General features: G+C 51.8%; 54 protein-coding genes, 2 tRNA genes, 1 other RNA gene, 1 pseudogene and 1 other annotated feature (1 of these 59 cut by a window edge). Of the genes and pseudogenes, 29 read left to right on the forward strand and 29 right to left on the reverse strand.

What is annotated here, in order from left to right; translation table 11 throughout:
• The 3 genes from pncA to sppA form a co-directional block, all read right to left on the reverse strand.
• On the reverse strand, positions 1-364 hold a 364-nt coding region (gene pncA / locus AC2FCQ_RS01385; RefSeq protein WP_490658440.1), incomplete at its 3' end, for a bifunctional nicotinamidase/pyrazinamidase.
• Positions 365-387: 23 nt separating this feature from the next.
• Positions 388-1404: an asparaginase gene (gene ansA, locus AC2FCQ_RS01390; protein WP_209633921.1), complete on the reverse strand. Its 1017-nt coding sequence runs from the start codon at positions 1402-1404 to the stop codon at positions 388-390.
• A 93-nt stretch (positions 1405-1497) separates the two neighbouring features.
• Positions 1498-3354, reverse strand: coding sequence for a signal peptide peptidase SppA (sppA, locus tag AC2FCQ_RS01395; protein WP_490308224.1), 1857 nt, complete (start codon positions 3352-3354; stop codon positions 1498-1500).
• 160 nt (positions 3355-3514) lie between these two features.
• Here sppA and AC2FCQ_RS01400 point away from each other — a divergent pair, with 160 nt between their 5' ends.
• The 5 genes from AC2FCQ_RS01400 to AC2FCQ_RS01420 all read left to right on the forward strand — a co-directional run bounded on the left by AC2FCQ_RS01400 (position 3515) and on the right by AC2FCQ_RS01420 (position 8598).
• Positions 3515-4066: an NAD(P)H nitroreductase gene (locus tag AC2FCQ_RS01400; protein WP_209633916.1), complete on the forward strand. Its 552-nt coding sequence runs from the start codon at positions 3515-3517 to the stop codon at positions 4064-4066.
• Between the two features lie 155 nt (positions 4067-4221).
• Entirely contained in the window at positions 4222-5265 is a 1044-nt protein-coding gene (gene selD, locus AC2FCQ_RS01405; protein ID WP_490308225.1) for a selenide, water dikinase SelD, read from the forward strand.
• Entirely contained in the window at positions 5265-6383 is a 1119-nt protein-coding gene (gene mnmH, locus AC2FCQ_RS01410) for a tRNA 2-selenouridine(34) synthase MnmH (protein ID WP_209633911.1), read from the forward strand. The genes selD and mnmH overlap by 1 nt, the downstream gene beginning before the upstream one ends.
• The gene (locus tag AC2FCQ_RS01415; RefSeq protein ID WP_490308226.1) at positions 6383-8308 is read left to right on the forward strand and encodes a DNA topoisomerase III; all 1926 of its coding nucleotides are present in this window, start codon (positions 6383-6385) and stop codon (positions 8306-8308) included. Before mnmH ends, AC2FCQ_RS01415 begins: the two co-directional genes overlap by 1 nt.
• Positions 8305-8598: a DUF1496 domain-containing protein gene (locus AC2FCQ_RS01420; protein ID WP_209633907.1), complete on the forward strand. Its 294-nt coding sequence runs from the start codon at positions 8305-8307 to the stop codon at positions 8596-8598. The genes AC2FCQ_RS01415 and AC2FCQ_RS01420 overlap by 4 nt, the downstream gene beginning before the upstream one ends.
• 18 nt (positions 8599-8616) lie before the next feature.
• Here AC2FCQ_RS01420 and AC2FCQ_RS01425 read toward each other — a convergent pair whose 3' ends face one another.
• The 8 genes from AC2FCQ_RS01425 to AC2FCQ_RS01460 form a co-directional block, all read right to left on the reverse strand.
• A complete protein-coding gene (locus tag AC2FCQ_RS01425) occupies positions 8617-9018 on the reverse strand; it encodes a pyrimidine (deoxy)nucleoside triphosphate diphosphatase (RefSeq protein WP_490308227.1) in 402 nt (133 codons plus the stop codon).
• 45 nt (positions 9019-9063) lie between these two features.
• Positions 9064-9870: an exodeoxyribonuclease III gene (xthA, locus tag AC2FCQ_RS01430; RefSeq protein ID WP_209633903.1), complete on the reverse strand. Its 807-nt coding sequence runs from the start codon at positions 9868-9870 to the stop codon at positions 9064-9066.
• 102 nt (positions 9871-9972) lie between these two features.
• Entirely contained in the window at positions 9973-10545 is a 573-nt protein-coding gene (locus AC2FCQ_RS01435) for an LOG family protein (RefSeq protein WP_265553572.1), read from the reverse strand.
• A gap of 222 nt (positions 10546-10767) precedes the next feature.
• Positions 10768-10893, reverse strand: a non-coding RNA gene (locus tag AC2FCQ_RS01440) — RtT sRNA.
• A gap of 44 nt (positions 10894-10937) precedes the next feature.
• Positions 10938-11022 (reverse strand) — tRNA-Tyr (locus tag AC2FCQ_RS01445).
• A gap of 195 nt (positions 11023-11217) precedes the next feature.
• A tRNA-Tyr gene (locus AC2FCQ_RS01450) sits at positions 11218-11302 on the reverse strand.
• A 158-nt stretch (positions 11303-11460) separates the two neighbouring features.
• Positions 11461-12309 carry a formyltetrahydrofolate deformylase gene (gene purU / locus AC2FCQ_RS01455; RefSeq protein WP_209633899.1) on the reverse strand — a complete coding sequence of 283 codons (849 nt, stop codon included), beginning with the start codon at positions 12307-12309 and terminating at the stop codon, positions 11461-11463.
• 125 nt (positions 12310-12434) lie between these two features.
• Complete coding sequence (locus AC2FCQ_RS01460) at positions 12435-12899, reverse strand: YchJ family protein (protein ID WP_209633897.1); 465 nt, start codon at positions 12897-12899, stop codon at positions 12435-12437.
• Between the two features lie 142 nt (positions 12900-13041).
• On the opposite strand from AC2FCQ_RS01460, the gene rssA reads away from it, so the two are divergent.
• The 5 genes from rssA to AC2FCQ_RS01485 all read left to right on the forward strand — a co-directional run bounded on the left by rssA (position 13042) and on the right by AC2FCQ_RS01485 (position 18590).
• The gene (gene rssA, locus AC2FCQ_RS01465; protein ID WP_209633895.1) at positions 13042-13947 is read left to right on the forward strand and encodes a patatin-like phospholipase RssA; all 906 of its coding nucleotides are present in this window, start codon (positions 13042-13044) and stop codon (positions 13945-13947) included.
• A gap of 105 nt (positions 13948-14052) precedes the next feature.
• Positions 14053-15066: a two-component system response regulator RssB gene (gene rssB, locus AC2FCQ_RS01470; RefSeq protein WP_490307410.1), complete on the forward strand. Its 1014-nt coding sequence runs from the start codon at positions 14053-14055 to the stop codon at positions 15064-15066.
• A 199-nt stretch (positions 15067-15265) separates the two neighbouring features.
• On the forward strand, positions 15266-16183 hold the full coding sequence (galU, locus tag AC2FCQ_RS01475) for a UTP--glucose-1-phosphate uridylyltransferase GalU (RefSeq protein WP_490307411.1): 918 nt from the start codon (positions 15266-15268) through the stop codon (positions 16181-16183).
• 43 nt (positions 16184-16226) lie between these two features.
• The gene (locus AC2FCQ_RS01480) at positions 16227-17570 is read left to right on the forward strand and encodes a UDP-glucose dehydrogenase family protein (protein ID WP_265553562.1); all 1344 of its coding nucleotides are present in this window, start codon (positions 16227-16229) and stop codon (positions 17568-17570) included.
• 9 nt (positions 17571-17579) lie between these two features.
• Positions 17580-18590, forward strand: coding sequence for an NAD-dependent epimerase (locus AC2FCQ_RS01485; RefSeq protein ID WP_490307412.1), 1011 nt, complete (start codon positions 17580-17582; stop codon positions 18588-18590).
• A 209-nt stretch (positions 18591-18799) separates the two neighbouring features.
• Here the strand turns inward: AC2FCQ_RS01485 and hns are convergent, their stop codons facing one another.
• Positions 18800-19207 carry a histone-like nucleoid-structuring protein H-NS gene (gene hns, locus AC2FCQ_RS01490; RefSeq protein WP_006321188.1) on the reverse strand — a complete coding sequence of 136 codons (408 nt, stop codon included), beginning with the start codon at positions 19205-19207 and terminating at the stop codon, positions 18800-18802.
• 699 nt (positions 19208-19906) lie between these two features.
• Here hns and AC2FCQ_RS01495 point away from each other — a divergent pair.
• Positions 19907-20491, forward strand: coding sequence for a thymidine kinase (locus tag AC2FCQ_RS01495; protein ID WP_261444212.1), 585 nt, complete (start codon positions 19907-19909; stop codon positions 20489-20491).
• Between the two features lie 125 nt (positions 20492-20616).
• On the opposite strand, the gene adhE is transcribed toward AC2FCQ_RS01495, so the two are convergent.
• A complete protein-coding gene (gene adhE, locus AC2FCQ_RS01500) occupies positions 20617-23289 on the reverse strand; it encodes a bifunctional acetaldehyde-CoA/alcohol dehydrogenase (protein WP_209633882.1) in 2673 nt (890 codons plus the stop codon).
• Between the two features lie 525 nt (positions 23290-23814).
• On the opposite strand from adhE, the gene AC2FCQ_RS01505 reads away from it, so the two are divergent.
• From AC2FCQ_RS01505 to oppF, 7 genes are all read left to right on the forward strand, one after another.
• Positions 23815-24459, forward strand: a complete 645-nt coding sequence (locus AC2FCQ_RS01505) for a YchE family NAAT transporter (RefSeq protein WP_037425714.1) — start codon at positions 23815-23817, stop codon at positions 24457-24459.
• 690 nt (positions 24460-25149) lie between these two features.
• Positions 25150-26787: an ABC transporter substrate-binding protein gene (locus tag AC2FCQ_RS01510; RefSeq protein WP_490307413.1), complete on the forward strand. Its 1638-nt coding sequence runs from the start codon at positions 25150-25152 to the stop codon at positions 26785-26787.
• A 150-nt stretch (positions 26788-26937) separates the two neighbouring features.
• Positions 26938-28575, forward strand: a complete 1638-nt coding sequence (oppA, locus tag AC2FCQ_RS01515) for an oligopeptide ABC transporter substrate-binding protein OppA (protein WP_209633878.1) — start codon at positions 26938-26940, stop codon at positions 28573-28575.
• A gap of 83 nt (positions 28576-28658) precedes the next feature.
• Positions 28659-29579 carry an oligopeptide ABC transporter permease OppB gene (gene oppB / locus AC2FCQ_RS01520; RefSeq protein ID WP_209633876.1) on the forward strand — a complete coding sequence of 307 codons (921 nt, stop codon included), beginning with the start codon at positions 28659-28661 and terminating at the stop codon, positions 29577-29579.
• Positions 29580-29593: 14 nt separating this feature from the next.
• On the forward strand, positions 29594-30502 hold the full coding sequence (gene oppC, locus AC2FCQ_RS01525; protein WP_209633874.1) for an oligopeptide ABC transporter permease OppC: 909 nt from the start codon (positions 29594-29596) through the stop codon (positions 30500-30502).
• A gap of 11 nt (positions 30503-30513) precedes the next feature.
• Complete coding sequence (locus tag AC2FCQ_RS01530) at positions 30514-31530, forward strand: ABC transporter ATP-binding protein (RefSeq protein WP_209633872.1); 1017 nt, start codon at positions 30514-30516, stop codon at positions 31528-31530.
• On the forward strand, positions 31527-32528 hold the full coding sequence (oppF, locus tag AC2FCQ_RS01535; RefSeq protein ID WP_209633870.1) for a murein tripeptide/oligopeptide ABC transporter ATP binding protein OppF: 1002 nt from the start codon (positions 31527-31529) through the stop codon (positions 32526-32528). The genes AC2FCQ_RS01530 and oppF overlap by 4 nt, the downstream gene beginning before the upstream one ends.
• 63 nt (positions 32529-32591) lie before the next feature.
• Here oppF and AC2FCQ_RS01540 read toward each other — a convergent pair whose 3' ends face one another.
• Together AC2FCQ_RS01540 and cls are read right to left on the reverse strand one after the other, a co-directional pair.
• Positions 32592-32915 (reverse strand): HI1450 family dsDNA-mimic protein, encoded by a 324-nt coding sequence (locus AC2FCQ_RS01540; protein WP_004945300.1) that lies wholly within the window; start codon positions 32913-32915, stop codon positions 32592-32594.
• Positions 32916-33091: 176 nt separating this feature from the next.
• Positions 33092-34552, reverse strand: a complete 1461-nt coding sequence (gene cls / locus AC2FCQ_RS01545; RefSeq protein ID WP_209633868.1) for a cardiolipin synthase — start codon at positions 34550-34552, stop codon at positions 33092-33094.
• Positions 34553-34804: 252 nt separating this feature from the next.
• Between cls and AC2FCQ_RS01550 the strand changes: the two genes are divergently transcribed.
• Positions 34805-34981, forward strand: coding sequence for a YciY family protein (locus AC2FCQ_RS01550; RefSeq protein WP_071593055.1), 177 nt, complete (start codon positions 34805-34807; stop codon positions 34979-34981).
• Between the two features lie 47 nt (positions 34982-35028).
• Here AC2FCQ_RS01550 and AC2FCQ_RS01555 read toward each other — a convergent pair whose 3' ends face one another.
• Both AC2FCQ_RS01555 and AC2FCQ_RS01560 read right to left on the reverse strand, forming a co-directional pair.
• A complete protein-coding gene (locus AC2FCQ_RS01555; RefSeq protein WP_209633867.1) occupies positions 35029-35520 on the reverse strand; it encodes a Dps family protein in 492 nt (163 codons plus the stop codon).
• A gap of 196 nt (positions 35521-35716) precedes the next feature.
• On the reverse strand, positions 35717-37189 hold the full coding sequence (locus AC2FCQ_RS01560; protein WP_490307414.1) for an MFS transporter: 1473 nt from the start codon (positions 37187-37189) through the stop codon (positions 35717-35719).
• Positions 37190-37313: 124 nt separating this feature from the next.
• On the opposite strand from AC2FCQ_RS01560, the gene AC2FCQ_RS01565 reads away from it, so the two are divergent.
• A complete protein-coding gene (locus tag AC2FCQ_RS01565; RefSeq protein WP_209633862.1) occupies positions 37314-37865 on the forward strand; it encodes a TetR/AcrR family transcriptional regulator in 552 nt (183 codons plus the stop codon).
• A gap of 80 nt (positions 37866-37945) precedes the next feature.
• Here the strand turns inward: AC2FCQ_RS01565 and AC2FCQ_RS01570 are convergent, their stop codons facing one another.
• Entirely contained in the window at positions 37946-38209 is a 264-nt protein-coding gene (locus AC2FCQ_RS01570) for a DUF1471 domain-containing protein (RefSeq protein ID WP_490307415.1), read from the reverse strand.
• Positions 38210-38482: 273 nt separating this feature from the next.
• The gene (locus AC2FCQ_RS01575; RefSeq protein ID WP_209633858.1) at positions 38483-38779 is read right to left on the reverse strand and encodes a YciI family protein; all 297 of its coding nucleotides are present in this window, start codon (positions 38777-38779) and stop codon (positions 38483-38485) included.
• 181 nt (positions 38780-38960) lie between these two features.
• Here AC2FCQ_RS01575 and AC2FCQ_RS01580 point away from each other — a divergent pair, with 181 nt between their 5' ends.
• Together AC2FCQ_RS01580 and tonB are read left to right on the forward strand one after the other, a co-directional pair.
• Entirely contained in the window at positions 38961-39614 is a 654-nt protein-coding gene (locus tag AC2FCQ_RS01580; protein WP_209633856.1) for an epoxyqueuosine reductase QueH, read from the forward strand.
• Between the two features lie 237 nt (positions 39615-39851).
• Positions 39852-40598: a TonB system transport protein TonB gene (gene tonB / locus AC2FCQ_RS01585; protein ID WP_209633854.1), complete on the forward strand. Its 747-nt coding sequence runs from the start codon at positions 39852-39854 to the stop codon at positions 40596-40598.
• Between the two features lie 179 nt (positions 40599-40777).
• On the opposite strand, the gene yciA is transcribed toward tonB, so the two are convergent.
• Positions 40778-41206: an acyl-CoA thioester hydrolase YciA gene (yciA, locus tag AC2FCQ_RS01590; protein WP_012145405.1), complete on the reverse strand. Its 429-nt coding sequence runs from the start codon at positions 41204-41206 to the stop codon at positions 40778-40780.
• 75 nt (positions 41207-41281) lie between these two features.
• Positions 41282-41821, reverse strand: coding sequence for a septation protein A (locus tag AC2FCQ_RS01595; protein ID WP_037415874.1), 540 nt, complete (start codon positions 41819-41821; stop codon positions 41282-41284).
• A gap of 234 nt (positions 41822-42055) precedes the next feature.
• Between AC2FCQ_RS01595 and AC2FCQ_RS01600 the strand changes: the two genes are divergently transcribed.
• Positions 42056-43759, forward strand: coding sequence for a SulP family inorganic anion transporter (locus AC2FCQ_RS01600; protein WP_265553528.1), 1704 nt, complete (start codon positions 42056-42058; stop codon positions 43757-43759).
• A 46-nt stretch (positions 43760-43805) separates the two neighbouring features.
• On the opposite strand, the gene AC2FCQ_RS01605 is transcribed toward AC2FCQ_RS01600, so the two are convergent.
• Entirely contained in the window at positions 43806-44558 is a 753-nt protein-coding gene (locus AC2FCQ_RS01605; RefSeq protein ID WP_265553526.1) for a YciC family protein, read from the reverse strand.
• Positions 44559-44597: 39 nt separating this feature from the next.
• Positions 44598-45038, reverse strand: a complete 441-nt coding sequence (locus AC2FCQ_RS01610; RefSeq protein ID WP_490307416.1) for a YkgJ family cysteine cluster protein — start codon at positions 45036-45038, stop codon at positions 44598-44600.
• Between the two features lie 283 nt (positions 45039-45321).
• Between AC2FCQ_RS01610 and ompW the strand changes: the two genes are divergently transcribed.
• Positions 45322-45966, forward strand: a complete 645-nt coding sequence (ompW, locus tag AC2FCQ_RS01615; RefSeq protein WP_265553521.1) for an outer membrane protein OmpW — start codon at positions 45322-45324, stop codon at positions 45964-45966.
• A gap of 48 nt (positions 45967-46014) precedes the next feature.
• On the opposite strand, the gene AC2FCQ_RS01620 is transcribed toward ompW, so the two are convergent.
• From AC2FCQ_RS01620 to AC2FCQ_RS01645, 6 genes and pseudogenes are all read right to left on the reverse strand, one after another.
• Positions 46015-46329 (reverse strand): BON domain-containing protein, encoded by a 315-nt coding sequence (locus tag AC2FCQ_RS01620; protein WP_209633845.1) that lies wholly within the window; start codon positions 46327-46329, stop codon positions 46015-46017.
• Positions 46330-46547: 218 nt separating this feature from the next.
• On the reverse strand, positions 46548-47354 hold the full coding sequence (trpA, locus tag AC2FCQ_RS01625; RefSeq protein ID WP_209633843.1) for a tryptophan synthase subunit alpha: 807 nt from the start codon (positions 47352-47354) through the stop codon (positions 46548-46550).
• The gene (gene trpB / locus AC2FCQ_RS01630; RefSeq protein ID WP_006321162.1) at positions 47354-48544 is read right to left on the reverse strand and encodes a tryptophan synthase subunit beta; all 1191 of its coding nucleotides are present in this window, start codon (positions 48542-48544) and stop codon (positions 47354-47356) included. The genes trpA and trpB overlap by 1 nt, the downstream gene beginning before the upstream one ends.
• 31 nt (positions 48545-48575) lie before the next feature.
• On the reverse strand, positions 48576-49937 hold the full coding sequence (gene trpCF, locus AC2FCQ_RS01635; protein ID WP_209634225.1) for a bifunctional indole-3-glycerol-phosphate synthase TrpC/phosphoribosylanthranilate isomerase TrpF: 1362 nt from the start codon (positions 49935-49937) through the stop codon (positions 48576-48578).
• 3 nt (positions 49938-49940) lie between these two features.
• Positions 49941-51535, reverse strand: a pseudogene (gene trpD, locus AC2FCQ_RS01640) (bifunctional anthranilate synthase glutamate amidotransferase component TrpG/anthranilate phosphoribosyltransferase TrpD).
• On the reverse strand, positions 51535-53097 hold the full coding sequence (locus tag AC2FCQ_RS01645) for an anthranilate synthase component 1 (protein ID WP_490307417.1): 1563 nt from the start codon (positions 53095-53097) through the stop codon (positions 51535-51537). Before AC2FCQ_RS01645 ends, trpD begins: the two are co-directional and overlap by 1 nt.
• 24 nt (positions 53098-53121) lie before the next feature.
• Positions 53122-53225: a sequence feature (Trp leader region), on the reverse strand.
• Positions 53226-53468: 243 nt separating this feature from the next.
• Between AC2FCQ_RS01645 and rnm the strand changes: the two genes are divergently transcribed.
• The 5 genes from rnm to rluB form a co-directional block, all read left to right on the forward strand.
• A complete protein-coding gene (rnm, locus tag AC2FCQ_RS01650) occupies positions 53469-54356 on the forward strand; it encodes an RNase RNM (protein ID WP_209633836.1) in 888 nt (295 codons plus the stop codon).
• Between the two features lie 47 nt (positions 54357-54403).
• The gene (locus AC2FCQ_RS01655) at positions 54404-55024 is read left to right on the forward strand and encodes an L-threonylcarbamoyladenylate synthase (protein WP_209633835.1); all 621 of its coding nucleotides are present in this window, start codon (positions 54404-54406) and stop codon (positions 55022-55024) included.
• Positions 55025-55138: 114 nt separating this feature from the next.
• A complete protein-coding gene (locus AC2FCQ_RS01660; RefSeq protein ID WP_404759449.1) occupies positions 55139-55498 on the forward strand; it encodes a Rap1a/Tai family immunity protein in 360 nt (119 codons plus the stop codon).
• Positions 55499-55646: 148 nt separating this feature from the next.
• Positions 55647-56459, forward strand: a complete 813-nt coding sequence (locus AC2FCQ_RS01665; RefSeq protein WP_490307418.1) for an alpha/beta fold hydrolase — start codon at positions 55647-55649, stop codon at positions 56457-56459.
• A gap of 187 nt (positions 56460-56646) precedes the next feature.
• Positions 56647-57234: the 5' portion of a 23S rRNA pseudouridine(2605) synthase RluB gene (gene rluB, locus AC2FCQ_RS01670; RefSeq protein WP_490307419.1), read on the forward strand. 309 nt of this gene lie beyond the right edge of the window; only the first 588 of its 897 coding nucleotides appear in the window; it begins with the start codon at positions 56647-56649; the stop codon falls past the right edge of the window.

Genomic DNA, 57234 nt, shown 5'->3' on the forward strand with positions numbered 1-57234 from the left:
AAGCACTGTAGCTGTCGATATCTGTACTTTGGCCTTTGCGGAACACGGTGCTGATGCGCTGCTGCTCTAGCTGTGGGTGAAACTCGGCACCCTGGCTTTGCTGCACGCAGTGCACCGGCCACCAGACCTGAGGTAAACCGTCGAGCTCACCCAGGGTTCCCACCTCTGCATTGGCGTTGACCGCGAAGCTACGATGATTGGCGGGGTGCCAATCCTGGCTGGCGATCACTGGCTCACCGCGTGCGCTACAGGCCATCATGGCCTGATTGGCGACCGTGATCACGGCATCGCCTTCTGTCACCGCCAGTGCGCCGCCGGGACAAAAGTCGTTTTGCAAATCAATAAGCAACAGGGCTGTTTTCATTTCTACTCCGTGGTGCGGAATGGTTAACCACTAATGCTCAGCTCACCACGCAGATCCTGCTGCATCTGGCTGCGGATTTGTTCCGGTGTTAGTGGTTGGCTCAGCAGATAATGCAGTTTGGTCAAGGCAGCCTCAACGGTCATGTCGAACCCACTGATGACCCCGGCATGGGCCAAGGCATTACCGGTGGCATAACCTTCCATGTTTACCCGCCCGGAGATGCACTGCGTCAGGTTCACTACCACGATGCCGCGTTCAGACGCATCGCGCAGCTCATCAACCAACTCTGCTTTTTGTGGTGCGTTACCCACGCCGTAAGAGCGAAGTATCAATGCCTTCACCGGTTGCAGCAGGAAGTTGCGCACTACGGCGCCGGAAATCCCTGGGTAAATCGTCACTACGCCGATCGGCTGGGGTGTGATGTCATGTACTTTGAGGTCACCGTTGCAGGCCGGGCTATCGATGCCGTTTTGGCGACGAATATGGATACCGGCTTCCAATAATGGCGGCAGGTTGGGCGAGGCAAAGGCATCGAAACCGTCTGCATGTGCTTTGGTCGTGCGGTTGCCCCGAAAGAGCTTGTTGTTGAAGAACAGGCTGACTTCATTTACCGGGTGGTTAGCCGCCAGATAAAGCGCGTTCAAAAGATTGGTTTGGCCATCTGAACGCAGTTCCGCCAGCGGGATTTGGGAGCCGGTCACAATCACCGGCTTGGCCAGGTTTTCCAACATGAACGACAGGGCCGATGCGGTGAAGGCCATGGTGTCGGTGCCGTGCAGGATGACGAAACCATCATAACGGTCGTAATTCATTTTGATGTCATCGGCGATATGCTGCCAGTCTTCAGGCGTCATATCGGAGGAGTCTATCAGCGGCGCGTATTCATGAATGGTGAAGTCCGGCATTTCAGGCCGATGGAATTCTGGCATCAGGGCCAGTTGACGCTGTAGGTGGCCGGAAACCGGGATGTAGCCATGTTCAGAACGTTGCATGCCGATGGTGCCACCGGTGTAGGCGACGTAAATCGATTTCTTTTGCATAGTCTTGGTTTTAACAGAAATTAGATGGGCTGAATTATAGGGGGATAAGCGCAGAAAAAAAGCCCGGCGGGTGCCGGGCTGAGGATTAATTTGTTAGCGGACTTCTCCGCAGGTCAAACAGATAGCATAGCGATTTTGCGGATCGTTCAGATTATTGAACAAACCTGGTTGTTCTTTGACCGCCATGGCGACTGACGCCAGCGGGGCGGGTAGCATTGACTGGATAGCCGCCGGCAGCATGGCGTGAATAGACACACCAAACTGGCTGAGGACCATATCGGTCAGGCTTGGGGTATCAACAAACCAGTTAAGCTGCCACTGTTTCAATTGCGCCAACTCGGCGGCTTTCTTCACTGCGTCGTCGAAGTCGCCCAACTGATCGACCAGGCCATTGGCCTTGGCATCGCTGCCCAGCCACACGTGACCCTGAGCAATCTGATCAACCTGCTGCGGTGTCATTTTGCGGGACTTGGCGACCAGATCGATAAAGTTTTGATAACCTTTTTCGATGTTCAATTGCATCATCTGCGAGAACTCAGGCGGCAGCGCCTTGGTGACGGCCAGATCGGCCAGCGGGGAGGTTGCCACGCCGTCGGTATGTACGCCGATACTGTCCAACGTCTGCTCGTAGGTGTTAATCACCCCGAAGATGCCAATGGAGCCGGTGAGGGTGCTCGGACTGGCGATGATGTAGTCCGCCGGTGTAGAGACCCAATAGCCGCCTGAGGCTGCCATGCCGCCCATGGAGACCACGACAGGTTTGCCAGCGGCACGCACAGCAGCCAATTCGGAGCGAATAACTTCAGACGCACTGACACTGCCACCTGGGCTATTGACGCGGAAAATCACGGCTTTGATTGCCGGATCAAGTCGTGCCTGACGCAGTTCTGCGGCGGTGGTATCACCCCCAACGGAGCCCGGAGTTTGTGGGCCGTCCATGATTGCGCCATTGGCAAAGATCACGGCAATTTTGCCGCCCTGATCTGGCGTAGGCTTCGGCTGATAGTCATAGATGCTGGTGGCGTTGAAATCATTCGCCTGTTTGTCCCAACCGAAGGTCTTGATCAGTTGATTTTCGATGACGGTTCGTGATGCCAGTTCATCAACCAGTTTGTTGTCCAGCGCATACTTGGCGGTGTCCCCCCCGGCAGCCTGCAATCCACTTAATACGCCCGCAGCGCCTGGGAACAGCTGTTGCGCCGTGATCTGACGGTTAGCCGCTACTGTCTCCAGATAGTTTTGCCATAGGCCACCAATCCACCGGCTGTCAGCTTCTCGAGCTGCTGGTGACATGTCATCACGGATCAAAGGCTCAACGGCGGATTTATACGTTCCAACGCGGAAGATGTTGGTTGTGACCTTGAGTCTTTCGAGCAACGACTTGTAGTAAAGGTTGTTGGTTGCAAAACCGTGCAGATCGACCACACCCTGCGGCGACAGGTAAACTTTGTTGGCGTAGCTGGCCAGATAATATTGTGTCTGGTTATAGCTGTCACCGATGGCAAAGATCGGTTTGCCGCTGTCACGGAACTCACGCAGCGCTTTGCCAATGTACTGCAGCGAAGGCTGATCGGCGCCGGCAAAGTCATTCAGCTGCAATACCATACCGGTAATGTTTTTATCGTCTTTGGCTTTACGGATGCTATCAACCACGTCAAACAGGGAGTTTTCCTGCAGGCGGTTGCTTGAGGCGCCCAGCAGTTCGCGGCCCCATTGGCGCACTTTATTGTTCATTGACGGTTGGTCAACGACCACGCCGCTCAGATCCACCAGTAATGCCCCGCGAGTAGGGACTGTTGGCGTGGTTGAGCTTTGGAACGACAAATAAATGCCCACCCCCACCAAGATCAGTAACACCAGGAACAGATTGAGGATAAGTTCCCTGATAAAGTTCAGCAGACGCCATGTCCACCTAAAAACGCCGGCAATGATTTGCCACAATGTGCGCATGTGCTCTCCAACAAGAGTCGAGAATGTTCCGCTATCCTAATGAGCGGGCGAGGAAATGTCAGCTTTAAATCGTGGGTCACAGAGGGGAATGCCGAGACTGTCACTCGCCGTTTAGCTATGTTAACGTGATCGTAATGAAAATTGTTATCAGGAGTTTACGATGGATGCACTGGATCTTTTACTGAATCGCCGTTCTGCGTCGCGCCTTGCGGCCCCTGCGCCTGCCGGTGAGGTTCGTCAGAATATCATCAACGCGGGCCTGCGGGCGCCTGACCACGGTGCTTTGCAACCCTGGCGTTTTGTGATGATCGAAGACCAGGGGCTGGAGCGCTTTAGCCAATTGTTACAAGCTGCTGCAAAACAAGATGAAATGGATGATGCGGCCATAGAGAAAGCGACTAAGGCGCCGTTCCGCGCTCCGCTGATCATTACCGTGGTAGCGCATTGTACCGAAGAAACCAAGGTTCCGCGTTGGGAGCAGGTTGTCTCCGCCGGTTGTGCGGTCCAGGCCATGCAAATGGCCGCATTGGCCCAAGGTTTTAACGGTATCTGGCGCACCGGTGCCTGGACTGAACATCCTTTGGTTCGTGACGCCTTTGGTTGCCGCGAACAGGACGAAATTGTCGGTTTCCTGTATTTAGGCACTCCTCAGCTAAAAGCGTCCACCAAAGTGGTCGCCCCAGACAGCACCCCGTTCGTCAGCTATTTCTGAGCCCCGTACGGACTGCGGAAAAAATGCACTAAATCCCGCCATTCTGTGTTGTTTCTGAGCAGGCTGTTCGGTTATCGACAACCTGCTCTTACCAATCCCGTCGGCAAGCGCTACCCTATGATATCTTGAATGCCGTTAACCGAAGGGAGTGGTATATGTCATTGCCAGCGATCCGTTTAACCCAGTACAGCCATGGCGCTGGCTGTGGTTGTAAAATCTCACCGAAAGTTCTCGAAACTATTCTGCACAGTGAGCGGGAGAAATTTGTCGATCCGAGTTTGTTGGTTGGCAATGAAACTCGTGACGATGCAGCGGTGTATGACATTGGTAACGGTGTCGGCATTATCAGCACCACCGACTTTTTTATGCCAATCGTCGATAGCCCGTTTGATTTTGGCCGTATCGCCGCGACGAATGCGATCAGCGACGTCTATGCTATGGGCGGGAAACCCATCATGGCGATTGCTATTCTTGGCTGGCCGATTGCTACGCTGCCGCCGGAAGTGGCACAACAGGTGATCGACGGTGGGCGTTATGCTTGCCAACTGGCGGGTATTGCGCTGGCTGGCGGCCATTCTATTGATGCCCCTGAGCCCATTTTTGGCCTGGCGGTCACCGGTATAGTGAATACTGAACGGGTGAAGAAAAACAGTGCCGCTCAAGCGGGATCCAAACTATTCCTGACCAAGCCGCTGGGCATTGGCGTGCTGACCACGGCCGAGAAGAAAAGCAAACTGCGTCCTGAACATGCAGGTTTGGCAACCGAAGTGATGTGCCAGTTGAACAAACCCGGCGCGGATTTTGCCGACGTCGAGGGCGTGACGGCGATGACGGATGTCACCGGTTTCGGCCTGTTGGGCCACCTGAGCGAGGTTTGCCAGGGCTCTGGCCTGCAGGCGACGGTATGGTTTGATCACGTGCCGAAGTTGCCGGATATCGAGCGCTATATTGCCGAAGGGTGCGTGCCGGGGGGCACGGGGCGTAATTTTGACAGTTACGGCCATCTGGTCGGTGAAATGACCGATTTGCAACGACAGCTACTGTGCGATCCGCAAACCTCTGGTGGTTTGTTATTGGCTGTGCTGCCCGAGGCAGAACAGCAGGTGTTGGCCATTGCCGAACGTCATGGCATTCAACTCCAGGCGATTGGTGAACTGCATGCGGCAGTGCCGGCTAAGCCGTTGATAGAGGTCGTGTAGTGTCCGTAACGCCAGTGCGGGTGGATACCCAAGACTATCGCCGTATTTTTTTGCACGATATCCCGCTGATAGATGTGCGCGCGCCCGTTGAGTTTCAGCAGGGCGCGTTCGCCAATGCAATCAATCTGCCGCTAATGAACGATGAAGAACGGCAGGCGGTTGGCACCTGTTACAAGCAGCAGGGGCAGCAGGCTGCAATCGCATTGGGCTACCGCCTGGTTAACGGCAGGCTACGTGAGCAACGGACAGCAGCATGGGTAGCACAATGCGCTCAACGGCCAGAAGGGTATATTTACTGTTTCCGGGGCGGTTTGCGTTCACAGTTGGTGCAGCAGTGGCTGCGTGAGGTCGGTGTTGACTACCCACGCATTATCGGTGGCTACAAAGCATTGCGGCATTTCTTGCTCACCACGTTGGAACAGAGCGCCGAATTACCGATGGTGTTAATCGGCGGCAATACCGGCAGCGGTAAAACGCAGTTAATCAATGAACTGGCCGATGGGGTCGATCTGGAAGGGGCTGCTCATCACCGCGGTTCATCTTTTGGCCGAACGCTCGTGGATCAAAGCGCTCAGATTGATTTTGAGAATCGTCTGGCTGTGTTGTTGCTGAAAAAACAGCATGGTGGCTGCCGCCGTTGGGTGCTGGAAGATGAAGGGCGTATTATTGGCAGCAATAATGTGCCATTACCCATCTTCAACCGCATGCAGCAAGCCCCAGTGGCGGTTATAGACGATCCCTTTGACGTGCGATTGGCACGGTTGCAGCACGAATACATTGACCGTATGCGCCTCGAATTTGAACAGGCTTACGGCCCAGAGTTGGGCTGGCAGAAATACGGTGAGTATCTGCATCACGGCCTGTTTGCCATTCGCCGCCGCTTGGGAATGGAACGTTTCCAATTGCTGACACAGCGCCTGGAATGGGCATTACAGTGCCAGCATGCCAGCGGGAATAGTGACGGGCATCAGGAGTGGCTGGTGTCTCTGTTGCAGCACTACTACGATCCGATGTATCACTATCAATTGGAAAAAAAATCCCAACGAATTGTGTTCCGCGGGAATTATGCTGAAGTAAGAGATTTCCTGATGACGTACAGCCAGAATAACGGTGAATAATGCGACTGTTTATTGCCGAAAAACCGAGTTTGGCGCGCGCCATTGCCGACGTTCTTCCTAAGCCACATCGCCGTGGCGATGGATTTATCGCTTGCGGTAACAACGATGTGGTCACCTGGTGCGTGGGCCATTTATTAGAACAAGCGCAACCGGATGCCTATGACAGCCGTTATGCGCGTTGGTCGCTGGCGGATCTGCCGATTATTCCTGAGAAGTGGCAATTGCAGCCACGGCCTTCGGTGAGCAAACAGCTTAATGCCATTAAAAAGCTGTTACAGGACGCCGATGAAGTCGTGCATGCTGGTGACCCCGATCGCGAGGGCCAATTGCTGGTGGACGAAGTGCTGGACTATTTGTCACTGACGCCGGAAAAACGTCAAAGTGTCCGCCGTTGCCTGATTAACGATCTCAACCCGCAAGCGGTAGAGCGCGCGATTGAACGGCTGCGTGATAACCGCGACTTTATCCCTCTATGCGTTTCCGCATTGGCTCGCTCGCGTGCTGATTGGCTGTATGGCATCAATATGACCCGTGCCTACACTATTCTGGGACGCAATGCCGGTTATGACGGCGTGTTGTCTGTTGGCCGCGTGCAAACGCCGGTACTGGGGCTAGTGGTACGGCGTGATGAAGAGATTGAAAACTTTGTGTCGAAAGACTTCTTCGAAGTTAAAGCGCACATAGTGACGCCAAAAGAGGAGCGCTTTGTCGCTCTCTGGCAACCCAGTGAATCCTGTGAACCTTATCAGGATGAAGAGGGGCGCTTGCTGCACCGGCCATTGGCAGAGCATGTGCTCAAACGTATTGAAGGCCAGCCGGCGCTGGTTACGTCCTATAATGATAAGCGGGAATCAGATACTGCGCCGTTGCCATTTTCTCTGTCGACCTTACAGATTGAAGCCTCCAAGCGCTTTAACCTGAGCGCCCAGCAGGTGCTGGATGTGTGTCAGCGTTTGTATGAAACCCATAAGTTGATCACCTACCCACGTTCCGATTGTCGTTATCTCCCGGAAGAGCATTTCGCCGGACGTCATTCGGTCTTAAATGCCATCAGCGTTCATCAACCCGATCTTTACCCACAGCCGGTGATCGACAGCGATCGCCGTAACCGTTGTTGGGACGACAAGAAGGTGGATGCCCACCATGCCATTATTCCTACCGCTCGTGCCAGTAAAGTGAATCTCAGTCAGGATGAAATGAACGTTTATGGGTTGGTTGCGCGTCAATATTTGATGCAATTCTGCCCGGACGCCATGTTCCGCAAGTGCGTGATTGAGCTGGATATCGCTGGGGGCAAGTTTATTGCCAAAGCCCGTTTTCTGGCAGAGGCCGGGTGGCGGACCCTGTTGGGCAGTAAAGAGCGTGATGAAGAAAACGAAGGCGCACCATTGCCGGTGGTGGCGAAAGATGACGAACTCTTGTGTGAACGCGGTGAGGTGGTTGAGCGTCAGACCCAGCCACCAAGGCCGTTCACCGACGCCAGCCTGCTTTCCGCCATGACGGGTATTGCGCGCTTTGTTCAGGATAAAGCGCTAAAGAAAATCCTGCGAGCGACCGATGGTTTAGGAACCGAGGCCACGCGTGCGGGAATCATTGAGTTACTGTTCAAGCGTGCGTTTTTGTATAAGAAGGGGCGTTATATTCATTCTAGCGAAACGGGTCGAGCCTTGATCCATTCGTTACCGGATATTGCCGCCCGCCCCGATATGACGGCTAATTGGGAGGCGACACTGACGCAAATCAGTGAGAAATCCTGTCGCTATCAGGACTTTATGCAACCTCTGATAGGTACTTTGCAGGATCTGATTTATCAGGCCAAGCAGAGCCGGGCGAGTATGGCGTTTCGCGGGTTGCCGCCGTCACCTTCCTCCGGGGCGAAGAAACGTAAAAAAAGCGCTGGCAAGGCGCGGGAGAAAAGTGAATGAATCACAGGTTAGTGATGCTGGCGACGGGCATACTGCTATTTTCTGCCGCAGCGACGGCCCATCGTGGTGATGTGGATGTCGTTGTACCGGTATCACCGGAAATCTGGGGCACGGCGAAGAGCGCCGCGGCTCAGCCGGCTGCGCAACCCTGCAGCCGCTGTTGCATTTATCAGAATCAAAACTATTCGGAAGGGGCGATTCTCAAGGTGGAAGGAGAAGCGCTACAGTGCATTCGTGATCCCAACGTGGTTGGCACCAATCCCCTGATCTGGGTGCGTTTGAAAAAGTGACGCGGTAACCTTAATAGCTCAGGCCTCTGAGGCGAGTGCAGCTATATACGCGGTAAGTAACGGCACGTCGGCCGGAGCCAGGGGATAGTCAAATGCCTGCTCCGGCGTTAACCACACAAAGTCGGAATGGCAACGGTTTTGTAATTCGCCACTGAATGCCGCAATACGCCAGGCATGCAACTTAATCACTCGTTCGTCCTGTTGCCATTGATTGCTGGCTACGTAGTTGCCGACGCTGGCCACAATCCCCAACTCTTCGTCCAGTTCACGCGCTAATGCTTGTGGTTGGCTTTCACCTTGTTCAACTTTTCCGCCTGGAAACTCCCACAGGCCGGCCTGATCGCTGTTGGCATCACGCTGGGCCAGTAAAATTTTGCCATTCTTTTCAATGATGGCAGCGACAACATCGATTATTTTCATCTGTATCACATAGCGAAACCCCGGCAATGGCCGGGGTTGGATTCATTACAGCGAGAATTCCGCCCAGACCGGGGCGTGATCCGAGGGTTTCTCCATTCCGCGGATCTGATAATCGATCCCGGTTGCGGTGCAGCGAGCAGCCAATGGTGTGCTGGCTAACAGCAGATCGATACGCAGACCTCGGTTTTCATCGAAACCCCGTGAGCGGTAGTCGAACCACGAAAACTCATCGTTACGCCCTGGGTTTGCGTGTCTGTAGGTATCTACCAGACCCCAATTCAGCAGGCGGTCCATCCATTCACGCTCTTCCGGCAAGAAGGAACACTTACCGGTGCGCAGCCAGCGTTTGCGGCTTTCTTCGCCGATGCCAATATCATAATCACTTGGGCTGATATTCACGTCACCCATCACCAGTACCGGTGAGTCCACCGACATTTGCTGCTCCAGGTAGTTTTGCAAGTCCTGATAGAAGCGTGTCTTGGCGGGGAATTTGATAGGGTGGTCGCGGCTTTCGCCCTGAGGGAAGTAACCATTGATCACCGTCAGCGTGCCTTGCGGCGTCGCCAGATCGGCCATAATGATTCGGCGCTGAGCGTCTTCTTCATCGGTCGGGAAACCGCGACGTACGGCAAGCGGTTTTTCTTTGGTCAACAGCGCTACGCCGTAGTGGCCTTTCTGGCCGTGATAGAACACGTGATAACCATACTGGCTGACGTCTTCCAGTGGGAACATGTCATCGTGGACTTTTGTTTCTTGCAGGCCAATCACGTCAGGTTGGTGCTGTTCGATGATGGCAGCCAGTTGGTGCGGACGCGCACGCAGTCCATTGATATTAAAAGAGACAAACTTCATGAGCGATGCCGTTTTTACGAGAAAAATGTGTTGAGATAGTAGCAGAGTTTGGCCAGAAATGTAACGCAGGCCAGCGGCTATGGCCGCCAGCTGCATGCTGTGCTATTTCGCCCAGCGATCGTAAGTCTTTGGCTGGTAATCGTCGAACTGCTGCAGCAAGGTGTGCGCAGACTCACTGATGTGCATGGTGCCGAGGTAGTCATGGCGCATAAAGCCCTGATCGGCGACATGTTGCAAGAACCCGTTCAGCGGGCGATAAAAACCGTTAACATCCAGCAGGCCAACCGGTTTGCTGTGGTAACCGATCTGCCCCCAGGTCCAGATTTCAAACAGCTCTTCCAACGTGCCTATGCCACCGGGTAGCGCGATAAAACCGTCTGCCAGGGCTGCCATGCGAGCCTTACGCGTGTGCATGTCGGGCACGACTTCCAGCTCAGTCAGGCCCCTGTGCGCCGTTTCCGCTTCTACCAATCGTTCAGGAATGATGCCAATTGCCTCGCCACCGGCGGCAAGCACGGCATCAGCCACAATGCCCATTAGTCCTTTCTTACCGCCGCCATAGATTAAGCGTCGGCCTTGAGCGGCAAGTGTTTGGCCCAATTGCCGCGCGTTATCGGCATAAGCGGGATTGACACCTTCACTGGCACCACAAAAAACGCAGATATTGTTACGCATGCACTTCTTTCCTTACTGCATTAAAGAAGTCAGTGGTATAGCGAATTGTTAGCTGGAGTTCAAGTTGAGGATGTGCTGAATGGTTAAGGGAATTGATAAATGCTAAATCTGAGAGGCCAAAGGAGGATATTTACGCTGTAATACGGGAAGCTTCTCATCCCTCCCGTAAGGAGTGATAGGGATGCTTTCAGGTTTGATTTGATTCTGGGGAATAGATAAGGATGGTGGTGGGGGAAGGATGACTCGTCGTTACACTCCTCGCCCTTCGGGCCGCGCTAAAGCGCGTTGTCTCACGTTGTGAGACTCGAACCTTGTCGAAGCTTCTCACCTTCCCCGTAAGGAGTGATATGGATGCTTTCAGGTTTGATTTGATTCTGGGGTATAAATAAGGATGGTGGTGGGGGAAGGATTCGAACCTTCGAAGTCTGTGACGGCAGATTTACAGTCTGCTCCCTTTGGCCGCTCGGGAACCCCACCATGGTATTCATGGTTGTACTTGCTTGTTTAACAGAAAATCGGCTAGATTCCTGTGGCGCTTCGCCTGAAGGATTACCTCGCTGAAACGCGTTGTCTTTCTGCGTTCGGCTAGAACCTTGTCGAAGCTTCTCATCCTCTCCCTCCGTGTTTTATGCAGCTTCAGCTTTCGCTGTGCTCTCATCAACAGAGAGAAGATGGTGGTGGGGGAAGGATTCGAACCTTCGAAGTCTGTGACGGCAGATTTACAGTCTGCTCCCTTTGGCCGCTCGGGAACCCCACCACTGGCCTTGCTTGCGAAACATCTGTCTCGGTAAGCGGGGCGCATCATATCAAATGAAGCGGGCGTGTAAAGTATTGAAATGCAGAAAATGTATCGTTTGCCGATTTTTTGCCCGTGGCGGTGCATCCCTGAACGAAAGGCACCGCTTTATTGAGCAATTACAGAATGACCGTCCGGTTCCCATAAACGAATACGCGCTGCGCCAGCACGTGATACAGCGCGCGGCTGAGCGCATTTTTCTCTACATCACGCCCCGCGCGCATCATGTCGTCAGCAGAATAGGTATGATCGACATGAATTACGTCCTGCATGATGATTGGGCCTTCGTCCAGGTTATCGTTAACATAGTGCGCGGTGGCACCGATAATTTTCACGCCACGTTCGTAAGCCTGATGATAAGGCCTTGCCCCAATAAAGGCTGGCAGGAACGAATGGTGGATATTGATCACCTGGTTCGGGTAGTGCTGCACAAATGCTGGCGTCAGCACGCGCATATACTTGGCCAGTACCACGTAGTCTGGCTGGTATTGGTCAATCTGGGCCATCATTTTCTGATCGTGTTGATCGCGCGTCAGGCCTTCATGGCTGACCAGGTGGAACGGAATATCGAAGCGTTCGACCAGCGTTTGCAACGTATCATGGTTGCCGATAACCGCGGCAATCTCTACATCCAGGCCGCCGTAAGCGCTCTTCATCAACAGATCGCCCAGGCAATGCGCTTCTTTGGTCACGAGAACCACGATGCGACGACGGCCGGAGTTATGCAGTTCACGAACGGAACCCGTCGGCAGTGCACCGTCGAGATCTGCCAGAAGCGTCGTATCGTTGAAAATACCTTCCAACTCGGTACGCATAAAGAAACGACCGGTACGGTGATCAACAAACTCATTGTTCTGAATAATGTTGAGTTCATGCTTGTAACAGATGTTGGTGATCTTGGCGATCAGGCCTTTGGCATCCGGACAAATGGTACGCAAAACTTTTCTTTGGACATTTTGATGTGGCATGGCGATGAGGATCCTGTCTGATACTGAACGTCCTGTCTGCGCAGGCGAGCATTTTTATAATCTTCATTTTCACACTGTTGCCAAATGGCAGCGGTCTGAAATCTATGGGTCTCAGTAACTGCCAGCTAACGGCCGCAGCACTTTTTATATTTTTTACCTGAACCACAGGGGCAAATCGCATTTCTGCCAGGCTGGGGTTTGGTACCATCAATATAGTACCAGCGTTGTTCAAGCTGAAGAAAGCGCGAACGTTCGTGCATTGCCTTGTGTTCGCCGGTGTTGCTATCAATGAAGCGGGCAATAAACTCGACAAAACCTTCATCGCTCTCATGGCCCTGTTTTTCTTCTACCACCGTCAGGCCAAGCCATTGGGTGTTCTTGAAGCTATCAACGATTGCATTACGCCATTCAGCGGCATGGCAGTCGGGATGCCAGGTCGCAATTAAGTAATCGACGTTGTGCTTCACATAAGCGCTAAAGCGTGAACGCATCAACTTACCGGGGGTCAGTGGCGTTTGTGTGCCATTGATGTAGGGTTCGCAGCATGCGCTATACTCCAGTCCGCCGCCGCAGGGGCATAATTCTGGCAAGTTGACTCCTAAAATGGCCGGAACGATAAGAACGGGCCGATGCTGAAAGGTATTTAGCGTCTATGTTACCTAACAATATTCGATCGTGACAATCTACGCTGGCAGCAGAGTTGATACAATTCACCGGGCAAGAGGCGGAAAGATGCGGAAAATTAAGATTGGACTGGCATTGGGTGCAGGTTCCGCTAAAGGGTGGGCGCATATCGGCGTGATCAACGCGCTAAAGAAATTGGGGGTTGAAGTCGATATAGTAGCCGGCTGCTCAGTCGGTGCACTGGTCGGTGCCGCTTTTGCCAGCCACCGTTTACCGGCCATGGAGGCCTGGGTTCGTTCTTTTAGCTATTGGGATGTGATCCGCTTGATGGATCTTTCCTGGCGGCGGGGCGGTCTATTACGCGGCGAGCGGGTGTTCAATGCGGTGGGGCAATTATTAGAAATCAACGATATCGCCGAGTGTTCGCTAAAGTTCGGTGCAGTAACGACGAACCTCAGTACGGGACGGGAGTTGTGGTTGACCGAAGGAGATATTCATCAGGCAGTGCGTGCCTCGTGCAGCATGCCCGGCTTGTTGGCACCGGTGTGGTTTGATGGTTATTGGCTGGTGGATGGTGCGGTAGTGAATCCTGTGCCTATCTCATTAACACGAGCCCTGGGAGCCGATCTCGTTATTGCCGTTGACTTGCAACATGATGCGCATCTGATGCAGCAGGATTTATTCTCTGTACGCCATCATGACGCGGAAACGTCAGGCGATATCCCCACGGAAAATTGGCGGGGGCGTTTAAGAGACCGTATCAGCAAAATGACGACCAGAAAGCCCAATTTTACGCCGACGGCGATGGAAATCATGGGGACGTCGATCCAGGTCTTGGAAAATCGACTGAAACGTAATCGTATGGCGGGTGACCCGCCAGATGTATTGATCCAACCTTATTGTCCGCAAATCTCGACGTTGGATTTCCACCGTGCCGAAGAAGCGATTGCAGCGGGTAAATTAGCCGTTGAAAAACAGATTGATGCACTTTTACCGTTAATAAAAAACAAATAATTATCAGATATTGCGGAGGTGGTCTGCGATAGAGACCATTTCCGACAAGCAGAAATGGCCTTTTTGAGCCACTATTACACTATGGAAAGGGAAGAGGCTCGGCTGATGGCATTACCATTGACTCACAAGCGCATTTTGGTCGTTGAGGACGAACTGGTTTTTCGTTCTGTGCTTGTTGGCTACTTGACGTCGTTGGGCGCAGAAACCAGTGAGGCGACCAATGGTTTGCAAGCGCTGAGTGCCGTGGATGACGTTAAGCCCGACTTGATTTTGTGCGATCTGGCGATGCCGGAAATGGGCGGGATAGAGTTTGTTGAGCATCTCCGTCTACAAGGCGTGCAAATTCCGGTGCTGGTGATATCGGCCACCGATAAAATGGCGGATATCGCCAAGGTATTGCGTTTGGGGGTACAGGACGTACTGTTAAAACCCGTGACCGATCTCAACCGCCTGCGTGAGTCAGTGCTGGGGTGCCTGTACCCGAATATGTTTACCTCCCAGGCTATCGAAGAAGTGGAACTGCTTCAGGACTGGGATGCATTGAGTAAAAATCCGTCTGAAGCCGTAAGGCTGCTCAAACAGCTGCAGCCCCCGGTGCAGCAGACCATTGCTCACTGTCGGATTAATTACCGGCAATTAACGACCGGTGAAAACCCGGGTTTGGTGTTGGATATAGCAGCACTGTCGGATAAAGATCTGGCGTTCTATTGTTTGGATGTCACTCGTGCAGGAGATAACGGCGTATTAGCGGCGTTGCTATTACGTGCTTTATTTAATGGTTTGTTACAGGACCATTTAGCTAATCAGCGTCATCGGTTGCCGCAAATGACCGCATTGTTAAAGCAAGTTAATCAATTATTACGCCAAGGCAAGCTGGAAGGGCAATTCCCATTGTTGGTCGGCTATTATCACACCGAATATAAAAACCTGATTTTGGTCTCAGCGGGGCTTCATGCCAGTGTTAATACCGGTGATAATCAAATTCAACTGAACAATGGTGTCCCGCTTGGCACGTTGGGTGCGACCTACATGAATCAAATCAGCCAGCACTGTGCAGCCTGGCAGTGTCAGGTTTGGGGCACTGGCGGCAGGCTGCGATTGATGCTCAGTACCGAATAGCGTGATCCTTTAAAATTATTATTTGAAATATAAATATTCGATGTGCCTATTTCTTCCTCAGGCCATAGGTTGGGTAATTGTCTTAAATTTTTTCTATTTGTGCTGCGGTTAATGCCAGACACTCATAAGCTGGTATACTCCGAAGGTTTTTCATATGGCGAAAAAGCTCATAAAATGAGCAACATTAAGAGAGGAAATAATGCCTGCTGTAAATCGTAAAGTCAGAAAGGCTGTGATCCCGGTTGCAGGCTTGGGAACACGGATGTTGCCAGCGACAAAAGCCATTCCAAAAGAAATGCTGCCGCTGGTTGACAAACCCTTGATCCAATACGTTGTCAATGAATGTATTGCGGCTGGGATAAACGAGATTGTGTTGGTTACCCATTCCTCCAAGAATTCGATCGAAAACCATTTTGACACGAGTTTCGAACTCGAAGCGATGCTGGAAAAACGCGTTAAACGTCAGTTGCTGGACGAAGTACAGTCTATTTGCCCGAAGGGCGTTACTGTGATGCAGGTGCGTCAAGGGGTAGCGAAAGGCTTGGGGCACGCGATTATGTGTGCTTATCCACTGGTGGGCGACGAGCCGGTCGCCGTGATTTTGCCGGATGTGATCCTCGATGAGTACAGCGCTGACCTGAAAAAAGATAATTTGCACGAAATGTTAGAGCGGTTTGAACACACCGGCGTCAGCCAAATTATGGTCGAGCCCGTGCCCCATAAAGACGTGGGTAATTACGGCGTGGCTGATTGTAAAGGGTATGAACTGCAACCAGGCGAAAGCGCGCCGATGGTCAGCGTTGTCGAAAAACCTTCGCCGGATGAAGCCCCGTCTAACTTGGCCATCGTTGGCCGCTATGTGCTTTCCGCCGATATCTGGCCGCTACTGTCAAAAACACCGCCGGGCGCCGGTGGTGAAATCCAGCTTACCGACAGTATCGAAATGCTGATGCAGCAAGAAACGGTAGAGGCTTATCACCTAAAAGGCATTAGCCATGATTGCGGTAACAAACTGGGCTATATGAAGGCCTTTGTTGAGTATGGCATGCGTCATGCTGGGCTGGGACAAGAGTTTTCTCAGTGGTTGAGCCAATTGCTGGCCGCTGATAAGAAATAATTTATTTATCTTTCATCTTAATTTGAAAAACTAGGATTTTCCCATGAAAGTGACAGTTTTTGGTATTGGCTATGTTGGTCTGGTACAGGCAGCGGTGCTGGCTGAAGTTGGCCATGACGTTATGTGTATTGATATTGACGAACGTAAAGTCGAAAACCTGAAGAAAGGGAACATCCCTATTTTTGAACCTGGCCTGACGCCGTTGGTGCAACAAAACTATGAAGCCGGTCGTTTGCAGTTCACTACCGATGCGAAAGCGGGTGTTGCACATGGCAGCATTCAGTTCATTGCTGTAGGTACACCGCCGGACGAAGACGGTTCTGCTGATTTGAAATATGTGACGGCTGTAGCGCGTACCATCGCGGAACACATGACCGAGCACAAAGTGGTGATCGATAAATCTACCGTGCCGGTAGGTACCGCCGATAAAGTCCGCCAGGTTATGCAAGAAACGTTGCAGAAACGCGGTAGCTCCGTACCTTTCGACGTTGTTTCCAATCCAGAGTTTTTGAAAGAAGGTGCGGCAGTTGCGGATTGCATGCGTCCTGAACGTATCGTGATTGGTACCGATAACATGGATGTGATCGAACCTATTCGCGAGCTGTATGAGCCGTTTAACCGTAATCACGATCGCATGATTATGATGGATATTCGCAGTGCTGAACTGACCAAATACGCGGCCAACTGTATGCTGGCTACCAAAATCAGCTTTATGAATGAAATGTCTAACCTGGCTGAAATGTTGGGTGCGGATATTGAAAAAGTACGCCAGGGTATCGGTTCTGATTCCCGTATCGGCTACCACTTTATCTATCCAGGGTGCGGCTACGGCGGTTCATGTTTCCCGAAAGACGTCCAGGCACTGATTCGCACGGCCGAGCATATCGGTTACCAGCCAAAACTGTTGCAGGCTGTAGAGCAGGTTAACTACCAACAGAAATATAAGCTGACCAAGTTTATCAAGCATCACTTTGGTGAAGACTTGAAAGGCAAAACTTTTGCGCTGTGGGGTTTGGCATTCAAGCCAAATACTGACGATATGCGTGAAGCCTCCAGCCGCGTTCTGATGGAGCAACTGTGGGAGGCCGGTGCTACCGTCCAGGCCTACGATCCTGAAGCGATGAACGAAGTACAGCGCATTTACGGTCAGCGTGATGACCTGAAGCTGGTAGGCACCAAAGAAGCGGCGTTGCACGGTGCTGACGCGCTGGTTATCTGCACCGAATGGCAGAATTTCCGTGCGCCAGACTTCGACATAATTAAAAACACGCTGAAGCAACCGGTGATCTTTGATGGTCGAAATCTGTTTGATCCGGAACGTTTGGAAAACCGTGGCTTTACCTATTATGCGATCGGTCGCGGTGCATCCATTCAGCCGGTTATTTAAGGGACATATATGAAATTCCTGGTTACAGGTGCGGCAGGATTTATTGGTTATCACGCTGCTGAGCGCTTGTTGGCCGCTGGGCATCAGGTTGTCGGTATCGACAACCTGAATGATTATTACGATGTGGGTCTGAAAATGGCCCGTCTAGATCTGCTTGCGGACAAGCCTGCCTTCCAGTTTATCAAGCTGGATTTAGCCGATCGAGAAGGCATGGCAACGCTGTTTGCAGAGCATAAATTTCAGCGAGTGATTCACCTGGGGGCACAAGCCGGGGTGCGTTATTCGCTGGAAAATCCGTTAGCGTATGCGGATACGAATCTCATCGGTCATTTAAACGTATTGGAAGGGTGTCGCCACAATAAAGTCGAGCATTTGTTATATGCTTCTTCCAGTTCGGTATATGGCCTGAATCGCAAGTTGCCATTTGCTACGGAAGACTCTGTCGATCATCCAATCTCATTGTACGCGGCGACTAAAAAAGCCAATGAGCTGATGTCACACAGCTATTCCCACTTATATGGTCTGCCTACCACTGGGCTGCGTTTCTTTACCGTATATGGCCCGTGGGGGCGCCCGGATATGGCGCTGTTTAAATTCACTAAAGCTATATTGGCTGGCGAAAGTATCGATGTATATAACCACGGTGAGATGCACCGTGACTTTACCTACATTGACGATATCTCCGAGGCTATTGTCCGGTTGCAGGCGGTTATTCCTCAATCAAATCCAGCTTGGACAGTTGAACAGGGCTCGCCGGCGACCAGTTCTGCTCCGTATCAGGTCTATAATATCGGCAATAGCACGCCCGTGAAGCTGATGGAATATATCAAGGCACTGGAGCAGGCATTAGGGATGGAAGCACGCAAAAATATGTTGCCAATGCAACCTGGCGATGTACTCGATACCAGTGCTGATACTGCGGAGCTCTATCGTGTGATAGGGTTTAAGCCGGAAACGGGTGTTGAAGAAGGTGTGAAACGCTTTGTTGAATGGTATAAGTCATTTTATAAAGTTCAGTAATTGAACAGCGCGTAAAATGCTATAAGGGGCTTAGGCCCCTTTTTTTATGCTTTAGGAAAGGCAGGGTGGCAATTTGGGAGGTGAATGATTGAGGTGGCCTGCTTCAGATTATTGTGTAAAGCCGGGTTTGTATAAGCTGCCTTTCCAGGCGTTTTAAGCATAACAAAAAGGCTCCCTGGGGAGCCTTTTTAACATGCAGCGGAACGCTATTACAGCAGGAAATCGTCCAGGGATTTACCTTGCTCTTCGATAGCTTTCTTAATCACTGCTGGGGTACGGCCCTGGCCGGTCCAGGTTTTCAGTTCGCCGTTTTCGTCTTTATATTGATATTTAGCCGGACGTGCTGCGCGTTTAGCTTTACCTGCTGCTTTAGTTGCAGCCATAGTTTGCAGCAGTTCATTTGGGTCAATACCGTCAGCAATCAGCATTTCACGATATTGCTGCAGTTTACGGGTGCGTTCTTCAACTTCTGCTTGAGCCTGGCTGTCTTCTTCGCGACGTTCGTTCACAACAACTTCCAGTTTTTCAAGCATCTCTTCCAGCGTTTCCAGGCTGCATTCTCTTGCCTGTGCGCGTAGAGTACGGATGTTGTTCAAAATCTTTAATGCTTCGCTCATTGTCCTAGTCTCAAATTATATTGGTGGGGGCGTCTGGATAATAATAGAGTGCTCTTTTCTTTTCTGCAATAGACAAATTGAAAGGAACGCTCAAATTCATCTTTTAAAAAGGCGTAATCAGAACTCTCTGGCAAATATAGGGAGAAGACATAAGTATTACAAGCTCAATTTTTAAGTCAAATTTTCAACAGTGGCGGTATGATTACCGCACCAGAAAGGCATTCAGGACTAAGTTATAATTGTGTTTTATATCAATATTACGATGAGTTTTGTGGGTTGAATCACGTGCTTTAGTATGCAAACACTGTAAACAATGGGGGTATAAGAGTAAAGATAACGTCAAGAACTGTGCTGCTGGCTTTTTTATGCCATTAAATACGCCGAAGCGCTGTCTGCGGGCGTTAATAGATTTAATCCTTTACCAACCCGGCGTCATGCTGGGGGGTTCTCTTCACTGACAGACGATTAATGCCTGATGCTAATCATTAGCAGTAATTAAATGTGATGACAGACAGGGATAGTCCTGTAAATAGATGTAAAAGCGCAGTGGTGCAGAATGGAATGTTTCATTTGAAAGTTTGGTATTCGTTTGCCTGGTTATTGATTAAGTCGGAGGCGTGAGCAGGCCAGCAGGTTATGGTACACTTGGCTTCTGAATCAACGTCTGAATATTTCTTATACCATTGGAGTTACGGGCCCATGGCTCAACTTTATTTTTATTACTCTGCTATGAACGCAGGGAAATCTACCGCGTTGTTGCAATCTTCATATAATTATCAAGAACGTGGTATGCGTACACTGGTGTTTACTGCCGAAATAGACCACCGCTTCGGTGTTGGCAAGGTGAGCTCGCGGATCGGGCTGTCATCCCAGGCACAGCTCTATAATAATGAGTCGATGCTTTATGCGATGATCGCGCAGGAGCATCAGCAGCAACCCGTACACTGCGTCTTGTTGGATGAAAGCCAGTTCTTGACGAAGGAACAGGTCGAGCAGCTGTGTGATGTTGTTGACCAACTGGATATTCCGGTTCTGTGTTACGGCTTGCGTACCGACTTTCTGGGTGAGTTGTTCATCGGCAGTCAATATTTGCTGGCCTGGGCGGATAAGCTGGTGGAATTGAAAACCATCTGTCACTGTGGGCGCAAGGCGAACATGGTACTACGGCTGGATGAAAGTGGGCAGGCGATGCATGCTGGCGAGCAGGTAGTGATAGGCGGTAACGAGAGCTACGTCTCCGTTTGCCGTAAGCATTACAAGGAAGCACTACAGGCACTAGAGTAAAATGTGGGTGCTGTAGGGTGCCTCTGGCAGCGTTTTAGCGTGGGGGTAGTTACCTGGCAGTTTGAGGTGCAACGCAAGATAAAAAAAACCGCCTTTCGGCGGTTTTTTGTTGGTTTAATTAACCGTTATTTCTTGGTCTTTTTTTCTGCTTTAGCCGCCACCGGTGCTGCCAAAACTTCTTCATCAACCGCTTCACTGAACTTACGGCCGTAGAAGGTATCCAGCATGATTTGCTTCAACTCGGCAATCAGCGGGTAGCGCGGGTTGGCACCGGTACATTGGTCGTCAAAGGCATCTTCAGACAGTTTGTCGACCTTAGCCAAGAAATCAGCTTCTGTGACACCGGCTTCACGAATTGACGCCGGGATACCCAGTTCAGCTTTGATCTCGTCCAGCCAGGTCAGCAGCTTCTCGATTTTCTGTGCGGTACGGTCGCCCGGTGCACTCAAGCCGAGGTGGTCGGCGATTTCAGCGTAACGACGACGCGCTTGAGGGCGGTCGTACTGGCTGAATGCCGTTTGCTTGGTTGGATTGTCATTCGCGTTGTAGCGAATAACGTTGGAGATCAGCATGGCGTTAGCCAGGCCATGTGGGATATGGAACTCAGAGCCCAGTTTGTGGGCCATTGAGTGGCACACCCCCAGGAAGGCGTTAGCGAAGGCGATACCGGCGATCGTTGCGGCATTATGCACACGCTCACGGGCAATCGGATTCTTGGCACCTTCTTTATAGCTGGCTGGCAGATATTCTTTCAGCAATTTCAACGCTTGCAGCGCTTGGCCGTCTGAGTATTCGTTCGCCAGTACTGAAACATACGCTTCCAGTGCGTGGGTCACCGCATCCAGGCCGCCAAAGGCGCACAGGGATTTTGGCATGTTCATCACCAGATTAGCATCAACGATGGCCATGTCTGGCGTCAGTGCGTAGTCAGCCAGTGGGTATTTCTGGCCAGTTACGTCGTCGGTCACTACCGCAAACGGCGTGACTTCTGAACCGGTACCTGAAGTTGTCGTCACGGCAATCATTTTTGCTTTGACGCCCATTTTCGGGAACTTGTAGATACGCTTACGGATATCCATAAAGCGCAGCGCCAGGTCTTCGAAATGGGTTTCAGGATGTTCGTACAGCACCCACATGATCTTCGCTGCATCCATCGGTGAACCGCCACCCAGCGCGATAATCACGTCTGGTTTGAAGGAGTTCATCTGTTCAGCGCCTTTACGCACGATGGACAGCGTTGGGTCTGCTTCAACTTCAAAGAACACTTCTGTTTCAATACCGTGTGACTTCAGAACAGAGGTGATCTGGTCAGCATAGCCGTTATTGAACAGGTAGCGGTCGGTCACAATGAAGGCGCGTTTTGCCCCGTCGGTCGCTACTTCTTCCAGCGCGATAGGCAATGAGCCACGGCGGAAGTAGATTGATTTCGGAAGTTTATGCCACAACATGTTTTCTGCTCGCTTCGCTACAGTTTTCTTGTTGATCAGATGTTTTGGACCGACGTTTTCAGAGATGGAGTTACCGCCCCAGGAACCGCAGCCCAACGTCAGTGACGGAGCGAGTTTAAAGTTGTACAGGTCACCGATACCCCCCTGAGAGGCAGGGGTGTTAATCAGGATACGCGCGGTTTTCATCTTGTCGCCGAAGAAGGCAACGCGTTCCGGTTGGTTATCCTGGTCAGTGTACAGACAAGATGTATGACCGATGCCGCCCATCGCGACCAGTTTCTCCGCTTTGCTGACAGCGTCCGCGAAGTCTTTGGCACGATACATAGCCAGCGTAGGGGACAGTTTTTCGTGAGCGAAAGGCTCGGTTTCATCAACCAGTTTCACTTCACCGATCAGCACCTTGGTGCTTGCTGGCACTTTAATACCGGCCATTTCAGCGATTTTCGGTGCGGACTGACCAACGATAGCTGCGTTTAAGCCACCGTTTTTCAGGATGATGTCCTGTACGGCTTTCAGCTCTTTACCCTGCAGCATGTAGCCACCGTGGGTAGCGAAACGTTCGCGCACGGCATCATAGATGGAGTCAACCACGATGACAGATTGTTCAGAGGCGCAAATCACACCGCTGTCGAAGGTTTTAGACATCAGAATTGAGGCAACGACGCGCTTAATATCTGCGGTTTCGTCAACCACTACCGGGGTGTTACCTGCGCCAACGCCGATTGCCGGTTTGCCGGAGCTGTAGGCGGCTTTCACCATGCCTGGACCACCGGTTGCGAGGATCAGATTGATGTCAGGGTGGTGCATCAATTGATTGGACAGTTCAACGGTGGGTTGGTCGATCCAGCCTACGATGTCTTTTGGTGCCCCGGCGGCAATCGCTGCCTGCAGCACGATATCGGCGGCCTTATTGGTCGCGTTTTTCGCACGTGGGTGTGGGGAGAAGATAATGCCGTTACGGGTTTTCAGGCTGATTAATGCTTTGAAAATGGCCGTAGAAGTCGGGTTGGTGGTTGGCACGATACCGCAAATCAGGCCAATAGGCTCGGCGATAGTGATGGTACCGAAAGTATCGTCTTCTGACAGGATGCCGCAGGTTTTTTCATCTTTATAGGCGTTGTAGATAAACTCTGATGCAAAGTGGTTCTTGATCACTTTATCTTCAACGATACCCATACCGGATTCTTCGACGGCCAATTTAGCCAGAGGAATACGGGCATCGGCAGCGGCGAGGGCAGCAGCGCGGAAAATTTTATCAACTTGCTCTTGAGTGAAGTTGGCATATTCGCGCTGGGCTTTTTTGACTCGTGCAACTAGCTCGTTCAGTTCAGCGACATTTGTTACAGCCATAATGCTCTCCTGATAATGTTAAACTCTTTCAGTAAATCAGCCGTGCGAGCCACTAGTATAGACAGAATGATGGAAAATGCTGTTTAAAAAACAAAGGCTTTCCACCTTTTTGTGCTGCATGCTGCTGATTTGCTTAAAGAGCTTTACCCGATGCTTCAGCAGGAGAAGACAGCGGGCCGAACAGAGATGCCACTTTTTCCTTAACCTGTTCTACTCCCTGACTACGACTAAGAGCTTAACTACTCTTGGTTAGTGATTTTGTGATTTAAATCATAAAAAGCGCAAGCTGACACCATTCAGCCGTAAGTTTTTGAGAATCATTCTTGATAACTGTGATGTCAGGCACTTTTCTCAACATAAAAAATCATAAACCGTACATTGCTTTAACAATAGTGAATTGTTTTATCATTATGTATATGAATAGATAAAAATCCCGCTAAAGACCCATGGATTACCCGTGGCAATTCCATTACATTAGCGCGCGTAGGCAGTGTCACTTTTAAAGCTATTAAAGCGGAGTCATTTGTGGGCCAATCTCTGTTAGATTTTTCCGGCTTCATTAAATTTTTTGTCGGCCTGTTTGCGCTGGTGAACCCGGTGGGCATTTTGCCGGTATTTATCAGCATGACCAGCTACCAGGCAGCGGCAGGGCGCAATAAAACAAATCTGACCGCTAACCTGTCGGTCGCCATTATCCTGTGGACCTCGCTCTTTTTGGGGGAAGGGATTTTGCGCATGTTCGGCATCTCTATTGATTCGTTCCGAATTGCCGGCGGTATCTTGGTGGTGACCATTGCGATGTCGATGATCAGCGGGAAGCTGGGTGAGGACAAACAGAATAAACAGGAGAAGTCAGAGAGCGCGATCCGCGAAAGTATTGGTGTCGTGCCGCTGGCATTGCCACTGATGGCGGGGCCGGGTGCTATCAGTTCTACGATTGTCTGGAGCTCTCGTTACCACAGTTGGCAAAACCTGTTGGGATTTACTCTGGCCATTGCGTTGTTCGCTTTCTGCTGTTGGTTGTTGTTCCGTGCTGCTCCACTATTGGTGCGTTTATTGGGACAAACCGGCATTAACGTAATCACCCGAATCATGGGGTTGCTGCTGATGGCATTGGGGATAGAGTTTATCGTTACCGGTATTAAGGCCATTTTCCCGGGGCTGCTCTAATCTGACCGGTGAGCCGCGAATAGGATTATTCGTGGCTCAAATTATTTTTAAAAATTAAAATCAATTATTGGTTCGCATTAATATAGTGCGCAATATGAATGAATTCTATTCAGTTGCACCACAATGTGGCATAAATGCCAATTTGTTGTTCAATAAAACTCCTAAGCGTTGTTTTTAGCCTTTATCTCCCGCCATTATTCCCCTTTTTAACCTACTGAACATCAAATTTGCTGTTAATTTAATCACATCATTCTGTAGGGCTTGTCTCGCTTTCATCCAGGTGTTATTAGTGATTAACCGCACATAAGCAGGTGTTTGTTCTTTGAAGTGCAACTTTGTTAACTGAATGTTTCTTTGCTTGGTGTTTGGGTTTGCTGTGCACGGCTTTCATTGTCTATTTTTAATTTATTGTGATAAAAATCATGATGTTATTGTGATGACTCGTCTCTCGCCAGTCAGGGGGGAAGATCGTGCTTGATGCAATAAAAGAGAATTGCTTAACATTTCTGTAAAAATTATTGGCTATGGAATTTGCCTTCTGCTAATTTCCGAGCAACTTTCTACGCGTCATTAACCGCATCGCGTCGTCAAAGTGGGAATGATTTTTGCTGGTGCCTGTTATTTAGAATTCTTATAAATACTTCACGAATATCGATAAGCAATGCTTGTTGGTGAAAAGGAGCCTCGATCATGCAGCAAACCCGAAAGCGCACTCCATTGGCGATGTTCATTGCCGGCTTGCTGAGCATCAGCGCCGTTTATTCTGCTCAAGCGGTCGATGTTCCGGCCGGCGTTCAATTGGCGCAACAGCAGAACATTGTCATTAATAACGGCACGGAAGTGGCTTCATTGGATCCGCAAAAGGTCGAGGGAATTCCGGAAAGTAATATTATTCTGAACCTGTTGGAAGGGCTGGTCAGCACCGATGCTAATGGGCATGTGGTACCGGCAGCGGCAACCCAGTGGGAAAACCAGGATTTTAAAACCTGGACTTTCCACCTGCGTCCCGACGCAGTGTGGAGCGACGGCTCTCCGGTCACCGCTCAAGACTTTGTCTATAGCTGGCAGCGCCTGGCAGATCCGAAAACCGGCTCTCCCTATGCCAGCTATCTGCAGTACGCCAAGATTGAAAATATCGACGATATCCTGACCGGGAAGAAAAGCCCGCAAACGCTCGGGGTTAAGGCTATCGACGATAAAACGTTGCAGGTAGCCCTGAGTGAGCCGGTGCCGTACTTTATCAGTATGCTGAACCGTACGGCACTGATGCCAGTAAAGCGTTCGGTTGTTGAAAAGTTTGGCGATAAATGGACGCTGCCGGCGAACTATGTTGGCAATGGCGCTTACCGTTTGAACGAGTGGGTGGTGAATGAGCGCATTGTGCTTGAACGCAGCCCGAGCTACTGGAACAACAAGAAGACGATTATCGACAAGGCAACGTTCTTGCCGATTGCTTCAGAAGTCAGTGACGTCAACCGCTTCCGTAGCGGGGAGATCGACATCACCAACAGTGCTATCCCGCCGAACCTGTTCGTGAAGATGAAGAAAGAGATCCCTGAGCAATTGCACGTTAACCCATACCTGTGCACCTTTTATTACGAGATTAACAACCAGCGCGCGCCCTTTACCGATCCGCGGGTGCGTGCTGCAGTGAAATTGACGCTAGACCGCGACATTATCGCTAACAAAATCATGGGCCAGGGTCAGATCCCTGCTTACAGCTTTACGCCAACCTTTACCGAAGGCGCCAAATTCACTGCGCCAGAATGGGCAGGGTGGAGCCAGGAACAGCGCAATGCCGAGGCGAAGAAGCTGTTGGAGCAAGCGGGTTTCAGCGCAGCCAAGCCGCTTAAGTTTACGCTGTTGTACAACACCTCAGATCAAAATAAGCAGCAGGCCATCGCCGCCGCTTCGATGTGGAAGAAAAACCTTGGTGCTGAGGTTACGCTGCGCAATCAGGAGTGGAAGACTTCGCTGGAAAGCCGCCATCAAGGTCAGTACGACGTGGCACGTGCTACCTGGTGCGGTGATTACAACGAACCCAGCGCTTTCCTGAATCTGGTGCTCTCCAACAGCAGCATCAACACAATTTTTTATAAGAGCCCAGCGTTTGACGCCATCATGGCCAGCACGCTAAAAGCCCCGGACGAGGCTGCACGAGCAGCGCTGTATCAGCAGGCGGAGGCTCAGTTGGATAAAGACTCGGCACTGATCCCGGTGTATTACCGCGTTAGCGCACGCCTAATCAGACCGTCGGTGGGGGGCTTTACGGGTAAAGATCCACTGGATTACACCGATGTGAAAAATCTGTACATCATCAAGCAGTAACGAGGGGTATTACGTCACGCAAACAACGGTGAGTAATACAGGGAAGGCCAACTGCCGTATTCGTTCCTCGGCAGTCGGTTTAACAAGGTCCGCTCACGGGCAACGCAGGCTCCACGATGAGCCTGTGATAATAAAAACTGGAGTATACACATGACCAACATCACGAAAAAAACCATCCTTGCTGCCGGCATCATTGCCGCGCTGGGCATCACAGCAACCGGAAGTGCTTTTGCGGCCGATGTGCCGGCGGGCGTGCAACTGGCGGACAAACAAGAGATCGTTAAAAATAACGGTTCGGAAGTACAATCCCTTGACCCACATAAAATCGAAGGCGTACCGGAAAACAACGTAACGCGTGATCTGATGGAAGGTTTGGCTAACAACAGCCCAGATGGTTCTATCGTGCCGGGCGTTGCGGAAAGCTGGGATAACAAAGATTTTAAAGTGTGGACCTTCCATCTGCGTAAAGACGCAAAATGGTCGAATGGCAAGCCGGTAACGGCACAAGATTTCGTGTATAGCTGGCAGCGTGTTGTTGATCCGAAAACGGCTTCGCCTTATGCCAGCTATCTGCAATATGCTCACGTAGAAAACGTGGATGACATCATCGCCGGCAAGAAAGATAAATCAACGCTGGGCGTAAAAGCCATCGACGATCATACCTTCCAGGTTACCCTGACCGAGCCAGTGCCTTACCTGGTCGAAATGACGCCACACTATGCGATGAAGCCAGTATTCAAAGAGGCGGTCGAGAAGTTTGGTGAGAAGTGGACTCTGCCACAAAACTACGTCAGCAATGGTGCTTACAAGTTAAAAGATTGGATTGTTAACGAACGTATTGTCCTGGAACGTAACCCGGAATATTGGGATAACGCGAAAACCATCATTAATAAAGTCACGTTCCTGCCTATTTCATCGGAAGTTACCGATGTGAACCGCTACCGCACCGGCGAAATCGACATGACCTATAACAACATGCCGATCGAACTGTTCCAGAAGTTGAAAAAAGAGATCCCGAAAGAAGTTCACGTCGATCCATACCTGTGTACTTACTACTACGAAATCAATAACCAGAAAGCGCCGTTTACCGACGAACGCGTTCGCGAAGCGCTGAAACTGGGTCTGGATCGCGACATCATCACCAACAAAGTGAAAAACCAGGGCGATCTGCCGGCTTACAGCTTCACGCCTCCTTATACCGATGGCGCCAAACTGACTCCGCCTGAGTGGTTCAGCTGGACACAAGAAAAACGTAATGAAGTGGCGAAAAAGTTGCTGGCTGATGCAGGTTACGGCCCTGGCAAACCACTGACTTTCTCTCTGTTGTACAACACCTCAGATCTGCATAAGAAGCTGGCGATTGCCGCAGCCTCAATCTGGAAGAAAAATCTGGGTGTGGATGTGAAATTGGTGAACCAAGAGTGGAAAACCTTCCTGGATACCCGCCATCAGGGTACCTATGACGTAGCGCGTGCCGGCTGGTGTGCGGACTACAACGAGCCTAGCTCGTTCCTTAACATGATGCTGTCTGACAGCAGCAGTAACACCCCGCATTACAAGAGCGCCGAATTCGATAAGTTGATGGCCAATGTGCTGACAGCGAAAACCAAAGAAGAACGTGCTGAGCTTTATCAGAAAGCTGAAGTTCAGTTGGATAAAGATTCTGCCATCGTTCCGGTTTATTACTATGTGAATGCCCGCCTGGTGAAACCTTATGTTGGGGGTTATACCGGTAAAGACCCGCTTGATAACGTGTACGACAAAAACCTGTACATCATCAAGCATTGATACGGTAAGCGCCGGCGGTGTGAACCGCCGGCCTATGTTGTAAATAATAAGCCGTTATCAGGCTGCAGCACAGGGTTAGGGCAATGCTTAAATTTATATTTCGTCGCTTATTAGAAGCGATCCCGACACTATTTATTCTTATTACCATCTCATTCTTTATGATGCGCTTGGCGCCCGGTAGCCCATTTACCGGCGAACGCGCGTTGCCGCCGGAAGTGATGGCCAATATTGAGGCCAAATATCATTTGAACGATCCGATCTGGAAGCAGTACGGCCATTATTTGGTTCAGCTGTCGAAGGGCGATTTCGGGCCATCATTCAAATACAAGGATTATTCGGTCAATGACCTCGTGGCTGCCTCTTTCCCGGTATCTGCCAAATTGGGTCTTGCCGCGTTTTTGCTGGCCGTGATCCTGGGCGTAAGTGCCGGTGTCATTGCCGCGTTGAATCAAAATACTAAATGGGACTATACGGTGATGGGCTTTGCCATGACCGGGGTGGTTATACCCAGTTTCGTGGTGGCACCGTTACTGGTTCTGATTTTTGCCATCACGCTGAAATGGCTGCCGGGTGGCGGTTGGAACGGTGGCGCGCCGAAGTTTATTATCTTGCCCATGGTGGCGTTGTCACTGGCCTATATTGCCAGCATCGCTCGTATCACGCGGGGGTCGATGATTGAAGTGCTGCATTCAAACTTCATCCGTACTGCTCGTGCCAAAGGGTTACCGATGCGCCGCATTATATTGCGCCATGCGTTGAAACCTGCGTTATTACCGGTGCTTTCTTATATGGGCCCGGCATTTGTCGGCATTATCACCGGCTCGATGGTGATCGAAACCATCTACGGTCTGCCTGGCATCGGCCAGTTGTTTGTTAACGGCGCGTTGAACCGTGACTACTCTCTGGTATTGAGCCTGACCATTTTGGTGGGTGGCCTGACTATTCTGTTTAACGCGATCGTTGATGTGCTGTACGCCGTTATCGATCCAAAAATTCGTTATTAAGCTGGAGCACGCAAATGATGTTGACGAAAAAGAACAGCGAGGCTCTGGAGAACTTCAGCGAAAAGCTTGAAGTAGAAGGGCGCAGCCTGTGGCAGGATGCCCGTCGCCGCTTTGTGCACAACCGGGCAGCTGTGAGCAGCCTGTTTGTCTTAGCGTTGATTACCCTGTTTGTCATGGTGGCGCCGTGGTTGTCACAGTTTGCCTATGACGATACCGACTGGGCGATGATGTCGGCCGCGCCAAGTTTTGAATCGGGGCATTACTTTGGCACCGACTCATCCGGCCGTGATTTGTTGGTGCGCGTGGCGATTGGTGGGCGTATCTCATTAATGGTTGGCGTATCGGCTGCGCTGGTGGCGGTGATTGTTGGGACACTGTACGGTGCGATGTCCGGTTACCTGGGCGGTAAAATTGACTCGGTCATGATGCGTTTGCTGGAGATCCTCAACTCCTTCCCGTTCATGTTCTTCGTGATCCTGTTAGTGACCTTCTTCGGTCAAAACATTCTGCTGATCTTTGTAGCGATCGGCATGGTGTCGTGGCTGGATATGGCGCGTATTGTCCGTGGGCAAACGCTGAGCCTGAAGCGTAAAGAATTTATCGAAGCGGCGTTGGTGTGCGGAGTTTCTAGCCGCAATATCGTGCTGCGCCATATCGTGCCGAACGTGCTCGGTGTCGTGGTGGTCTACGCATCCTTGTTGGTGCCTAGCATGATCCTGTTTGAATCATTCCTTAGCTTCCTGGGATTGGGTACGCAGGAACCCTTAAGCAGTTGGGGGGCATTGCTCAGCGATGGTGCTAACTCGATGGAAGTTTCACCGTGGTTGCTGCTGTTCCCGGCGGGTTTCCTGGTTGTCACTCTGTTCTGTTTCAACTTTATCGGCGATGGCTTGCGTGATGCCCTCGACCCGAAAGATCGTTAAGGAGTGCAATCATGAGCACCATTGAAAATCCACAGTTGCAAACCAGCACCGCCGTTAAATCGTCGCTGTTGCTGGATGTAAAAGATCTGCGTGTGACCTTCGGTACACCGGACGGTGATGTAACCGCAGTAAACGATCTGAACTTTGACCTGCGTGCCGGTGAAACGTTGGGTATCGTGGGGGAGTCTGGCTCAGGTAAATCCCAGACGGCCTTTGCGCTGATGGGGCTTCTGGCCAGCAACGGTCGCATCGGCGGTTCGGCTAAATTTAATGGCCGGGAAATCCTCAACCTTGAGGAAAAACAGCTCAACAAGCTGCGTGCGGAAGAGATTTCGATGATCTTCCAGGATCCAATGACGTCTCTCAACCCTTATATGCGCGTGGGTGAGCAGTTGATGGAAGTGCTGATGCAGCACAAAAAGATGGGCAAAAGCGAAGCCTTCGAAGAGTCCGTTCGCATGCTGGACGCGGTTAAAATGCCGGAAGCACGTAAACGCATGCGTATGTATCCGCATGAGTTTTCCGGTGGCATGCGCCAGCGCGTCATGATCGCCATGGCGTTGCTGTGCAGGCCGAAATTGCTCATTGCCGATGAACCTACTACCGCGCTGGACGTGACCGTGCAAGCGCAGATCATGACGCTGCTGAACGAGCTTAAACGCGAGTTCAACACCGCCATCATCATGATTACCCACGACCTGGGCGTCGTGGCAGGTATCTGCAATAAGGTGCTGGTGATGTACGCCGGTCGGACCATGGAATACGGCAGCGCACGTGATGTGTTCTATCACCCAAGCCATCCGTACTCTATCGGCTTGCTGAATGCAGTACCGCGTCTGGATGCTGAGGGCGAGTCACTGATGACCATTCCTGGCAACCCACCGAACCTGTTACGCCTGCCGAAAGGCTGTCCGTTCCAACCGCGTTGTGCATACGCGATGGCGCAATGTTCGAGCGCTCCACCTCTGGAGCAGTTTGGTGAAGGGCGCCTGCGCGCTTGCTTTAAACCGGTGGAGGCGTTGGTATGAGTACGGTAACCGACAAGAAAGTGTTGCTCGAAGTCGCTGACTTGAAAGTGCACTTCGACATTCATGATGACAAACAGTGGTTCTGGCAGCCACCGAAAACGTTAAAGGCGGTTGATGGCGTAACGCTGCGCCTGTTCGAAGGGGAAACTCTGGGCGTGGTGGGTGAATCTGGTTGCGGCAAGTCAACCTTTGCCCGCGCCATTATCGGTTTGGTCAAAGCCACGAGCGGGCGTGTCGCTTGGTTAGGTAAAGATCTGCTCGGCATGAGCGATATGGACTGGCGGAAAACCCGTAGCGATATTCAGATGATCTTCCAGGATCCGCTGGCTTCGCTGAACCCGCGCATGACGATCGGTGAAATTATTGCAGAGCCTCTGCGTACTTATTATCCGAAAATGCCTCGCCAGGAAGTGAAGGACAAGGTTAAAGCGATGATGTTGAAGGTGGGCCTGCTGCCTAACCTGATCAACCGTTATCCGCATGAGTTCTCTGGCGGCCAGTGTCAGCGTATCGGTATTGCACGCGCCTTGATTCTCGAACCTAAGCTGGTGATCTGCGACGAACCGGTCTCGGCGCTGGACGTGTCGATTCAGGCGCAGGTGGTCAACTTGTTGCAGCAACTGCAGCGTGAAATGGGCCTGTCGCTGATCTTTATCGCGCATGACTTGGCGGTCGTAAAACATATTTCTGATCGCGTGTTGGTCATGTACCTGGGCCATGCGGTGGAACTGGGCACCTATGATGAGGTGTACCATAACCCGCAGCACCCTTACACCAAAGCGTTGATGTCGGCGGTGCCGATTCCAGATCCGGACAAGGAGAAGGACAAGCAGATCCAGTTGTTGGAAGGGGAGCTGCCTTCGCCGATTAACCCGCCATCAGGCTGCGTTTTCCGTACCCGTTGCCCCATCGCCGGGCCGGAATGCGCCAAGACGCGCCCGTTGCTGGAAGGCAGTTTCCGCCATGCGGTGTCCTGCCTCAAGGTCGACCCGCTATAACGCCCGACGTCCGGCAACAAAAAACCCGCCAATATTGGCGGGTTTTTTATGCTGACGTGTGACTCACTCTTTCCACAGAATGTGGCAAAGCTTGTGGTCTTTTTCGCGGCAGAGCAGCACCCGGGCAAAGACGTCGTTGATCGGTTCGCCGTCGCTGTCCGCCAGGCCAATCACGACCTCGGCAAAGAAGTCCGGGTTCAGATCAAAGTCTACATGTTCTGACCAGTCTTCTGCCGGGTCATACAGTTCTGCGCCACCGCGCTCCTCAAACTGTAAGTTGAACAGCAGAATATCCGCCGGATCCAGATTGTCGCCGGCCAACTCCAAAAAGATGTCGTAAGCCTGTTCCAGCGTTTCGTCTTCAGTAAGGCGGTTATTCAAATCCATAATCAAATCCTGATAACAAATGATTTCTCATTATACCCTATGAATTTCAAGTTGCAGCTAGACAACCCGCTCATTCATCCCCAGCCGCTGACTTTCGTCAGTCACTGGGAAGAGTGAGTGAGTTACAACGCTGCAGCTTGAAAGGCGACGAGTATAAAAGATACCCGCTACGGCATTTATAGCAGCGGGCTGAAAAAGTAAAATAGGCGTTCAACAATGCGGTGCCAGAACGGCCGTTTCTGCCATTCTTTGGCGTTCAATAACTGTGAGCGAGCAATATAGTCATCTTGCACACAGGCTAAATCACTGCCGAAACCGTCGTCGTCGATCACCAATGTGATTTCAAAGTTTAACCACAGACTGCGCATGTCCAGGTTCACCGTGCCAACCAGGCTAAGTTGGCCATCGACCAGTACGCTTTTGGTATGCAACAGGCCACCTTCAAACTGATAAATACGCACGCCTGCTTCCAGCAGCTCGGAGAAGAAAGAGCGACTTGCCCAGCGCACCATGGTGGAGTCGTTATCGCGTGGAACAATGATACTGACCTCAACACCACGGAGTGCGGCCGTGCAGATGGCATGCAGCAGGTCGTCACTGGGTACGAAATAGGGGGTGGTCATGATCAACTGCTCACGCGCTGAGTAAACCGCGGTTAGCAGGGCTTGGTGGATCATTTCTTCCGGGAAGCCGGGGCCGGAGGCGATAACCTGAATGGTATGACCGCTTTCCTGTTCGAACGGCATAATATTGACGTCGGGCGGCGGCGGCAGAATGCGCTTACCGGTTTCAATTTCCCAGTCACAGGCGTAAACGATGCCCATGGTACTGGCTACCGGGCCTTCCATACGGGCCATCAGATCGATCCACTGACCGACACCGGCGTCCTGTTTGAAGTAACGTGGGTCAACCATATTCATACTGCCGGTATAAGCAATATAGTTGTCGATCAGCACCACTTTACGGTGTTGACGTAAATCCATTCGACGAAGGAATACACGGAACACGTTAACTTTGAGCGCTTCGACCACTTCTATACCGGCGTTGCGCATCATGCCAGGATAGGGACTGCGGAAAAATTGCAAGCTGCCGGCAGAATCCAGCATCAGACGGCAGTGTACACCACGGCGTGCAGCAGCCATCAGTGATTCGGCCACCTGGTCAACCAAGCCGCCGGGTTGCCAAATATAGAACACCATCTCGATATTATGGCGCGCCAGTTCAATATCACGGATTAACGCTTTTAGCGTTGAATCAGTGGTGGTGAGTAATTGGAGTTGGTTGCCTTTAACGCCGTCAATGCCTTGGCGGCGATCGCACAGTTGGAACAGAGGCCGGGCGACCTCGCTGTAGTCGGTGGCGAAGATACGTTGGCTTTCTTTTAATTCACTGAGCCAGCGTGCGGTAGAAGGCCACATCGCCTTGGCGCGCTCCGCGCGACGTTTGCCCAGATGCAACTCACCAAAAGATAAATAAGCCACAATACCAAACAGCGGCAGAATATAGATAACCAGCAGCCAAGCCATCGCGGATGGCACTGCCCGGCGTTTCATCAAGATACGCAGCGTCACCCCGGCGATAAGCAGCCAGTAACCAAATACCATGAGCCAACTGATTACGGTATAAAATGTTGTCATAAAGGCGAAAAATCCCGTTCGCAAACCACCAATGATGAGTGTACGCACAGAATGGTAAAGGTGAAACCTTTTCTCGGCGCTTATGTTGCAAAAATATGATTGGCTTAAGGGACTTGCTGCAAATAAAAAAACATTTTGTCCCGGCTGTCCTGCCACTCAGCGGAGATGAAAAGCGGCGAACTGTGGCTTGGATCGTGCGGTGAAAGGGCTATAATGCCCGCCGTTGGCATTTGACGGACGAGTAACGAAACGATGAGACGCAGTAGAAACGAGGTGGGGCGCTGGCGGATGTTGCGACAGAGTCAGCGCCGCAGGCATCGCTGGTTGGAGCGCCAGTCATGCAGTAATCGGCATATTATTCGGGTGCGACGCCGCCTGGATGACCAGCACCGGCGTTCATTACTGTTTGTGGTGGCGTACGAGTGGTAAAACGAAAACAGTCCCTGAGGGGACTGTTTTGTTTCGTGCGGTAGGGCTTATTTACCCAAATAAGCGTTAAGCATCCAAACCTGCTTTTCTTGCTCTTTGATGTAGTCGCTCATCAGTGATGCTGTACCTTCATCACCGGCATCCGCGGCCAGTGTCAGCAGCTCGCGTTGCTGTTGCAATAACACTGAATAACCGTGCAGCAGCCCTGTGAGCGTGCCTTTATCATCAGTGACGTTAGTGTCTTCCTTGATGTCGGATGTTTTCAGATAATCGCTGAAGGCATGTCGCGGTTGTGAACCGAGGGTAAGAATACGCTCTGCCAGCTCATCAACTTTGGTCAGCAGATCGTTATAGGTTTCTTCAAATTTGACGTGCAGTTCAAAAAAGTGCGGGCCTGAAATATTCCAGTGATAGCCGCGCACGTTCATATACAGCACCTGATAATTCGCCAGAAGCGCATTTAACGCGTCTGATAGCTTTGCCGATTGTTTACTGTCCAGGCCGATATGGTTTTTCGCTGCTTTCTTCGTCGTTGCCATAATAATCTTCTCCTGATTATTTGTTTCGATGATTCACACAATACCCATAACAAACACAGTAACCGGATTTACCTTGTGGTTAAAGACGTTCAAAGGCATCACTGCCATCGCTGAAACCAATACCGGTAAATCCGTAAAGCAAATTGCCAAATCAGTTTAAGCAGAATGCGTTAACAACAAAAGCGGCTTCGTGCCATTACTTGCGCAAGGCCATTTTTGCCACGCCAGCGCCCAACGCCATCAGCAACGCCGCCGCAAACAAAACGACGATGAATGCACGGTCGAAAGCCAGACGCGCAAGGTATTTAAGCTGTGTTGCTTGTTCGGTAGCCAGATTGGCCGCCAATCTTAGGGCTTCATCAATACTGTCGTAGGCGATGCTGCCCACCGATAAATTATCCGGCAGCACCAGGCTATGGCTATAAACAGCTGACATTAATCCACCGAGCAGCGTAATGCCCAGAACGCCGCCCAGCTCGTAGGAGACGTCCTCGATTGATGCTGCCATACCGGACTTCTCTTCCGGGGCATTCAGCATGATGGCGGTTGATGCAGCAGTGATGGCGCCGCCGATACCAAAACCGGCGATAAACAGGCAAACCAACTGCAGCATTAGGTTGCTTTGATAAAGCAGGGCCAGACCGGCGATACCGAATCCCGTCAGGAGTAATCCGCCAAGTATCATGCTGCGCTCACCGTAGCGCGGTAGCAATAAACCGGCCAGCGGGCCAGCCAAAGCGGATGCCAGTGGGATCGGCAGAATAAACAGCGCGGCCTGTAATGGGCTCAAATCAAGCACTAACTGTAGGCGTTGGGTTAGCACCAATTCCACGCCCACTAGCGCTACCATAGACACCAACGCGACGCCTACACCACCAGCAAACAGCCGGTTCTTGAACAAAGAGAAGTCGATCATCGGGTAGGGCAACCGTCGCTGGCGGCGAACAAACAACCACAGCGCCGTAATACCGATCGCGGCGGCAAGCGCCAATGCAGTAAAGGATGGCGACGCTTTGCTCAACTCTTTCAGCGCATAGATACAGCCCACCAAGCCCGCCATGATCTGTACCGACCCAAGAATATCGTAGGGACGCTCAGTTTCACCGCCGCAATGGGGTATCAACCGCCATGCCAGAGGCAGAACCAGCATAACGACAGGTACGTTGATCAAAAACACCGAGCCCCACCAGAAATACTCCAGCAACACGCCGCCAACCACTGGGCCGATGGCGGCACCACCGGAAGCGACGGCGGCCCAAATACCTATCGCCAAGGCGCGTTCACGTTCGTCGGTAAAAACATGTCGGACGATGGACAGCGTCGCTGGCATCATCATCGCTGCGCCTACCGCCAGGAACACGCGGGCGGCAATAAGCCATTCGGCCGATGGAGAAAAGGCCGCACATAGGGAGGCGATGGCAAAAACAGGCAACCCCGCAATAAACAGCCGTTTATGACCAACGCGATCGCTCAACATACCTGCGCCGGGCAATAAACCGGCGACCACGAGCGGATAGGCATTTACGATCCACAATTTCTGTGACGCGCTGGCATCCAGTGCCTGCGTGAGCCGTGGCAAGGCGGTGTATAACACCGTCATGTCGATGATGATCAAAAATAGCGCGCTGGAGATCATTGCCAGGATCAACCAGCGGTTGTTAACGTGCATAATATTATTCCAAAAGAAGCGGGCGACGCGGATGCGTTGCCATTAGGTAACTACCCGGAGGCTCTGGGTGGTATACTGGTCGTAATATATATCCATACGTATGTATTGAAAAGAGGGTTTATCAATGGGACGTCAACGCAGCATCGATCGTGACAAGGTTTTGGATGTGGCTGAAGCGATTGTCGCTACTCAAGGCGCAGCCGGGCTGACCATTGATTCCGTTGCTAAAGCAATGGGAATTTCCAAGGGTGGGGTGCAGTACTGCTTTGGCAGCAAAGATGCGTTGATCGACGCAATGTTTGATCGCTGGGGCAAGGCGTATGACAACGTATTCGATGCTATTGCCGGGGAAAATCCCTCAGCGACAACCACTGTTCAAGCGCATATGCAGGCAACCCGGAGCTCTGATCAAGCTTCCAGCGCGAAGGCGGCAGGGCTGATGGCGACCTTGATCCAAACGCCGGAACATTTAGACAGCACCCGTGAATGGTATCGCAGCAGGATTATCGGTCTGGATTTAACGACCGAAGAGGGTAAGCGTGCCCGGTTGGCTTTCCTGGCAACCGAAGGGGCATTTATGTTGAGATTCTTTGGCCTGATGGACATTGACCAGTCAGAATGGGAAAGCATGTTTGCGGATATGCAGTCAGTGGTATTACAACAGGATAAAAAATAGTTGGGGTTTTGGGGAGTTAACGATTAACGCGGTATGATTTGCCCACCGCGTTAATAATATGATGTTCAGCTATACCGGTATTATTTGTAGGCTACGGCATTGATGGTTTCGAAGGTGGTTTTCCCTTCACGGCCAATAATGACGTAGTACTTGCCGCCTTTTTCATCAACCGCTTTAGACAATCTTGCGTGGTCGATACCCACAGTGTCGTCACCGTCTTGTGAGATGGTAACCGGTCCAATTTCAGTGTGTTTCGCCGCTTCTTCTTTGGTGATTTCGATAGCTGCCATGGAAGAGAAAGAGGCGAATGTCAGTGCTGCCAAGAGATATTTAGTTGCTTTCATCACTGTTCCTTTTGGAAGGTAGAAAGAATCGATAAATTTTGCTCTGACTACGGCTCAAGTGTAGGACAACACGAGGAATATTCCATTCGGCCCAAAAAAGAGGTGGATTTGCCTATCACATCGATAGATGGCGAACCGCGTGGTGAAGAGAGTAACGTTAGCGAACAAGATATTCCCTCGAAGAACCCTTTAGCCAGCCACTCCGTGCTGGCTTTTTTTTGTCCGCAATACAGCGGGAAGGTGATAATGCCTAACCCGCTCAGTGCGACTAAACTAGAATACTTGCTTAAAGGGTTTTACCGTTACGTCAGCATATACGCCCGCGGCGACGTAGGGATCTTGCTTAGCCCACGCTTGTGCATCTGCCAATGAGGCGAATTCCGCAATCACGGTGGAACCGCTGAAACCGGCACTGCCAGGATCGTTGCTGTCGATCGCCGGATTGGGGCCGGCAATCACCAATCGGCCTTCATCACGCAGTGCCTGCAGGCGAGCCAGGTGTGCCGGGCGTACCGACAAGCGATTTTCTAATGAGTTGGGTACGTCTTGCGCGTAGATCAGATAAAGCATATTTCACCTTTAAAATCATTGCTATAGAACGGTGAATTTAAAGTAGCGCAAAAGGGGAGACAAGGGAATGCCAGCCCGATGGAATTTGCCTATGGCTGGAGCTTATACCTTGAAGCAACTCGCTTTTATTCGTATAGTGCGGCCGCACGATTTACTAGGACAAGGGTTGAGAGGTGAGGAAATGACGGAACTGGTTAGAGATAAACTCGACTTGCCTGAGGGCAAAAGCAAGTTGCTGTTGCATTCTTGCTGTGCGCCTTGTTCCGGAGAGGTGATGGAAGCCATACAGGCCTCCGGCATCGACTACGCCATTTTCTTCTACAACCCGAATATTCATCCTCAGAAGGAATACCTGCTGCGCAAGGACGAGAACATCCGTTTTGCCGAGCAACATGGTGTGCCTATCATCGATGCCGATTACGACACCGATAACTGGTTTGCCCGTGCAAAAGGCATGGAGCACGAACCGGAACGCGGGATCCGTTGCACCATGTGTTTCGACATGCGTTTTGAACGCACTGCACTCTATGCACATGAAAACGGGTACGACACTATTTCCAGTTCGCTGGGAATCTCTCGCTGGAAGAACATGCAGCAAATCACCGACTGTGGCATACGCGCGGCGGAAAAGTACCCAGACCTGGCGTATTGGGATTACAACTGGCGTAAAAAAGGCGGTGCGTCGCGGATGATCGACATCAGCAAGCGCGAGCGTTTTTATCAGCAAGAGTACTGCGGCTGTGTCTATTCATTACGCGATACCAACTTGCACCGTAAAGCGCAGGGAAGACCTCTGATCAAGTTGGGTGTGCTGTATTACGGTGATGAAGAATAGCGCTACATTGGTGAAAGATAACCCGCTAAGGCGGGTTTTTTCGTTTTAATCACCGTAAATCAGGTTAATAAAGCGTGTAAAACCCTCAGTTAAAAGGCAAATGAAAGGTTAATATCCCCATGAGTTTGCAGGTTTTAGCGATGATTAATGACGATTAGAGCGATAGTTTGCCATTCGTTATTGAATATGATTGCTATTTGCATTTAAACTTGGCGAACCAGAGGAAACAGAATCATTATGCCGCTAAAAAAGATGTTCCTTAATCGCCGTTTGTCCGTGCCGATTGTCCTGTCAGTTGGCTTACATAGCGCCCTGGTGGCGGGTTTACTTTATGCTTCCGTCAAGGAAGTGATGGAGTTACCGAAACCTGAAGAGGCGCCAATCAGCGTCATGATGGTCAATACCGCCGCGATGGCGGAGCCGCCACCGCCTGCGCCAGCCGAACCTGAGCCAGAACCGCAGGTTGAGCCTGAACCCGAGCCGGAACCGGAGCCTATTCCAGAGCCGCCACCGAAGGCGATCCTGAAGCCTGAGCCGGTGAAACCCAAACCGAAGCCAAAACCGAAGCCAAAGGTAGAGAAAACGGTTAAGCGTGAACCGCAGAAAACCGAGCCGCGTGAGCCATCGCCGTTTGAAAATAACGAGCCAGCCAAGCCTATCGACAAAGCGCCGGTGAAGCAGGCCCCGTCGGCACCAGTGCAGGGGAACTCACGTGATGTAGGGCCAAGGCCGATCAGCCGCGCCGATCCGATTTATCCGCCACGAGCCAGAGCCTTGCAGATTGAAGGTAATGTGCGGGTGCAGTTTGATATCGACAGTGATGGCCGTGTGAGCAACGTACGTATCCTGTCTGCGGAACCACGTAATATGTTTGAGCGTGAAGTAAAACAGGCGCTGCGTAAGTGGCGTTATGAAGCCAAAGAAGCGAAAGATCGTACCGTAAACATTCGCTTTAAAATTAATGGCACCACGGAATTGAACTGACAGGCTGGTATTGTTAATCAAGATGAAGGGTCGCTACGGCGGCCCTTTTTGTTGGCCCCTGACCGACAACACACGGCGACTGTACTGTCGCTACAATGCAAAACGCCCGATGAAGTTCATCGGGCGTTATAAGGCTGGAAAGTGTTAACCAAAATCAGGGCTAGCCACTGTATCTCAGCTTATTCTTCAAATCCTACGCGGAAGTTCATCTTGCCATCTGGCAGGGCACGTGAATTACCTTCGTCATCCACGGCCACATAGGTAAATACCGCTTCGGTTGCACGGTAGCGCTGACCGATTGGGGCAGAGGACACTTTCTTGACCCACACTTCGATATTGATGGTGATGGAGCTCCGCCCAGTGCGAATGCAGTGCGCGTAGCAACACACCACGTCACCGACTGCGACTGGTTTCAGAAAAGTCATCCCATCGACACGCACGGTGACGACGCGGCCTTCGGCAATTTCTTTCGCCTGAATAGCGCCGCCGATGTCCATCTGCGACATCAGCCAGCCGCCAAAAATGTCACCGTTGGCGTTGGTATCTGCCGGCATCGCCAGCGTTCGCAGCACCATTTCGCCACTGGGTAAAGGTCGTTGTTGAGTCATAGCTGTCTGCTTATCAAGGAAGGGATTTCACTATACTGCCCGTAGCCAAGACCACGGGCATTAACAATTTTGTAACTATTTTTTCTGTTCTTCTGGCATGTGTCGGTAAATATAAACGCCGCTGAGGAGGGTAAATATCAGCGTCAGCGCGGTCAACCCGAACACTTTAAAGTTAACCCATACACTCTGAGGCAGCCAGAAAGCAACGTAAATATTTGCCAGACCGCAAGCCAGGAAGAATACGGCCCATGCCAGGTTGAGGTTGTTCCAGACTCTATCGGGAAGTGTTATCTCTTTACCCAACATACGTTGCACCAGCGGCTTTTTGAGCACCAGCTGGCTGATCAGCAACGCCAGCGCGAACAGGCTGTAGATGATGGTTACTTTCCATTTGATAAACAAATCGTTATGGAACACCAACGTCAGGGTGCCAAACACCAATACCATCAGGAAGGTGATCAATGTCATCTTCTCGATTTTGCGGTATTTGAACCAGGTGAACACTAACGCCAGTGCCGTGGCGACAATCAGCGCACCTGACGCAACGTAGATATCGTAGAGCTTATAAAATGCAAAAAAGACAATTAACGGGAGGAAATCAAGAAACTGCTTCATAAATCAATCCATCATCTGTTCATCGGCCGACTATACCGGATTTGGCGGTCTCTGTGTACCGCTGGAAAGTGCTGATTATCGGCGTTTAGCCACGGGATTTCCGCCGTGAAAGCAGGAATTTGCATAAACTTACGATTGAGGTCGCGAGTTCACGGTGGGCAGATTGCCAATGCGGCATTGGCGTCGCATGATACGCGCAATAATAGCCGGATAATTTATAACGGAAAACAGTTTATGCAGTGGAAATCTCTCCAGGCGCTAACGCCTGGTTTGACGCATTTATTAGGGTATCAACGCAGTTGGCTTAAACCGGACATACGCGCCGGACTATCCGTTGCGGCTGTGGCCTTGCCGGTGGCGATTGCCTATGCCGAATTGGCAGGTGTTAGCCCAGTCGTCGGGCTTTACTCATGTATTTTACCGATGGTTGCCTATGCATTTTTCGGATCTTCACGTCAGCTTATTGTCGGGCCAGACGCTGCGACGTGTGCGGTGATTGCCGCTGTCGTGACCCCGTTGGCGGCTGGCAACATGGAACGACACTGGCAATTGACCATTATGATGACGGCGATGATGGGCGCCTGGTGCCTATTGGCCAGCCGCTTCAAGTTGGGTGCGTTAGCCGATTTGCTCTCACGGCCGATACTGAGTGGGTTGTTGAACGGCGTGGCGATTACCATCATGGTCGATCAAATCGGCAAAGTGTTCGGTTTTGGTGTGCACTCGGCGCAATTGATTGAACGTATCTATGCGCTGCCGGGCAATCTGATGCACAGCGACTGGCTAACGATGTCGGTATCGTTGTTGACGTTGGTTACGCTGATCGGGTTCAAGAAATGGCGCCCTAACTGGCCAGCGCCGTTATTCGCTATCGTTCTGGTCACCTTTGTGACCTGGGCTGGTGGATTGCAACAACATGGCGTGGTGACGGTAGGGGGATTCAGTGATGTGTTGCCTATCGTACAGTGGCCAGATTTCCAACCAGGTTTACTGCGTGACATGGTCATTCCGGCGCTTAACCTCGCGGTGGTGAGCTTTGTCAGTATGATGCTGACCGCCCGTAGTTTTGCAGCCAAGAACGGTTACGAGGTTAACGCCGACGCGGAGTTCCGTGCGCTCGGGTTGGTGAATATTGTTTCTGCGCTGTCTCAAGGGTTCGCCATCAGCGGGGCGGATTCGCGTACTGCGGTCAATGATGCTAACGGTGGTAAAAGTCAGTTGGTATCAATCATTGCAGCCGCTGTGATTGCCTTCGTGTTGCTGTTTCTGATGGCGCCGTTGCAGTTTATTCCTGTGGCGGGTTTGGGTGTGGTACTGATGTATGCTGCTTGGTCTCTGCTGGATATCCGCGGTATCTGGGTCATGCGTCGCCGTAACGCCCAGGCATTCAGGTTGGCGATGTTTACCTTCCTCTGCGTACTGCTGGTCGGGGTGATAAGTGGCATTGGGTTGGCGGTATTACTGGGTTTGATGCAGTTTCTGCGCACGGTATTCCGTCCGACCGAACAGCTCCTGGGTGTTAATGATGAAGGTATGATCCACTCAATGGGTAACAATAACGGCATAAAGGCGGTGCCCGGGGTGATGATGTACCGCTTCAATTCGCCGCTGACTTACTTCAACGTGGCCTATTTCAAACGGCGGATCCTTAACCTGGTGGACAGCACGCCGTTTCAGCCGCGTTGGGTCGTTGTGGATGCTGTCGCCAGTTTTACCCATGCGGATATCAGTGTATTGGCCGCGATCGACGAATTGAAACGCGATCTGTTACAGCGTAACGTTAAGTTGGTGCTGGCGGGGCGGCGAACAGAATTGACGCGTTGGTTCCGTATCAATCGCCTGGGGCGCGATCGGGAATTAATCCTGGTGCCGGATTTGTACCTGGCCCTGAAGTTGATTCAGAGTAAGGAGCAGGCAGAGCCTTCTACGGCCCAGTAAGCAAAAAAGGCACGCCGAAGCGTGCCTTTTAGGTCCTGCCGAAAGGTTAGCTGCGCAGCAGCATATACAGACGGAACAGGTAAATCAGCAGCAGTGCGGAAACCAGGTTGCTCAGCGCAGTCAGTACCACGCTCGCGACGTTTGGCGTCAGCACCGAAAGGTGGCTCACCAAAAACAGCACCAGCAGTTTTGCCGCCAGCCAGAGCATCATGGCTGGAACAATTACGCGCGCATTGGCAAACGCCAACTTGCAACTCAGCTTAATCGAGGCAAAGACGCCTTTCTTGTCGGTAGCGGTAATGACCGGCGCTAACGAGAAGGCGATTGCCATGATCACGCCAGGCACGACAAATAGCGTCAGGCCCAGTTGAGTCAACAACGTACAGATAAATAGCAGCAGCAACAGTCGCGGTAGCTCCGGTGCAGAAGCACCAATAGCGCGCAATGCGCTGATACGCTGCCCCTGGGAAACCAGGCGAATCAGCGTCAACATCCCACCCACCAGCAACACATTACCCACTAATGCAGAAAACGTGGCGGCGGCTGAGACCTTCAATAACACCATTTGTTGCTCTGGCGTCATTTGTTGAATGATTTCCTGGATCCCCATACCGGCAGATGCAGCAAAGTCACCTTCCGTTGCGCTCAGAATTTTCAGCTGTTCAACGTCAGGGCTGAAAGCCTGATTGAGCAACACAGAAATGAACGCAGTCAACAGCGCCAGCATCAAGATGCTGGTCAGTTGGTTACGGAAAAAATTGAAACTGTCACGGTACAACGTGTTGGCCGTGATAGGCATGCAGACTCCTTGGCATCGAGAAACAGAGATAAATCAAAATCAGTGGGCGATTGTACCCTGTTCCACGTCGCTGTGGCACCCCGCGAATTGCACTACGGTTATTTCTTCGTCGATCGCGACGCTCGGCAAAGACAGCGGCAGGGGAACGGGCAATGGCGGCAGGCCATAACGTTCACGGGCGCGATCGCATGCTTCGTTACGTAGGCCGTTTTCGCCTGATTGGTCGAATTCGCGACAGGGGCTGGGACGATTAAGGTAAATCGAGCAAGAAACGGCTTTGCCGATTTCGCCGTCGAGTGCGGTACAACGTGGGGACTTGCTGTTGGTCCCCTGCATACAGCGCAAGAAGGGGGTTAACGGCTCAGTAAGGGATATAGGAACCACGCCGCCGCCATCTTCCGCTTCGGCCCAATAGAATGATACTCGAAAATAGCCGCAGCACGCGCCGCAACTGACACAGGGATTTAGAATTTCGCTCATCTTGATTGCTCGCCGACTCCTTACGGCACCAACCAAAACCAACACGGAAGATGAAATTACGCAGCGGCGTTTTTTTTAGCAACTGAAATTTAAACATGTGGATAATTTGCAACAAAAGGCGTTTTTTGATTCAGATCAATCCTTGATTTATTAGTCCTTTAGGTAACCTTGTTTTTAGTAGGAATTAAAACTTTTACACATAAGATGTGATCTCGATGGGATCATAAATACCCGTAAGTAGGTATATTCCCCCTGGATGATAACCACACAAATGGAATGGATAATGAAAAAGACAACTCTGGTGGTATTGGCGGCGATGATGGCGCCGATGTTGGCAAGTGCACATCAGGCAGGTGATTTTCTTTTCCGCGCTGGCGCTGCAACGGTGCGGCCAAATGCCGGATCGGACGACGTATTGGGGCAGGGCTCATTCAGCGCCGATAACAACACCCAACTTGGCCTGACCTTCGGCTATATGGTTACCGACAATATTGGTGTCGAATTGTTGGCAGCAACGCCGTTTCGTCACAAGGTCGGGCTGAATGGTGCGGCAGTGAACGGAGATATCGCGACGGTACGTGATCTCCCCCCGAGCTTGATGGCACAGTACTATTTTGGCGACAAGCAAGACAAACTGCGTCCCTATCTTGGACTGGGTGTTAACTACACCACTTTCTTTGATGAAAAATTCAATGACAACGGTAAAGGTGCTGGGCTGAGCAACCTGAGTCTCAAAGATTCTTGGGGCGTGGCTGCGCAAGCGGGCCTGGATTACAACCTGGATGAACACTGGATGCTGAACATGTCAGTGTGGTGGATGAACATCGAGACCAAAACCCGCTTTGACGATGCGGACGGTAATCACCACAGCATTGATACGCGTTTGGATCCGTGGGTGTTTATGTTCGGGGCAGGTTATCGCTTCTGACAGGTGTGAAACAGGGAGGCGCATGTTGCGCCTCCGTTTTTTTTATCGCTACTTGATTTGCATAACGTTATCAACGGATTTCACACCCGCAACACCACGCGTGACCTGCACAGCGCGGTTGGCATCGGCGCTTGAGCTAACAAAGCCACTCAGTTGTACACGACCTTTAAAGGTCTCAACGCTGATTTCGGTAGACTTGATGGTTTTATCCGCCAGCAGTGCTGACTTCACCTTGGTAGTCACTACCGTATCGTCAATATAACCGCCAGTCCCTTCAGATTTCGCTGTTGGCGCGCAGGCACTCACTGCGAATGCCACAACGGCTGCCATGCATAAGGCTGAAAGGGTTTTAAATAGCTTCATAAATTACTCTCCATGCAATGTTATTGTTGAAACTACATTCGGGTTTTCACCTGAAAACGTAACGCACTCCTAAAAATACTGAAATGCCCGACGCGCAAGGTTAAGTGTGAGACAATAATTGGGTTTGTACAAATTGTTGGTGTAAAAAAAAGCACAAGTTTGATAGGAAACAAGATGTTAACAACGGGCGCGATCCACTGTACCCGTTGTTAATGGGATTAAGCCCGTGTTGCTGCTTTCATTTCACTGACAAAGGTTGCCAGTCGTTTCAGCATTTCTGCCGGTTGGTCCTGGTGCTGTTCGATAATCTTAACGATTGCCGAGCCGGAAATTGCGCCAGCAGCCCCGGCTTGCAGCGCATCGCGTACCTGCGTCGGTTCAGAAATACCAAAGCCCTGCAGGGGCGGCGCGGCATGATACTCGCGCAGCTTGTTTACCAGGTGATGAAGTGGCAACTGTGCGCGGCTTTCGGTTCCGGTGACGCCTGCACGCGACAGCAAGTAGGTGTAACCTCTACCGTGTGAGGCAATTTCACGCAGCAAGTCGTCGTCTGCATTTGGCGGACAGATAAAGATAGGCGCAATGCCATGGCGGGTGGCCGCAGCGCGGAAAGGGGCAGACTCTTCATAAGGCACATCGGCAATCAGCACCGAATCAACGCCTACCTCGGCACAGCGCTGGTAAAACGTATCGATACCTTTATGGAATACCAGATTGGCGTACATCAACAGACCAATAGGGATCGTTGGGTGTTTCTGACGAATAGCGGCCAACATTTCAAAACATTGGGTTGGCGTCACGCCAGAAGCAAAAGCGCGAAGTGCTGCACTTTGAATGGTTGGGCCGTCAGCCAGCGGGTCCGAAAACGGAATACCCAGCTCTAACGCGTCTGCACCGGCCTCAACCAGAGTATCAATGATCTGTAATGACAGCGCCGGGTTTGGATCACCGAGCGTCACGAACGGGACGAAAGCGCCTTCCTTATGACTTGCCAGGCGGTCGAACAGTTGCTGGTAACGTTCCATCAGATTTCTCCCCGAGCTTTCAGAATGTCGTGAACGGTAAATATGTCTTTGTCGCCACGTCCGGACAGGTTAACCACCAGTATCTGTTCTTTTTGCGGCGTTTCACGGATCATTTTCAGTGCATGCGCCAACGCGTGGGAGGACTCCAGAGCCGGAATGATACCTTCACTGCGCGAAAGCGCTTTGAATGCATCCAGGGCTTCGTCATCGGTAATCGACACGTACTCCGCACGACCAATACTGTTCAAATAAGCGTGCTGTGGCCCGACTGAAGGGAAGTCCAACCCGGCAGAAATGGAGTACGATTCCTCGATCTGGCCTTCGGAGGTCTGCATCATCGGCGCTTTCATGCCAAAATAGATACCGACATGACCGTGTTTCAATGGTGCACCGTGTTGACCGGTTTCGATCCCCAGACCGGCAGGCTCTACGCCGATAAGGCCCACGCTGGCATCATCGATAAAATCCGCAAACATACCGATAGCGTTGGAACCACCACCAACACACGCCAAGACGGCATCCGGCAGGCGGCCTTCGCGTTCCAGCATCTGTGCTTTGGTTTCTTCACCGATCATGCGCTGGAATTCACGTACAATGGTTGGGTACGGGTGTGGGCCTGCAGCGGTTCCCAACATATAGTGGGCGGTTTCGTAACTGCCAGACCAGTCGCGCAACGCTTCATTACAGGCGTCTTTCAGTGTGGAAGATCCACTGTGAACCGGGATTACCTCTGCGCCCATCAAACGCATGCGGAATACGTTGGGTGACTGACGTTCAATATCTTTGGCACCCATATAGATGCGACACTTCAGGCCGAGCAGGGCACACGCCAATGCCGAGGCCACGCCATGTTGGCCTGCACCGGTCTCGGCAATGATCTCTGTTTTGCCCATGCGTTTCGCGAGCAGTGCCTGACCCAACACCTGGTTGGTTTTGTGAGCGCCACCGTGCAGCAGATCTTCACGTTTCAAGTACAGCTTGGTTTTAGTTCCTGCGGTGAGATTCTTGCAAAGTGTTAATGCCGTAGGGCGGCCTGCGTAGTTTTTCAGCAAGTCGATAAATTCAGCCTGAAATTCCGGATCGCGCTGTGCGCTTACAAAGGCTTCTTCAAGTTGTTTTAAGGCCGGCATCAGAATCTGTGGCACATATTGGCCACCAAATTCGCCGAAGTAGGGGTTAAGCAGCGTCATTATAGTTCCCGTTATTATCCGTTAATAATGTTCAGTAAGCGCGCAACGTCTGGAAAACCGCCGTCAGACGGGCAGGATCCTTAATACCGGGTTGGCTCTCAACGCCGGAATTAAAGTCCAAACCGGCACAGCCGAGTTTGGCTGCGTCAACGCAATTGTCGGCACCCAGACCCCCTGCAAGCATGACGTTATCCAGGTTTTCACCCTGCAGCACCGACCAGTCGAAACGCTGGCCAGTCCCACCCGCACCGTTATCCAGCAGATAGCGATCGACGTGCTTCAAATCGCGCTTCGGTAAATGGTCTTTCACGCTCAGTGCTTTCCAGATTTGGCAGTCGTTCGGCAACTCGGCACGCAGGGCGGTGATATAGTTTTGATCCTCCGCCCCATGCAGTTGCACGGCTCTCAAGCCCAGACGTTCAACGGTTTGTACTACAGTCTCTACCTGCGCATCGCAGAACACGCCGACATACTTCAGCGGTGCACCGGAAATAACCTCACGGGCACGGTTGATATCGACATAGCGTGGTGAGCGCCCGACAAAAATCAGCCCGCCGTAGACGGCCCCAGCCTGGTAGGCAGCGGCGGCATCCTGGGCGCGGGTCAACCCGCAGACTTTATTGTCCCCTAAAATCACCCGGCGCACGGCGGCACGCAGATCGCTTTCAGACATCAACGCGCTGCCGATCAAGAAACCGTTGGCAAAGTGGCTTAGCTCGCGGATCTGGCCGTAATTGTTGATGCCGGACTCGCTGATCACCGTCACACCCTGTGGGACGCGTGGCGCAAGCTGGCGAGTACGATCCAGATCGATACTCAGGTCACGGAGATCGCGGTTGTTGATACCTACCACGCGCGCTTCCAGAGCAATGGCCCGCTGCAGTTCTTCTTCGCTGATCACTTCCGTCAGTACGCCCATGTTTAAGCTGTGTGCGACAGCGGCGAGCTGACGGTATTGGTCGTCGTTAAGCACTGAAAGCATTAGCAAAATAGCGTCGGCTTGATAGAAACGCGCCAGGTAGATCTGATACGGGTCGATAATAAAATCTTTGCACAATACGGGCTGTGTGACCGTCTTGCTGACTAGCGGCAGAAAATCGAAGCTACCCTGGAAGTATTTTTCATCGGTCAGAACTGAAATCGCCGAGGCGAAATCCTTGTAGACCGAAGCAATCTCGACAGGATCAAAATTTTCGCGAATCAGGCCCTTTGAAGGGGATGCCTTTTTACATTCAAGAATAAACGCCGTTCTGGTTCCCTGTAGCGCATGGTAAAAATCACGCTCGCTTGGGACGATTTCATTTTGAAAGCTGGCCAGTGGCTGTTGTTGCTGTCGTGCTGCGACCCATTGCGCTTTATCACGAACAATCTTGTTGAGCACGGTTTCCTGCATCATTTACCCTCTTGCTGCCAGTGCGGTAACGCGCTCGTAAGCTTGCCCGCTGTGAATCATGTCCAGTGCCTGCTGCGCATTTTGGCGCAGGTCTTCATGCCCGAATAACTTCAGCAGCAGCGCCACGTTAGCGGCTACCGCAGCGGCGTGAGCCGGGTCACCTTTACCTTGTAACAACCGTGCCAGAATGTCACGATTTTCTTCGGGTGAGCCGCCCAGCAGGGCTTCCAGCGGATAGCTTTGCAACCCAAAGGATTGCGGTGTTAACTGGTAGCTCTCAATTTCACCGTTGTTCAATTCGGCCACATGGGTAGTGGCATGAATCGCCACTTCATCCATTCCGCCGCCGTGTACCACGGCCGCTCGCTGGTAACCCAATACGCGCAGTGTTTCAGCTATAGGCAGCACCAATTCTGGGCTGTAAACGCCGATCAGTGCCAGCGGTGGGCGAGCTGGGTTAATCAGCGGGCCCAGCACATTGAATACCGTGCGGGTTTTCAACTGCTGGCGTACGGGCATCGCATGGCGGAAGCCGGTGTGGTACTGCGGCGCAAACAGGAAACAGACGCCCAACTCGTCCAGCGCTTTACGAGCCTCATCCGCCGGCAGATCCAGGCGAATACCAAATGCCGCCAGCAAATCTGATGAACCAGACCGGCTGGAAACGCTGCGATTGCCATGTTTGGCCACTTTTGCGCCACACGCCGCTGCGACAAAGGCGCTGGCGGTGGAGATATTAATGCTGTTAGTGCCGTCGCCCCCGGTGCCGACGATATCGGCAAACGGGTAGTCTGGACGAGGAAATGGCAGCGCATCGGCCAGCATTGCTTTGGCTGCCCCGGCAATCTCTTCCGGGCGCTCGCCGCGAATTTTCATGCTGATCAGCGCCGCTGCCAGCTGGCTTGGTTCTAACTCACCGCGCACGATGGCGCTGAATAATTGCTGGCTTTCCTGCTGGTTCATCGACTCTGAACGGTACAATTTTTCAAGAATAGTATGCATGGTCGTTTCCCTTGTTATTTCGCCAGCGCCCAGGCCAGAGTTTGCTCAAGCAAACGCGCACCATGGGTGGTCAGGATCGATTCTGGATGAAACTGGAAACCGCATACGCGATGCTTGTCATTACGTACTGCCATCACCATGTCGTTAAAATGGGCGTTAACCGTGAGCTCGGCCGGGATCTTGCTGCCTACCAGTGAATGGTAGCGCGCCACCGGCAATGGATTCGCCATGCCGGTAAACATGCCTTCGCCATCGTGGCTGATTGCTGACGCCTTGCCGTGCAAGATCTCACCGGCTTGGCCAACGTGGCCGCCGTAGGATTCAACAATCGCCTGATGCCCCAGGCAGATACCAATAATAGGCAGTTGGCCGCGCAAGCGTTGCAACAGTTCAGGCATACAGCCCGCTTCAGACGGTGTACCTGGGCCCGGTGATAGCATCAGAACCGGCTGTTCTAACTGCTGCAGACGCTCAATAATCACATCGGCAGAAATCTGGTTGCGGTAAATCACTACCTGATGGCCGCTGGCGCGCAGCTGATCGACCAGGTTGTAGGTGAAGGAATCAACATTATCGAGCAGTAAGATATCGGCCATCAGAACACCTCCTTGGCCTGATGCGCACTGGCAATGGCACGCAGCACGGCACGTGCTTTATTACGGGTCTCATCGGCTTCCGCCTGAGGAATAGAGTCCAACACCACGCCAGCGCCGGCTTGCACAGTGGCAATCCCGTCTTCAACATACGCGGAGCGGATGACAATACAGGTATCCAAATCACCGGTAGCGGTGAAATAACCCACCGCACCGCCGTAGCTGCCGCGGCGGGTGCCTTCAGAGGCAGCGATCAGCTGCATGGCACGTACTTTTGGGGCGCCGCTTAACGTGCCCATGTTCATGCAGGCCTGATAGGCATGCAGCACGTCAAGGTCAGCACGCAGGGTGCCAATCACTCGAGACACCAGGTGCATGACAAAAGAATAGCGGTCTACTTTGGTCAAATCGGCCACGTAGCGGCTGCCGGCCTGGCAGATGCGCGCTAAATCGTTGCGAGCCAGGTCGACCAGCATCAAATGTTCGGCCAACTCTTTGTGGTCGGTGCGCATTTCGAGTTCGATACGGCTGTCGAGATCCAAATCCAGCGACCCATCGGCGCGACGGCCACGCGGGCGGGTACCGGCAATCGGATAGATCTCGATCTGACGGTTGTTGGCGTCGTATTTCAGTGCACTTTCAGGTGAAGCACCAAACAGGGTGAACTCATCGTCCTGCATAAAGAACATGTACGGGCTTGGGTTATTGTCTTTCAGCGTCTGGTAGGCTGCCAGCGGGGCTGGGCAGGGCAGCGAGAAACGACGTGAGGGGACCACCTGGAAGATTTCGCCCTGACGGATGGCCTGTTGCAATTCACTGACCACTGCGCCGTACTCTTCATCGGTCTGGTTACAACTCAGTTGCATGTCTTCGAGTTTCTGATGAGGAATGGGTTGCGGTGTCTGCTTTAATTGAGCCTGTAGCTGTTCCAAACGTTGTTGCAGACGCTGTTCTTCTGCGGCGTCAGCAGTGAAGACACTGGCCTGCAGGCGCGCCACGCCGCGCTGGTGATCCAGCACCAGCAGGGTTTCCGCCAGGTAGAAACAGAAATCAGGGCAACGTTGATCCTGACGCAGTGCAGGCAGGTCTTCGAAACCGGCAACCAGATCATAGGCAAACAGGCCGCCGAGCATCACCGCTTCACGTTCGTCTGCGGGAGAGTCGACCAGTGTGAGTAAGGCGCGCAGTGCATCAAACACCGACAGTGAACGCAGTCGTGCGTCTTCGTCCTGAATAGCATCAATCAGCGGGAAGGTCAGTTCGCGGCCGTTAGGACGCACCTGAATCTGCACTTCGGCGGGCAATGCTTCATCCAGCAATGGCAACATCGCGGCGCCGTTAGCCGTCAGCGCTTGCAATGTGACGGTGCGCCCCAGTGCGGTAATGCGCAAAGCGCTGTCGATCACTAACAAGCTTTGCAGGTTTTGCTTGCTGTTGATTTCTGCTGACTCTAACAGCAGGGTTGCCGGGCGCGCGCCGCACAACTGATGAAAAATGGTGGTGGGATCGCCCCGGTAACTGGCCTCCGCCTTCAGTAATTTGAGCTGTGGTTTGATGTTCGTCATGGGAGTTCCAGTTAAAATTTGTCCAAAAAAAAGCCCGCGTTACCAGCGGGCTTAGGGAATCTGCAGTGTCAGATGACAGGTATGCGTGATTACTCCGCCCGAAAAAGGGAAGTACGCCACCAACGAAGAAGAGAAGTTTGCTTAGTCATTTCTGTGCTCTCTTGTTTATCATCCAACCAGGGATATGCCCTGAACTTGTGTACTAGTTAACTGGTTCGCGAGAATAAAGTCAACCCTCTTTTCGTACAATGTTTTATCGCTAAGTGTGAATTATTTTCATTAAGCTGAAACGCCAGCGCGTCATAATAGATTTCCGTCCAACGGGCGATCGCGGGTATGATAGAAAGCCAAGCCATTGCCGGATATTTCTTTTGACAGACAGCAGCCCCCAGCCCTCCGCATTTACTCTCTACGATCTCCACAGCCATACTACCGCTTCTGACGGCTACCTTACGCCGGCGCAGTTGGTGCAGCGTGCGGTTGAAATGCGGGTGGGTGTTTTGGCGATAACCGATCATGACACCACAGATGGTTTGGCCGCCGCAGCGGCAACCATTGCTGAGTTGTCCCTGCCGCTGCAGTTGGTCAATGGTGTGGAAATCTCCACGTTGTGGGAAAACCATGAGATTCATATCGTCGGTTTGGGTATTGAAACCCGGCACCCGGCGATAGTACAACTGCTGTCCGAACAGACAGAACGCCGTAACCTCCGTGCACAGGAAATAGGTGCACGATTAGCCAAAGCCCGTATCGAAGGGGCATTTGAAGGGGCGCAAAAATTAGCCGACGGCGGGGCAGTGACCCGCGGGCATTTTGCGCGTTATCTGGTGCAAATTGGTATGGCGGACAATATGGCTCAGGTATTCAAGAAATACCTGGCGAAAGGCAAAACCGGTTACGTTCCGCCACAGTGGTGTACAATAGAACAAGCCATTGATGTGATTCATCAATCCGGCGGTCAGGCAGTGATCGCGCATCCGGGCCGTTATGATCTGACGGCCAAATGGTTGAAGCGGCTGTTTGCGCATTTTGCCGCACATGGCGGTGACGCGATGGAAGTGGCCCAATGTCAGCAAGCACCGCATGAGCGTTCCCTGTTGGCAAAGTATGCGCAAGAATATCAATTACTGGCGTCGCAGGGGTCTGATTTCCATCAACCCTGCTCGTGGATCGAACTGGGCCGTAAACTGTGGTTACCCGGTGGGGTTGAACCCGTGTGGCGTGACTGGCCGCAACCGCAACTGGCTAAAGTCGATTGATTTAACGTGGGCGATGCCGCCCGCGTGCATCATTTTAGGAGCAAGTCATGAGTCAGCTTTTTTATATTCACCCAGACAACCCACAGCCACGTCTTATCAATCAGGCAGTGGATGTACTGCGTAAAGGGGGCGTGATCGTCTATCCCACGGATTCTGGTTATGCACTGGGCTGCAAGCTGGAAGAAAAGTCGGCGATGGAACGTATCTGCCGTATCCGTCAATTGGATGGTAATCATAACTTTACGCTGATGTGCCGCGATCTGTCTGAATTGTCGACTTACGCTTACGTCGACAATACCGCGTTCCGGCTGATCAAAAATAACACGCCGGGCAACTACACTTTTATCCTGAAAGCGACCAAAGAAGTTCCGCGGCGGTTGATGAACGACAAGCGCAAAACCATCGGTTTGCGTGTGCCCTCGAACCCGATTGCGCTGGCATTACTGGAAGTGCTTAACGAGCCAATGATGTCGACTACGTTGATGCTTCCGGGTAATGATTTTGCCGAGTCCGATCCGGAAGAGATCAGCGAACATTTGGGAAAACAGGTAGATCTGGTGATCCACGGTGGTTTCCTGGGCCAGCAGCCTACCACGGTGATTGACCTGACGGAGTCCGCACCGGAAGTGGTACGCGAGGGCGCCGGTGACCCAACGCCCTTCCGCTGATGCATTGCCATAATGTTTGCTCATTTTCTGAAAAGTGACTGAAACGGCGTCATTTATCGGTAAAACCGCTATCCTACAATATCAAAAATTGATAATTAGGCAGGATGCGTAGCGATGATTAAATGGGTTTCTTTATTGGTGGCGTTATTATTTTCCTCTGTGGCCAGCGCGGGGTTTTATTCCGGTAGCGCTTTGCTGTCTGAAACCAGCGGCTATGTGAAAAATAAAAGTGGGGCAGCTACCGTCGCTGAAGCTCTCGATGCGGGGATGTTTATGGGGTACGTTGCAGGCGTGTTTGATACCTTTTCTATGCAAGGTAACCGTAGTATTTGTCCGGAAGCGGGCATGAGCGTAGGCACGGCTTCGGATGCGGTTATGCAGTATTTAAATGAGCATCCGGAGCAGCTGCATTACTCCGCACCGTCGGTGATTATGCTGGCGTTAACCGCCGCTTACCCTTGTGCACGGCATTAACGTTGTCCGTTTAGTGCGTATTTTTTCATTAGGTGCGATGCTTTTTCTTTAGCATTATTTCCAATAGATGAAATTGATAAACGCTGTCATTTTACCGCTAACGCAAACGTCCCTTCACCGATTTGGGATATGACGTTCAGGAGAAAAAATGACAGCGTTTCGCTACGGTACCCTTTCCCTCGATTACCATGATTCCGGCTCAGGCCCGCTGACGCTGGTACTGCTGCCTGGTTGGTGTGAACCGAAAACCGTTTTTGCCCCCTTTATCGCGTTGGCTGAACAACACTTCCGTGTGATTAGCCTTGATTGGCGAGGCCATGCGCTGTCTGACCGCGATGAGCAGCTTTCGCTTGGTGCCGAGGAACTGCTGGCAGACCTTCGCCAACTGCTGCTTGAGTTGCAGGTGGGGAAATGTGTGACACTTTCGGTGGCACATGCCAGTTGGATTGCGGTTGCTCTCGCTGAGAGCTTACCTCAACAAGTGCAAGGAATGGTGTTTCTCGATTGGATAATGACGCAACCTGATCCGGCATTTTTTGATTCTGTGCAACACATGCAGCGTCCTGAACGCTGGGTAGCGGCACGTGATGCTTTGTTTAGCTTTTGGCAGGGCGGCATTGTGCACCCGCAGGTTAAACATCATTTAACCGTTGAAATGGCGAAGGAGGATTTCCGTGTATGGCAGGCTGCCGGTGTGGCGATCGAACAAGCCTATCGGCAATATCAATCGCCGCTTAACCGGTTGGGTGCATTAACCTTGCACCCAGCTTGTTGCCATATTTACGCGTTGGATCGTGACGACGATTATTTGCGGCAACAACAGCGGTTTGCGGAGGTTCATTCTTTCTTTTCGGTTGTACGACTTGAGCATGCTTCTACCCATCTTGGTATCCTCGAATGTCCAGAGAGCGTATATCAGGCGGTTATCCGTTTCCTGGATCGCAATTCCCTTCCTGTTTGAATCGACGCGGGTTCTTACCACCTATAACTTTGGATAATCGATCAGGAAATAAAGTGGGTTTCAACACTATTGAAAGCCTGTATAATGCGCGGTTCGATCCAAGTAAATGTATTGTTACTGTTGTGGTGCCAGACGCCGCGGCGGTCATCCCCCCGACGCCTGTGAAGGCGACACTAGAGGTTGCTCAATGAGCGAGAAGTTACAGAAAGTTTTAGCGCGTGCCGGCCATGGCTCGCGTCGTGAAATCGAAACCATTATTGAAGCCGGGCGCGTTAGCGTCGACGGCAAAATTGCCAAGCTGGGTGACCGCGTTGAAGTAACCCCTTCAATGAAGATCCGCCTGGATGGTCATATTGTTGCGATTAAAGAATCTGAAGAAGAAGTTTGCCGTGTACTGGCGTATTACAAGCCGGAAGGCGAACTCTGTACCCGTAGCGATCCTGAAGGCCGTCCAACGGTATTCGATCGTCTGCCTCAGCTGCGCGGCTCACGCTGGGTCGCGGTAGGGCGTTTGGACGTCAATACCTCCGGTTTGCTGTTGTTCACCACAGACGGTGAGCTGGCAAACCGCCTGATGCACCCGAGTCGTGAAGTTGAGCGTGAATACGCAGTGCGCGTATTTGGCCAGATTGACGACGAGAAAGTGAAGCAATTGAGTAAGGGCGTTCAGTTGGAAGACGGCCCAGCCGCTTTCCGCACCATTACCTTCCAGGGTGGCGAAGGTATTAACCAGTGGTATAACGTAACCCTGACTGAAGGACGTAACCGCGAAGTG

Source organism: Serratia sp. CoH_134_PS_4 (assembly GCF_058190535.1).

Coding starts and splice junctions, on each gene's coding strand:
- ansA (WP_209633921.1), bottom strand. CDS start 1,404: ATGCAAAAGAAATCGATTTACGTCGCCTACACCGGTGGCACCATCGGC.
- sppA (WP_490308224.1), bottom strand. CDS start 3,354: ATGCGCACATTGTGGCAAATCATTGCCGGCGTTTTTAGGTGGACATGG.
- AC2FCQ_RS01400 (WP_209633916.1), top strand. CDS start 3,515: ATGGATGCACTGGATCTTTTACTGAATCGCCGTTCTGCGTCGCGCCTT.
- selD (WP_490308225.1), top strand. CDS start 4,222: ATGTCATTGCCAGCGATCCGTTTAACCCAGTACAGCCATGGCGCTGGC.
- AC2FCQ_RS01415 (WP_490308226.1), top strand. CDS start 6,383: ATGCGACTGTTTATTGCCGAAAAACCGAGTTTGGCGCGCGCCATTGCC.
- AC2FCQ_RS01420 (WP_209633907.1), top strand. CDS start 8,305: ATGAATCACAGGTTAGTGATGCTGGCGACGGGCATACTGCTATTTTCT.
- AC2FCQ_RS01425 (WP_490308227.1), bottom strand. CDS start 9,018: ATGAAAATAATCGATGTTGTCGCTGCCATCATTGAAAAGAATGGCAAA.
- xthA (WP_209633903.1), bottom strand. CDS start 9,870: ATGAAGTTTGTCTCTTTTAATATCAATGGACTGCGTGCGCGTCCGCAC.
- AC2FCQ_RS01435 (WP_265553572.1), bottom strand. CDS start 10,545: ATGCGTAACAATATCTGCGTTTTTTGTGGTGCCAGTGAAGGTGTCAAT.
- purU (WP_209633899.1), bottom strand. CDS start 12,309: ATGCCACATCAAAATGTCCAAAGAAAAGTTTTGCGTACCATTTGTCCG.
- rssA (WP_209633895.1), top strand. CDS start 13,042: ATGCGGAAAATTAAGATTGGACTGGCATTGGGTGCAGGTTCCGCTAAA.
- rssB (WP_490307410.1), top strand. CDS start 14,053: ATGGCATTACCATTGACTCACAAGCGCATTTTGGTCGTTGAGGACGAA.
- galU (WP_490307411.1), top strand. CDS start 15,266: ATGCCTGCTGTAAATCGTAAAGTCAGAAAGGCTGTGATCCCGGTTGCA.
- AC2FCQ_RS01480 (WP_265553562.1), top strand. CDS start 16,227: ATGAAAGTGACAGTTTTTGGTATTGGCTATGTTGGTCTGGTACAGGCA.
- AC2FCQ_RS01485 (WP_490307412.1), top strand. CDS start 17,580: ATGAAATTCCTGGTTACAGGTGCGGCAGGATTTATTGGTTATCACGCT.
- hns (WP_006321188.1), bottom strand. CDS start 19,207: ATGAGCGAAGCATTAAAGATTTTGAACAACATCCGTACTCTACGCGCA.
- AC2FCQ_RS01495 (WP_261444212.1), top strand. CDS start 19,907: ATGGCTCAACTTTATTTTTATTACTCTGCTATGAACGCAGGGAAATCT.
- adhE (WP_209633882.1), bottom strand. CDS start 23,289: ATGGCTGTAACAAATGTCGCTGAACTGAACGAGCTAGTTGCACGAGTC.
- AC2FCQ_RS01510 (WP_490307413.1), top strand. CDS start 25,150: ATGCAGCAAACCCGAAAGCGCACTCCATTGGCGATGTTCATTGCCGGC.
- oppA (WP_209633878.1), top strand. CDS start 26,938: ATGACCAACATCACGAAAAAAACCATCCTTGCTGCCGGCATCATTGCC.
- oppB (WP_209633876.1), top strand. CDS start 28,659: ATGCTTAAATTTATATTTCGTCGCTTATTAGAAGCGATCCCGACACTA.
- oppC (WP_209633874.1), top strand. CDS start 29,594: ATGATGTTGACGAAAAAGAACAGCGAGGCTCTGGAGAACTTCAGCGAA.
- AC2FCQ_RS01530 (WP_209633872.1), top strand. CDS start 30,514: ATGAGCACCATTGAAAATCCACAGTTGCAAACCAGCACCGCCGTTAAA.
- oppF (WP_209633870.1), top strand. CDS start 31,527: ATGAGTACGGTAACCGACAAGAAAGTGTTGCTCGAAGTCGCTGACTTG.
- AC2FCQ_RS01540 (WP_004945300.1), bottom strand. CDS start 32,915: ATGGATTTGAATAACCGCCTTACTGAAGACGAAACGCTGGAACAGGCT.
- cls (WP_209633868.1), bottom strand. CDS start 34,552: ATGACAACATTTTATACCGTAATCAGTTGGCTCATGGTATTTGGTTAC.
- AC2FCQ_RS01550 (WP_071593055.1), top strand. CDS start 34,805: ATGAGACGCAGTAGAAACGAGGTGGGGCGCTGGCGGATGTTGCGACAG.
- AC2FCQ_RS01555 (WP_209633867.1), bottom strand. CDS start 35,520: ATGGCAACGACGAAGAAAGCAGCGAAAAACCATATCGGCCTGGACAGT.
- AC2FCQ_RS01560 (WP_490307414.1), bottom strand. CDS start 37,189: ATGCACGTTAACAACCGCTGGTTGATCCTGGCAATGATCTCCAGCGCG.
- AC2FCQ_RS01565 (WP_209633862.1), top strand. CDS start 37,314: ATGGGACGTCAACGCAGCATCGATCGTGACAAGGTTTTGGATGTGGCT.
- AC2FCQ_RS01570 (WP_490307415.1), bottom strand. CDS start 38,209: ATGAAAGCAACTAAATATCTCTTGGCAGCACTGACATTCGCCTCTTTC.
- AC2FCQ_RS01575 (WP_209633858.1), bottom strand. CDS start 38,779: ATGCTTTATCTGATCTACGCGCAAGACGTACCCAACTCATTAGAAAAT.
- AC2FCQ_RS01580 (WP_209633856.1), top strand. CDS start 38,961: ATGACGGAACTGGTTAGAGATAAACTCGACTTGCCTGAGGGCAAAAGC.
- tonB (WP_209633854.1), top strand. CDS start 39,852: ATGCCGCTAAAAAAGATGTTCCTTAATCGCCGTTTGTCCGTGCCGATT.
- yciA (WP_012145405.1), bottom strand. CDS start 41,206: ATGACTCAACAACGACCTTTACCCAGTGGCGAAATGGTGCTGCGAACG.
- AC2FCQ_RS01595 (WP_037415874.1), bottom strand. CDS start 41,821: ATGAAGCAGTTTCTTGATTTCCTCCCGTTAATTGTCTTTTTTGCATTT.
- AC2FCQ_RS01600 (WP_265553528.1), top strand. CDS start 42,056: ATGCAGTGGAAATCTCTCCAGGCGCTAACGCCTGGTTTGACGCATTTA.
- AC2FCQ_RS01605 (WP_265553526.1), bottom strand. CDS start 44,558: ATGCCTATCACGGCCAACACGTTGTACCGTGACAGTTTCAATTTTTTC.
- AC2FCQ_RS01610 (WP_490307416.1), bottom strand. CDS start 45,038: ATGAGCGAAATTCTAAATCCCTGTGTCAGTTGCGGCGCGTGCTGCGGC.
- ompW (WP_265553521.1), top strand. CDS start 45,322: ATGAAAAAGACAACTCTGGTGGTATTGGCGGCGATGATGGCGCCGATG.
- AC2FCQ_RS01620 (WP_209633845.1), bottom strand. CDS start 46,329: ATGAAGCTATTTAAAACCCTTTCAGCCTTATGCATGGCAGCCGTTGTG.
- trpA (WP_209633843.1), bottom strand. CDS start 47,354: ATGGAACGTTACCAGCAACTGTTCGACCGCCTGGCAAGTCATAAGGAA.
- trpB (WP_006321162.1), bottom strand. CDS start 48,544: ATGACGCTGCTTAACCCCTACTTCGGCGAATTTGGTGGCCAATATGTG.
- trpCF (WP_209634225.1), bottom strand. CDS start 49,937: ATGCAGGAAACCGTGCTCAACAAGATTGTTCGTGATAAAGCGCAATGG.
- AC2FCQ_RS01645 (WP_490307417.1), bottom strand. CDS start 53,097: ATGACGAACATCAAACCACAGCTCAAATTACTGAAGGCGGAGGCCAGT.
- AC2FCQ_RS01655 (WP_209633835.1), top strand. CDS start 54,404: ATGAGTCAGCTTTTTTATATTCACCCAGACAACCCACAGCCACGTCTT.
- AC2FCQ_RS01660 (WP_404759449.1), top strand. CDS start 55,139: ATGATTAAATGGGTTTCTTTATTGGTGGCGTTATTATTTTCCTCTGTG.
- AC2FCQ_RS01665 (WP_490307418.1), top strand. CDS start 55,647: ATGACAGCGTTTCGCTACGGTACCCTTTCCCTCGATTACCATGATTCC.